This is a genomic window from Bacillus sp. B2-WWTP-C-10-Post-4 (assembly GCF_009183805.1).
In the GTDB taxonomy this organism is placed as follows: Bacteria; Bacillota; Bacilli; order Bacillales; family Bacillaceae_G; genus Bacillus_A; species Bacillus_A cereus.
The window spans coordinates 1-45,361 of sequence record NZ_WEII01000039.1; the positions used below are offsets into that span (position 1 = coordinate 1).

Below are 45,361 nucleotides of genomic sequence, written 5' to 3' on the forward strand. Positions count from 1 at the left end.
CCTCTAATAACATCGTGATATCAACATTAACAGTCATACTAAATGTACATTTCAACTTTAAATAATGCTCAAAATACTGCTCTCTATTCCAATCTTCTCTATCAATTACATGAAACTTCATTCTAATAGCCTCCTAAAATTTTCTTTTTATTTTAGAAGGCTATTTCCCTTGCTTTCACCATAATTGTTCACTCCTAACAGTTTACATTTCACCCTAATTATTTATTTAATTATATAACATATGTAAGAATCAATTCACATATTTCTTGAAATCAATCCACATACTATAGATAAATCAAATGAAATTTGGAGGATACATACATGAATAACAAAAATATGAATAAAAAGGAAAATGTTACTGAAAATACTACATCTATTCAAAATAATAATACTGCAAACCTTACTATTGAAGAACAAGCAATGAACGGCTTATACGGAATGCCCGAAACAACAATTGAAGATGCTGATCACGCTGCAGCTGATGATTTGACTTCAAAAAATTAATTAACTACATTGAAAAAAGCCAAGGAAAATACCCTTGACTTTTTTCACTATGCATCCACCTTTTGTATTTCTTCACTCTTTCTTGAAAGTTTACCTGGCCAAAAAGCAAATCGGCCTAACACAACTGTAATTGCGGGTACAAGTAACGGTCTTACGATAAACGTATCTAGTAATACGCCAATTGCAGTTACAATACCAAATTGAACTAATACTTGAATTGGAAGTGTACCTAACACTGCAAAAGTTCCTGCTAAAATTAAACCTGCCGATGTAATAACACTACCTGTTTGTATTACACCATTTTTTACTGCATCCAAGTGATTTTGTGTCTTTCTGTTTTTCCATATTTCTGAAACCATAAAGATATTATAATCTTCACCTAAAGCAACTAAAAATACGAATGCGTACAACGGTATCGCACCTTGAATGGCCGGCGCTCCCATACCGTAATGAAGCAATATCCATCCTGCTCCTAACGCTGAGAAGAATGATAAAACGACAGTTACAATTAAATAAACCATCGCAACAACCGATCGTAAGTAGACAAGTAATAGTAAAGCGATAATGCTAATCATTACTGGAATAATTACTGATTCATCACGTTCAGTAATTTGCTTTGTATCATATAATGAAGCTGTTTCTCCACCAATCCACAATTGCTCTTCAGCATTACTAATCCCAGCATCTTTTAATACTTTTTCTACATTACTTTTCAATTTAGGAATTTGATCTAACGCTTCAATTGAGTATGGATTTTCCGCTAAAGAAACTTCATACATTTGTATTTGCTTATTTTCTTTTCCCTCTTTTGGCTCTTTCACTGTATTTACGAAAGAAAATTTCTCTAGTTCTTGTTTAATAGGAAGCTCTTTTCCTTTCGTATCAACAACCACTTTTACTGGTGCTAGTTCACCAGCCGAGAAATGATCACTAATTAACGTAAACCCTTCGCGAGAAGGCATATCCTTTGGAAACGATTCTAATAAGTCATATGTGTATTGAATACGTGGTACGAACGAAGCCAATCCACCTAATACAAACACAGTTAGCATAATTATTGTCCACGGTCTTCGTACTACTACATCTCCAAGTTTTTTACTAAAGGAGCCTTTTGATTTTTCAACTTTTACAGCCCTCTTTTTCTTTCTTGCAAACTCCTCATTCATTGAAGTTGTTCTCGGTATAAACGGGAAAAATGCAATCCTACCGAAAATTAATAATAGTGCTGGTAAAATCGTTAAAGCCGCGATTCCCATTATAAATACAGCAACACTAAATGGTACTGCAAATCGATGAAAGGCACCATAATGAGCAAGTAATAATGTCCCTAATCCAAGTACAACAGTTAACGCACTCATTATTATTGCACCGCCAGAAGCTTTAATCGCAAGTTGTAATGCTTTATATTTACTTTCTTCTTCTAACAAGTACTCTCTATATCTCGAAATTAAAAATAGACAATAGTCCGTTCCAGCACCAAACAATAATACTGTCATAATTGATATCGCTTGGGCATCTACTTTAATCCATCCGTGATCAGCTAAAAAACCGAGTGTAGGACTAATAATACCGTATGCAAAGCCAACAACAAGTATAGGTAAAATCGCTAAAATTGGTGAACGATACAGTAAAATTAACAAAACTAACACTAGTAGTACAGTAGCCACTAACAATTTCACATCTGCTTGACTAAATAAACTAACTGCATCCGTTTGAATACCTACAGGTCCAGATAATCGAACATGTAAACCAGATTCACTTATTTTTTGTTTAAATGGATCTTCATCCACCTTACTATTCACTATTTTTCTAAACTCTTCAAGATTTCCTTTTAATATATCCGTACCAGCAGATTTATTAAAGAATACCGGTGTAACAAATGATGTACCATCTTTTGATGCACTTTTTGATAATACTTGCTCTGGAATTGTATCAAATGGCGGTAACGTTGATTGTTCTTTTAAAGGACTAGCTTTTAACTCTTTATAAACGTCTTGTATGAGTTTATAATCCTGTGACTGTAATCCACCATCTCTATACCATACTACTAACAACGGATTCCCTGCATTATTCGGAAACTCTTTTTTCATAAGCGCTTCCGCTTGCTGTGACATAGCTGTTTCAGGTAAATTTTTTGGATTCGGTTCTTTCGTACTGTTTACTTGTGGTAACGTAAATGAAAGTAATAATGTAATAAGAACCCATACCGATAAAGTGATCCATTGCGTATTTTTTCCTGCTACAAGCCTCCCTAACATATGTAACGTGTGCTTTTTCATAAAAACCCACCTTCCTTTTTTCCTTCATTATTAATTATATATACTGGTAGGTTAATTAATCAAGAATGATTGAAAATTATGTTATAATTATCTCAAGAATAAATGTCAGGAGCGAATGGATTTGGAACAAAAACAACGTCCTCTCGGAAGGCCACGGCAAAATAAAAATACAAAATCTACAAAAGAAACCATTTTAGAAGTGGCAACTCGCTTATTTCTTACACAAAATTATCAAGTCGTTTCTATGGGTGAAGTCGCAAAAGTTTGTGGTGTTACGAAAGCAACCGTCTACTATTACTATTCAACAAAAGCCGATTTATTTACCGCTACTATGACCCAAATGATGATACGTATACGAGAGAATATGTCTCAAATACTCTCTACAAACAAAACTTTAGAAGAAAGATTATTAGACTTCGCCAAAGTTTACTTACACGCAACGATGGATATTGATATGAAAAATTTTATGAAAGATGCTAAAATGTCGTTATCTGAAGAACAATTGAAGGAATTAAAAAATGCTGAAAATAATATGTATGAAGTGCTAGAAAAAGCACTCGATACTGCGATGCACATGGGAGAAATTCCGAAAGGAAACGCTAAATTTGTGGCTCATGCTTTCGTATCTTTATTATCAATTGGGAATTTTAAAGATGAAAATCACAATCCTATTCTGGCAAATATAGATGAATTAGCACAAGAAATCGTTTCTTTTTATTGGAATGGGTTAGGTCATTCATATTAAACTGATTTACTTTAATAAAAGAGCATGTTTAATTTTTTCAAACATGCTCTTTTATAATTTATTTATATACTAATAATCAGATTATACTTCAACGCCACTTAACAAAAAACTCCATTTTAACTTTACAAATTTTGAAGTTGAACATTTATATTCTCCTTACTTAATCCCCCATGGTAACAAACTACAGATTCAATATGTAAATTTAAATACTTCTTCAAAGCCTGCTTTGCTTCCTTAATATTTATAGTTGTTGGGGCGTGAATTCCTCCTAACATCCCATTCACACTATACATAGAGTCTCCTGCAATAAGAATTTTGCTTTGTTTCAAATATAAACTAATATGACCCGGAGTATGCCCTGGAGTATGAAGAATTAGTATTCCACCGCAATACGGAAGTTCTTGCCCGTCAATCACAGTATCACTCACTTTTCCTTTTGGGCGGTTCTCTACATTTCCGTCCTTCAATAAAGGTAAATCCCCCTCGATATATGGCTTATCTAGTTCGTGCGCATAAACTTTAATATTACTTCGACAGCGCTGCAACAATTCTGGCAGACTACCTATATGATCAATATCCTGATGCGTCAAAATCACGACTTTTAACTTATCAAATGATACCCCAACCTTTTCCATCTCTACTTGTATATCTTCAATTTGTCCTGGGAAACCCGTATCTATTAATACTGCCATTTCATCATCCCATAAAAGAATCGGATGAATAACAAATTCTTGAAATTCAAGTTGTAACATTTCTACTCCTTTAGCAATCTCCATACAGCCATTCTCCTTTATGTTGAAGTTTGAAAATATGTACAAGTAAACTGAAAATATAAAGTGAAACTTTAATCCGTGGGGTTTTACTACCCGACAAATAGCAGGATAAAGCACCTCTATCTTATAATATGTTTTGTCATCCCAATAGAGAATGCTTCAAACCCTATAGATTCATAGTAAGATTGCAATTTTTCTACACACATAAGTTGTGGAATAACCTTGTTTTGTTCACAGTGCTGGATTAATCGTTCCACTATTTCTTTTCCGATGCCACTAGACTGATATTTTGGCAATACACCAACTCCACAAATAATGCCTGTTATGACTCCATCTGATATGACACGCCCCATCCCTACTAACCTCTTATCATCAAAAACATAAATTGCATACCAACTTTGCTTACACATTCGTTCTAACTCGTTAACAGTTAATTTAAGAGAATTCCATTCTAAAGATTCGTATAAGGATAATAATCCATTAAAATCTGTAGGATGTTCACTTGTGTAGCGTATACTATTTTCCATGTAAATACTCCCTATTCTCTGGCTTGTTTATATTTCATAAAATTCCCATTATACAAATGTGATCGATGTAAAAATAACTAGAACAAACTTCAATAAGAAAGATAGAATTCCTTCTCAATATAAAATAAAAAGAAGTTATCTCACTTAAGATAACTTCTTTTATATAAGACTCTCATTATATTATCAACCAAAAAATATACAACTGCATACGATTAGCACAAACAAAACTAATAAACCATTTGAGAAATAACCCATTGAATACTACCCCTTTATTAAATTATGTAAAAGATTTTATCATAAAATGATTTACAACTTAATAACTGAAAAAGACATTGTATTCATTAGTTATATATGTTTAGTAATATTTTATTTTCGGTTATATTCTCGTTGCCTGAAAGTGCTTATCATACTCTTCTACTTCAGTTCATATAAGTTCAAAATATTAAATAATAAGTAAAAAAGACCTCCACCTTACGAGATCTTTTTTACTTATTTTCCAAATACACTAATTGATTCTTCCTCAATTACAAGTAAACAATTAGCATATTACATGATTTAATATCCCAATAGCCAATTCAACTCTATTAATTCGGTTCGACCTTAATATCCCCCTTTTATTCCAAAAACTCAATAATCGTTTCACATACTTTATCCATCTCCTCGATATCTGGGAAATGTCCACTATTTTCAAATATAACAAGTTTACCATTTTTCAATTGTCTCGTTATTCTATAACTCATTCCTACACCCGTGTTATAGTCATGCGCTCCAACTATGACACACGTATCAATTTCTAAACCTTTAATACGCTCAATAAGCGGTAAAGATGCTTTTGTTCCAAAAATAACTTTGCTCATCTTCCCTGTATTACTTAACTGACTTTCCTCCCAAAGACTCCGATTTAGCTTTGCAAATTCTTCATTTTTAAACAATAGTCGATCTACAGCTTTTGTATCAACTATACTCCAAACTTGATTATACCTTTCTTTTAAAGGAATTTCTGACTTACTTATTATCAATATTTGTTCTTTCATTTCCCCTTTCGTTACTTGTAGAAAACCTTCTATCTGCACAGTATACATATCATTAAAATCATCTAACGATGGTGCTTGTAATACCATTTGTTCAACATTTTTTGGATATTTCAAAGCATACTCTAAACAAAGTTGTCCACCAAAAGAATATCCTAACAAATTTATCTTCTCTACATGTAATTGCTTTCTTAATTTCTCTAAATCTTCGACTAGAGTATTGATTGAGTACTCACCGTCATCTTGTGGTGCCTCACTTCGTCCGCAACCTCTTTGTTCGTAATAAACTACAGTCATATTTCCTTCTAACTTCAAACCAAGCGTTCTTTCGAATACATAATGATTACCACCTGGACCACCATGTACTATAATAAGAGGGACTGTATTATGAGCTGTCCCTGCAACTTTACACCAATGCATAATCCCATTGATTTTCAAATAGTGTATACCATCTTGCAACATTAACTGATTCATTTATCCTCTCTCCTCATCGCTCACTTGTTACTATCTAAATGTATAAGTTCTGACCATTTACACTTTTTCCCTTTATATTCTTTAGACACTATCCTCATTTATATGAATAGCTTTCTTATTCAAAAATAGATTTTTAAAAATTCCTACTCCCACAATTAATAAACCTATACCAACTAATTTATTTACTTGTAATGGAATACTCTCCATTCCAAATAATCCAAATGTATCAATGCATAACGCAACAACCAATTGAGTAATAAGACTAATTAGCACTGTATATGCTGGACCTAAGCTCTTTATTGCACCCATTATGCAAATAATTAACCCGATGCCAAACAGTCCACTTACATAAAACAAATAATTTGTAGTATACACTTTAATGTTAATACTGTTTTCTGTAATGATATAAAATAGAATAGAACTAATGAGACCTATTCCAAGGACACATGTAGTCGTTAACCACTGTCCTACATTTTCATTTACTTTTGCATTAAAAACAGATTGTAAGCTAATTAATATTCCTGCTAATATAGCTAAACTAAATCCAATCAAAATCTACCCCTCCCTTTCATTGCTCATATATATTATCTTTAGCGACTTCCTTCATTCTAGAAAAATCTTTAATTACAATAACTCCATTACTCTTTTCAATTAATTTTTCATTATAAAATCTTTGTAATACCCGTATTATGTGCCTATAACTTACCCCTATAAAATCCGCAATACTCGTTACCGAAGTTGCATCCAAATCCTCTTTATACATATTCCCGTTACTATCTGTTGAAATTGAAAGCAAATAACTAGCTACACGTACTTCTACAGGATAAAGTAAATTAAGAGCAGTAAAACGAGTCGATATTTTTAATGTGTTCGCAATGTTTTCAAGCAAGAACTTTATAAATATAGGATCATGTAATAACTTGTTTCTAATAACCGTATTAGAAATAGAGATTGCTACAACATCTGAACAAGCCTCAACGACATTATGTGCTTTGCTATTTTGAATTAGTTCAATATCACCAACAATGGCCAATGGATTGATAAAGCGAAGAATTAGTTTCTTCCCTTCAGGTGTAATCGTATAAACTTTTACTTTACCTTTAACAACAAAATATAAACGATCCATTTCGTCATCTATATTGCAAATGAGCTCGCCTTTTTCAAAGTGATTTAATTGAAAATAAGCTGTATCTATTTCTGAAAAAACCTCGAGCGTTTTATTGGTTTTCAAATAATGCGTAATTAAACCTGATCTATCCTCCATATTCATTTCTCCTTTCATTTACATATTAAATACAACAATACCTATAATCATTATTATTGTTCCCACAATATGATATCTCTCCATCTGTATCTTTTTCATTTGAAATAATCCTTTCATCTCAATAAAAGTTGCTGTTAATAATTGAGCAACCATAAGTGTTCCCGCTGTTACTGTAACTCCCATTGCATGTATCGCTACTGTTTCTGCACAAATGATTAACCCACCAAGTGCACCAGCTACTAAATATATTTTTTTCACACTCTTTAAATCCGTTATTTTCTCTTCTTTCTTTAACAAAAATACAGTTGTTGCAATAATGAATCCAATTAAATGGGTTATAATACTCGTCGACCATATACCGATATGTGAACTAAGTTTCGCATTAAAGGTTCCTTGAAGTGTTATAAATATCCCCGCAAAAATAGCAAATATAATACCTTTCAAAAAATCATCTCCTCCTCCTTTATTTCTGACTTAATTAAAAACCATCATCCTATAATGGCAAAAGGACAAATGTCACATCACTATGAAAATAACTTGGAATGAACAAAAAAACACACCTCAAAAATGCGAGATGTGTTTTTATTATTTATATATAATGTTTTATAAATTAAAATTACGCTACATTAAAAGATTTCTTTTTCATAACAAACTTTGCAAATAAGAAACGTACAAGCGGTCCCATAATAATTAATTGTAATGGATATGCCATTATGAAATTTTTAATAAAAATCGTAAAATAAATGGAAACAAATGAATCTCCTTGTAGTCCACCATGTAAATACATCATAGCCATACCGAAAAATGACATAAAGAACACCATTCCAATTACCATAGTTGTCGCCATTGCAACGATAATATTTATTTTTTTAGATTTATCAAATGGCAATATGAATACAATTTTTTTCGCACAAGGTCCAACGATACATATTTCAATTAATAGTGCAATAATAAAGCCAATTAATAGTTCTAATGCAATCTCTTTAATATAAATTGGTCCTCCTGTTTCATTCATTAGTAAATTGTAAAACGTCATTACGATAACCATCCCAAGGCACATCATCATGCCAAATTGGAGGTTTTCCTTTCTTGTTGTTGGCAAATTTCATCATCCTTTCTCTTTGAGTCTTTGTCATTATATCGACATTGGAAACCCCTTCGTAAGTGAACATTTTGTGAACAAATTTAAAACGTTTTCATTTTTTCCTTTCTACTCAAATTCTCACTTTTACTTATAGAGGATATATATATCGCAATGTTGAATTACTAAATTTAACATTGCATTACACTATTACTAGGAGGATAACCATGAATGAAGCAGAATTTTACGCATATCACATCGTAACAAGGAAAAAAATGCATATCGGACAAATCATTCCTTTTAACAAAAATCAACACAATACTCTATATCACTTCTTTTTTGAAAGAGAACAATTAAATGCTAGTGGTGAAGATGGCATACAAATTTTAAATAAACACTATAAAAATAACGAATTACATATAAACAATGAAAATACTAAAGTAGTTATGAGTTATATGGATCAAACAATTAGAGCAGTTAGAGAAACAATTGTAGAAATGGTTAGACTACAAGAATTCCCTGAATACCCTTCCAGGTTATCTTGCTTATATGCTGCTAAAAGCTATGAGGATACTTTGAAATGGAGAGCGCTATTTGATTCTTACAATCGAGAAGTTTTACAGATTGTTAAACTACGAGTGATCGGAAGTTCTTTTGAAGGTGACGGGAATCTTCTACCGAAAGAAGATGGAATTCCTTTTTCTCAAAAAATCGAACAAGCTAGAGAGTATTGGAAAGGAAATATTAGAAATGATCTTCCTGAGTTACTGATTAATGGAGAAATTGAAGTGGTGGAAATTATTGATGACTTTTCCTCAATTCATATTTAATTTCTAACTAAATCATATAGGATGGAGATTACAATGAAGAAAAAAGTGTACTTCAATCATGATGGCGGTGTAGATGATTTAATTTCATTATTTTTATTACTTCAAATGGAAAACGTTGAGCTTACCGGTGTATCTGTTATCCCAGCAGACTGCTATTTAGAACCCGCAATGTCTGCCAGTCGTAAAATTATCGATCGCTTCGGCAAAGGTAATATTGCCGTAGCCGCTTCAAACTCTCGCGGGCAAAACCCGTTTCCGAAAGACTGGCGGATGCATGCATTTTATGTAGATGCTCTACCAATTTTAAATGAGTCTGGAAAAGTTGTAACACCCGTGGTGGCAAAACCCGCGCATCATCATTTAATAGAAACGCTTCTACAAACGGAAGGAAAAACAACTTTATTATTTACTGGGCCCCTAACTGACCTTGCTCGTGCATTATATGAAGCTCCCATAATCGAAGATAAAATTGAACGCCTCGTTTGGATGGGTGGTACATTTCTTAAAGCTGGCAATGTACATGAACCAGAGCATGATGGAACAGCTGAGTGGAATTCGTTTTGGGATCCTGAAGCAGTAGCTCGTGTATGGGATGCAAAAATTAAAATCGACTTAGTGACACTAGAAAGTACAAACCAAGTTCCGTTAACTATAAACATACGTGAACAGTGGGCAAAAGAGCGAAAGTATATTGGTATGGATTTCCTTGGTCAATGCTATGCAATGGTCCCTCCTCTCGTTCACTTCTCAACGAACTCTACTTACTATTTATGGGATGTACTAACTACCGCTTTTGTCGGAAACACTAGCCTTGCAAAAACTGAACGATTAATAGTATCGTTCATACATACGGACCAAGCCAAGGACGTACCGAAGAAACTACTGATGGACGACCTGTAAATGTCGTTTATGATGTAAAACATGATGTTTTCTTTGAATATATTACTGAATTAGCAAAGAAAGCTTCTACTTGAACCACTATCTATACGAAAAATAAATAGAATAAAATCACTTCAGACGATGAACCCCTATATTTAGAATTTAGTTGAAACTACATATTTAACTATTGAAAAGAGTATTGAATTAAATTTCAATACTCTTTTTGTGCAATTTAATTATATTGGATTAATGTAGTGTCTTATTGATTATTCATTTCATAACCATTGACAAAATACGTTATTGTTTCTAACTCATCTTCATTTAATTCTCTATCTAGTTCTTGTTTATACGCTGCCTTTATCTTCTCTTCATCACCTTTATGAGCTTCTGTATAAGTTCCTACTGTTTTTAACATACGAATCTCTTGTAAAAACTCCTCTCGATTTATCGCTTCCCCATGAGAGAGAATATATGTCTTAGCATCAAATTTCTCTAATTCATCTATCAATTTAAACGTTCTTTTCGTCGTATAGTTCCACTTCGAAGAAAAAATATCTGCATATATACAGTCTCCTAAAAATAATATCTTTTCTTCTTTCACGTAAATAACAACTGAATCATGTGCATGATCTCCGCCCACATGTTTTAACACGCATGTCACCTCACCAAGATCTAATTCCATTTGATCCTGGAACGTTAAGGCCGGAGGAATAATGTTAATATTTCTCGCTTTTTCTTCAAACTCTTTCTTGATGCAATCCGCACAAAATTCAATTTCAGTACCCTCTTTTACGCGTGCATCCAAAGCTTCATCTGTCCATTCATAAGAAACAAGTGTACGCATCTCTTTTTTCGTTTCAGAATGTGCAATAGACAATGCATCTTGTAGTACAGGCAATCCAAAAATATGATCCCAATGCCAATGGGTTAGTGCTACGAAATCTGGATTCGATACATTTTGTTCTTTTAACATTTCTAAAAATAATTGTGCATGTTCTTCTGAATTCCCTGCATCGATCATTAACGTTTTTTCTTTTCCAACAACCATTCCTAATATAGGTCTATCTGTTTCAGAAACAGGTGTCATATACCAAAATGAGTTTCCTATTTTTTTAATTTGTTGCATAACCAATTCCCCTTTTCATTTCCTCACTTAAGTTTAATATATAGATTATAACGAATCACTACTTTTTTCTCTATACTCAAACACAATTACTTGGACTAATCTAACTTTTCTTTTCGTAAGCTAAAAATAAGGGAATAGAATCGGAGTGTGATACTATGGAACGTTTATGGATCCCAATGATTGTAACATTTTTTTCGTTCGGTGGATTACTATTAGGCGGTGCTGTTGGAGTAGCAACACGCCAACTCATTGAAGAAAAGATGCATCGTTTATACGCATTATGTGGCGGTATTTTGTTTGGGTTATTGTCACTTGAAATTATTCCTGAAACATTTTCAAGCTATGAAATGATTGGACCTATACTTGGTATAGCTATCGGTATTTTAGTTATGGGCTTATTAGATAACTATTGTCACCATCCAATGATACATAAAAAAGATCAGCAAGCATGGCAAACCTTTCTTTTTCTCTCTTTCGCTATATTTATTCATAATATACCGAGTGGATTTGCGTTAGGTACAGCTTTTATAAATCATAATGACTCTGCCATTCCCTTTTTAATAGCAATCGTCGTTCACCATATTCCAGAAGGATTAGCTTTAATTATTCCATTTCTTTTTACAAAACATAAATATATTTCCTTTTTATTAACGACTTTATTACTTTCTCTTATTCTCGGTACTGGCACAGTTTTTGGCATTTTGATGGAAGGAAAAGCTCTTCACCTGCAAGGCCTCATTATGGGAAGTGCTATTGGTTCACTTGGATATGTCACAATTCATGAAATGCTTTGGAAAGCTAAGAAACAGCTCTCTTTCCTTACATTTCTAATGTGGGCAACTAGTGGTTTTTTACTAATAACAGTGTTCACTTTATTCGCTGGTCATCATTAAAGTTGCTAAAGTGAAACTTTTGTTCCTCCCACACTGATTCTTGGATTACAAATAACCAGATAAATTTTCTTATTTGTATATTTTCCCTTTTTATCCAAAACATAATGTTATCTACCTATTATAAGGAGGAACAATTATGTTTGGGAAAACAGCAGGTGAAGCATTAGTTGATTTATTAATTGACTGGGGAGTAGAACACATATACGGTATGCCTGGAGATTCCATCAATTCTATCATTGAAGCTTTAAGAAAAAAACAAGATCAAATTAAATTCATTCAAGTTCGCCATGAAGAAGCTGGTGCATTAGCAGCGGCTGCCTATGCAAAATTAACAGGAAAACTTGGCGTTTGTATGGCAATTGCAGGGCCTGGTGCTATTCATTTATTAAATGGTTTATATGATGCGAAACTCGATAAAGCCCCTGTTCTAGCAATTTCAGGTCAAGTAGAAACCGATTTACTTGGAACGGACTTTTTCCAAGAAGTAAATTTAGAAAGAATGTTTGATGATGTTGCGGTTTATAACCAGCGTATTATGTCAGCAGAGCAACTACCTGCCGTAGTGAATCAAGCAATTCGAATGGCTTATACGAAAAAAGGTGTATCCGTTCTTACTATTCCAGATGATGTCCCAAAATTCGAAGTGAAAAATGGTGCCCGTGTTACAAATACTTCTTTTACTTTGCCTGAGTTGTTTCCACAAAAAGAAGATTTAGATGCAGCGAAACTCGCAATAAATGAAGCGAAAAAGCCTGTGATTTTAGCTGGAAAAGGAACAAAACATGCGAGAGAATCTTTACTTGCATTGGCAGAACATATTGGTGCTCCAATCGTACTTACATTACCAGCTAAAGGAATTATTCCTGATGAACACCCTCTTTGTATTGGTGGATTAGGATTAATTGGAACGAAACCTTCTTATGAAGCAATGAAGCATGCAGATACTTTAATTATGGTCGGTACTTCTTATCCGTTCACCGGCTTCTTACCTGAAAAAGCAAAAACAATTCATATCGATACAGATCCTGCCCAAATCGGGAAACGTTATGCGACAGATATTGGTTTAGCTGGTGATGCTGATAAAACATTACGATGGTTAATTGAAAATGTTGAAGAACACACAGACCATTCCTTCTTAGAACATCACCAAGAAATGATGAAAAAGTGGGAAGAAAAATTACACGATCAAGAAGAAGACTCTTCCATTCCAATTAAACCACAACGCGTTATGCATGCTCTGCAGCAAGTAGCACATGATGACGCAATTCTATCAGTCGATGTCGGAAATGTAACAGTATGGACCGCAAGACACTTCCGTATGACAAACCAGCAATTTGTCATTTCTAGCTGGCTCGCAACACTTGGCTGCGGTTTACCTGGTGCACTTGCTGGAAAAATTGCTTTCCCGGATAAACAAGTATTTGCAGTTTGTGGTGATGGTGGATTTGGAATGACGATGAATGACTTCGTAACAGCTGTAAAATATAAATTACCAATCGTTGTCGTCGTATTAAACAATAATAAAATTGCGATGATTAAATTTGAACAAGAAGTTATGGGTAATATCGAATTCGAAACAGACTTAACGAACCCAGATTTCTCAAAATATGCAGAGGCGTGTGGAGGTATTGGATACCGTGTTGAGAATTTAGATGAGCTACTTCCCGCTTTCGAAAATGCAGTAAAACAAAATAAACCGTGTATTATTGATGTAGTTGTAGATGCTAACGAAGCACCAATGCCAGCAAAAATCACATTTGGTCAAGCCGCTGGTTATACGAAGCATATGATAAAAGAATTATTTGAAGAAGGTAAGATTGATTTACCTCCACTTTAAACGAAAAAAGATAGCTGAAAACAATTTGTCTTCAGCTATCTTTTTTTATTTTTGTATCTCTTTATAAAAAGAAAAGTCATTCATAGTTGGTTGTACTTAAGACTCTTATTTTTTATCAAGAGTCTTTTTATTTAATTTCGCTTCAGTTAATACTATGCATCTAAAAATCTTTATACATCTCGCTAACTATTTCAATTCTCTAAAGTTCGGATATACTTTATTTTATGAATGTATCGCACATCCACTTATAGAATTTTTCTTTCTCTTCAAATTGTGGATAATGAGCTGATTTCTCAAAAGTAATAAATTGTTTTTGATCTGCTTCTATCTTATCAAAATATGTTTTTGCTGCATGGAATGAAGTGTTATAGTCATATTTCCCCATAAGGCAATAAAACGGTAGCTTCATTTCAATCACCTTAGTAGGCAATGGATTTTTTTAATCCTTTTCTAATAAGACAGTTTGAGAATGTGATAATCCAACGTTATAACGAATTACGTCTAACAAGTTATATTCATTACAGAAAGATTTGAAAACATCTCGCATACACATTTTTATAAAAACACATGGAAAAGAGCCCTTGCTTTCAACACAAGGACTCTTTTCATAAACTATTTAGCTACCTCTTCTTTCGGCATTACCATACCTTTATAAAGTTGAACAGTTATCCAGTAATACATGAAATAAATGACTAAGAAGATTCCTATTGGCACCCACACTTTCACAAACGGGTCAACTAATATAAAGCTGAATAAGTTAAGCCCAACTAAAACGTGAGAAATGCCAATGATCGCTGGGAAGATAAATAAATACGAAATTTCTTTATATATACTTTTCGTTAACATACTACGTCTCACACCAATTTTTCGTAACATTTCATAACGGCGTACGTCGCGAGAAGCACCTGTTAATATTTTGAACATAAGGGAACTTGCCATCATTGCTAAAAAGGCAATTCCGAGGAAAAATCCCATAAACATTGTTCCGCTCATGAAGCTGTTCATAAACTGATAAATTGTCATTTTCGTAAATAAGTCTACCTTTTCACCTGTTTCTTTTTCAATTTGTGCTTTTTGTCTCTTGTCTATTTCGATCAATAACGGTTTATATTTTTTCATATCATCTACTTTTGCTAATGTTACAGTATGTTCTGTTCCTTGAATCCCTTTATAATGCTCTTCGTCTGCAATTCTTACTGGTTTTCCGCTAAATTGATTATGCGTAATTTGTATCTCTCTTACAACTGCGTCTTCCCAATCCTTTGGCATATGAGGGAATTTTGCTAATTCAGGAGCCTCTAAAGCTGAATATACAGGTTCAGTTAAAGGTTCAGTCACACGTTTGCGAACAGGCTCTTTTAAAGTTTTTGTATCAAAATGGTCTGAAACAAGTGGCGGTTTCGCAGTTAAGTCGTTACGTAAATAATAAACCGCTTCTCCATCTACTTTATATTTGTACTTGCTTTCTTCAACAATTTCCATTTCTTTTAAGGCAGCTTTGTCTTGATCATTCGGATCATGAATTACAACATCATATACACGAGAAAAGTCTGTCATAATACCTACATTTTTTTGGAACGCCATACCTGCCGTCATCGCACCTGCGCCTAATGCAATTAACATTGCTACAGTACCTAATACTCTCGATAAACTATTTACTCGAAAGCGCAGCTGTGCATATGTAAAACTATTTAGACCAGTTTCATTTCGTTTTTTATTCCCCTTAATTTTCATCACAAAAAACGGGAGTAATGAACTAAAGATAAAATATGTTCCAAGTGTTGTAACGATGGTTGCTATAATAAAACCTAATTCAGCATAAATTTTTACATTGATCATAAAATAGTACCCTGTACTTACTAGTAATACACCAAGTACTGTCATTATTATAATGCGAGTTTTACTTTTCTTCACTTCATCTAGTGTTTCATCTTCACGAATTAACTCTAATTCAGTTTTACGTAATAATCGGACACTGTTCATTAAGCCAGTAATGAAAAATAGTATTAAGAAGAAAATAGCTGTGACTAAAATTGCTGGTGTGTATACAGATGCATAACTACCTTTTGCTGAAATTTCCATTCCATTCATTAAAAAGTTTCCTGCTACACTTGCAAGTAACATCCCTACTAAAATACCGATAATAATACTGACAATCCCCATACCGAATGTTTCAATAAATAATAACTGTGCTACTTTTTTCTTTTTCGCACCAAGCATCATGTACATACCGAGTTCTTTTCTTCTTAACGTGAGTAAGAAAGAGTTGGCATATATAATATAAAATACAGTAATGAAAGATAATAGTATTGCACCTACCCAAAAGACGAGTCTAATACTACTAATTAGGCTATTATCTTTCGTAAATTCACTATTCATCGCCATCGTTTGGAACATGTAGAAAATACTAATACTAATAACGAGGCCAATAAGTAAAACCATATAATCTTTTAACATCTTTTTCATACTATGACGTGATAATTTAAATAACATAGTTTCGCCCCCTACTTAGACTCAGCAGCTGAGCCCATATGAGCGAGCACACCTAAAATGCCTTGATAGAAATTCTCTCTAGTGCCTTGACGATTTAATTCTTTATAAAGAAGACCATCTTGAATAAATAAAATACGCTCACAATAACTTGCACTAAATGCATCGTGTGTAACCATCAAAATACTTACATTATGATTTTCATGTAAATCTTGCATCGCTTCTAATAAACTTTTTGCGTTTTTACTATCAAGCGCACCTGTCGGTTCATCTGCTAATACAATTGCTGGATTATGTACTAAAGCTCTTGCCGCCGCTGTTCTTTGCTTTTGTCCTCCAGAAACAGCCGTCGGATATTTTGTTAAAATTTCGGTGATGCCTAATTTCTTCGCAACGTCATTTACCTTTCCAGTAATCTCACTTGACGGTACGCCTTGCAAAGAAAGTGGTAAAGCGATATTTTCATAAATTGATAAGTTTTCTAGAAGATTAAAATCTTGAAAAATGAAACCTAATTTTTGAGAGCGAAAATCAGATAACGCATTGCCCTTCATAGAAGTAATATTTGTACCAGCTATTGTCACACTACCACCTGTCGCTTGGTCAAGTGTACTTATCACATTAAGTAAAGTCGTTTTTCCAGAACCAGAAGGTCCCATGATCCCGACAAATTCTCCTTCTTTAATACTTAACGATACACCCCTTAATGCTTTTGACTGATTCTCATTTCTTTTCCCATACGTTTTTTCTACACTTTCTACAGTAACTACATTTGTTGACATCTCTTTCACTCCATCCCTTTTGTATAAAATTAATTTCTCACATATTTCTTATTATTTTGTCATGTAAATTCTTAAGAATTTTTTAATTATTCATTCAAGAAGAGTTACACCTGTAACATGAAACTTTTTCCTACTTCATATTCTCATTTTTCTACAACTCGTTCCCTCGATTTCGCTTACATTTACCTTACATTTTTGTAAGATAAAAAAGAAAACACACTAATTGCTAATAGTGTGTTTTCTTTACAATCAATATTTTCTATTCTTTATTTCCTCTTCAATACTAGCCGCAAATACATTTAAAGTAACCACTTCCGACTTCTCTTCCCCATATTTACGTACATTTACAGCTCCGTTCTCCATTTCCTTATCCCCAATAACAAGAATATAAGGAACTTTTTGCATTTGTGCTTCTCTTATTTTATATCCTAATTTTTCATCTCGCACATCTCGTTCGACACGAACACCAGCTTGTGCTAATTTATCCGCAACCTCATCTGCGTATTGTACATGAACTGCATTCGAAACTGGAATGACTTTCACCTGAACTGGTGCCACCCATGCCGGGAATGCACCTCCAAAGTGCTCAATTAATATTGCTAAGAAGCGATCTAATGACCCTAAAACTGCCCTGTGAATAACAACTGGTCTTTTCTTTTCATTATTTTCATCTATATAATTTAAATCAAATTTCTCTGGCATTTGGAAATCAAGCTGGATTGTTCCGCACTGGTGGCTTCTATTTAAAGCATCTTTAATATGAAAATCAATTTTCGGCCCGTAAAATGCACCGTCACCTTCATTTAGTCTATATTTATAATTTAGCGATTGTAATACATTTTCTAATGCCGCTTCTGCTTGCTCCCATAATTTATCATCACCCATTGAATCTTCTGGACGAGTAGAAAGCTCTACTTCATATTCGAATCCAAAAGTTTTATATACGTAATCAATTTGCGCCATTACTGATTTAATTTCATCTTCAATTTGTTTTGGAGTTACAAATAAATGTGCATCATCTTGGCAGAAAGTACGTACTCTTAATAATCCGTTTAACGCACCACTAAATTCATGACGATGTACTTGACCAAATTCACACATACGAATCGGTAATTCACGATAAGAATGCAATTTATTTTTAAACATAAGCATGTGCCCTGGGCAGTTCATCGGTTTTAATGCAAAACTTTTATTATCTACTTCAGAGAAATACATATTATCTTTATAATGTCCCCAGTGCCCTGATCTCTCCCATACTTCTTGGTTCATCATGAACGGAGTGCGTACTTCTTGATACTTATACTCTTTTTGAATTTCTCTTAAAAATGCTTCCAATTCGTTACGAATCATTTGTCCTTTCGGTAAATAAAACGGCATTCCCGGAGCCTCTTCAGAAAACATAAATAACTCAAGCTCACTGCCTAACTTACGATGATTTCTTTTTGCTGCTTCTTCAACGAAATGTAAATACTCTTCTAATTCTTTTTGAGAAGAGAATGCAACACCATATATGCGCTGAAGCACTTGGTTATTACTATCACCTCGCCAATATGCACCGGAAACGTGAGTTAATTGAAATGCTTTCAAATAACCTGTAGATGGTAAATGTGGTCCTCTACATAAATCTACAAATTCACCTTGTTTATATAGTGTTACACTTTCCCCACTAGGAATTGCTTCTAAAAGTTCTAATTTCAAGCGGTCGTTCATTTCTTGAAACAGTTTAGCTGCTTCTTCTCGAGAAACCTCAACTCGTTCTATCTTTATATTTTCATTTATGATCTTTTTCATTTCTTTTTCGATTTTTCGTAAATCTTCTATGTTTACACTACTTGGAAGATCCATATCATAATAAAATCCATTTTCAATAACAGGTCCTACTCCAAGATTTATATCACCATACAATCTTTTTACAGCTTGCGCTAAAATATGTGCCGCGGAGTGTCTTGCAATTTCTACCCCTTCATTTGAATCTATAGTAATGATTTCCACTTCCGCATTTTCTTCAATATTTCGGCGTAAATCATATAATCCATCATTTACTTTCCCCGCGACTGCTTTCTTTTTCAAACTACTGCTAATGGATCCAGCAATTTCTTCTAAAGTAACTCCATTTACAAATTCTTTAACGCTACCATCTGGAAATTTAATTTCAATCATTTGTTCTTTCATTTTTCATCTCTCCATTTCATAATAAAAAGCACACTCATCCCTAAAATAGGGACGAGCGTGCTTTTACCCGTGGTTCCACCCAGATTCCCATTGTAAATATACAATGGCTTCATTTACGGTAACGTCGTTTACACGGCACTAGATACTTCATTTCCCTAGTGCAGCTCTAAGGTGGTAAGTTTTTTTCTGCGTTAGGAAGTTCTCAGCTTTCCTTCCTTCTCTGTATAACCGGGTAAAATAACTCGTGTCCTTTTCTTCGCTTATTATGAAATTGAATGCAAAAAAGCATATTCATCCCTAAATATAGGGACGAATATGCTTATATCCGTGGTTCCACCCAGATTCCCATCACAAAAAAACATAATGGCTTCTTTTGCGATAACGTCGCATACACGGCACTAGATACTTCATTTCCCTAGTGCAGCTCTAAGGTGGTAAGTTATTTTTCTGCGTTAGGAAGTTCTCAGCTTTCCTTCCTTCTCTGTATAACCGGGTAAAATAACTCGTGTCCTTTTCTTTGCTTTTTGTAAAACATCCATTTATTGTTATTTAATATATCTTATTCATTTTATTTTTGCAAGTGTTTAAAAAAATTATTTATTTAATTTAAAAAAGCGAAACCAAATTTTTTTGGTTTCACTTCACAATTTTACCAATCTTGTGGTTCGTAATTTAAGTCTGCAAATAGACGTCTTTTCTCTTTCTTCGTTAAATCTCTCCACTGCCCAACTGGTAAATTATTCAATTCGATATTCATAATTCTCGTACGTTTTAACGTGTATACTTGATAACCTAAAGCTTCACACATACGGCGAATTTGGCGATTTAGCCCTTGTGTTAAAATAATTTGGAACTCATATTTTGATAACTGTGTAATCTCACAAGGAAGCGTTTTTGTCCCTAAAATTTTAACACCCGCTGCCATTTTCTCTAAGAAATCAGGTGTAATTGGCTTATCTACTGAAACGATATATTCTTTCTCATGTTTGTTTTCAGCACGTAAAATCTCATTAACAATATCGCCATCATTCGTTAACAAAATTAAACCGTCAGAGTCTTTATCAAGACGTCCAATGTGGCTAATTCGTAAAGGATGATTCACTAAATCAATAATATTACCTTTTACTGATTTTTCACTCGTACATGTAATACCTACTGGTTTATTTAAAGCGATATATACGTGATCTCGAGCAATTCGAAGCTGCTCTCCATTTACTCGTACATCATCCCCTGGGTTCACTTGGTCACCAATTTTTGCAACCTTACCGTTAATAATTACTCTTCTCTCATTAATTAGTTTATCCGCTCCACGTCGAGACGCTTTTCCAGCTTCACTAATAAATTTATTGATACGCAAATTAGGCACATCCTTTTCTAAAAAAAATTTCAAGCTCACACTGCTTCTACCGTACAATACAAAAGGGTAAGCCTCCTATTATAACTTAAATATATTAACATGAAAGGGTATATAACGTCTTCTATTAATTACTTGTTTATAAGAAAATATCTTTATTATACATTCATTTATGCACTTTTTCAGCGTTTAATATACAAGCCATTCTTCCTTACATACAGCTTGTTTTCCTTTTATCTCTTCTATCTCTTCATGAATATTAGCTAATTTATATAAATCTGTGAAAATCTCTTCCACATAATGTTGATGTGTCTTTTCATCTTTCCAATACGTTAACACTATGTAACGATTTTCATTTTTTAAAGACTTCCCAACTACTCCACCTAACATTCCTTTTGCTTTTTCCATTCCTTTATTCCAAATTGTTTCTTGCTTATGTAAAAAATGATTTTCCTTTTCCATCTTTACATCACATATAGCAACTCTTACGAATGATCCTTCTGTAACAACGTCTTTCAAATGCGTATCAGTTATATCATACAACGTTTGAAATAATTCAATTTCACATGCAAGAAACGTATCCTCTTGATTACTATTTAAATAAATTGTATCGTGAGCATCATTCATAAATGATTGATATGTACTTCTATCTTCCCATAAAGTAAATACACATGCCTCATCTTCATACCATCCACCAAATTGTCCATGAAAACCGTCTAGGTGCCGTATATCACGCCATTTTCCTTGCGCATTTGAAAACAATTCCTTTTTCTCTTCTTCCACCTTACAGTAGATTGTTTTTAGTAGCATTTTTAATTCCCCCTTTAGCATATAATTTATCTTCTTCTCACAATAATTAGTTCACATAATATTTTTATAATCATCCTAATACTTTTTATAGACATATAGAACTAATCATATTTATCACTACATCTATCAAAACATCTATCGAATTTAATTTCAAATGATTCAGAATAAAAAAAGATGTAACTCTTAATGAATTACATCTTTAGCTAATCTCCCTTATTCATCTTTTTCTCAAATACATAATACGTAATTTCTCCCGGATAATGTACTACTGCTACCTTCCGCTCCCCTTTTTTAAAACTAACAGTATGCCCGTTTTCCCCTAAGTTCTCCCATCCACTCGCCTTTGTAATTTGCATTACACTTATATATTGATAGTCCTCTTCCTTATCATCGTTAATATGGATTGCTGACATTGGCACTGGAAAATCTTTAATTTTAGATTCTTTATTCATAAATATGAATGCAATTAAACCAACTAATAACATAACCATTGAAATACTTGAAACTAGTTTTCTTCTATTCATTTTCACTAAAAACCCTCTTTTCTCACATATAACTTTCATCATTTTACTAACTTTAATTATTTATGTATAGAAAAGATATATTTTAAATCATTTCTAACCTATTTTCTCTACTTAAAACAACATTATTGTTATATATTATAATTATAAGTTTTTAAATTTTGGAGGCGTTACATATTGCAGAAATTACTTTTTACTAAATGGACAGTTGTTATTTCTATTTTCATCATTTTCGGTACGATTTTCTATGTTACTAATGTTAAAAATAACAACGAAAAAGCAACTGTAGAAACAGCGGATACAAAAACTTTCAAAACTAAATTACAACCTAAAATTAATGAATTGACTACTCATTATAATGACATCATCGAAAAAGATTGGTTACCTGCCTGGGAAGAGATTAACACGAATGGAGATTCAGTAAATCGAAATAAACTATTAGTTACAATGAGTGCTGTTTCCAAGCAGTACGAAACAATTATGAACAAAATAGACACGCTTAAAATTGAAGAAAATATAGCAGATATAGATATACAAAAACAACTAATTCAATTCACAACTCAGTTTAAATCCGCATCAAATTTCATGAAAAATGCAGCAAATTTAATTATAGACGGAGCAAATAACTCTACTCCAACCGATGAAACTATTGAAAAAACAAAACAAGCTTTAGGACTTGCGGATCAACATATTGTCATCGCTTTATCTACTTTAAATGAAGTTGAAGATAAATTAGGACTTACAAAAAAATAAAACTATTTACTATTTTAAAATAAAAAATGATTGCAATTCACAATTTGTATGTCTATAATGTTTTTATTGATTTACAATCAATGTGTTTATAAATTTTATAATTCGGATGAACCATTCAGGAGAAGGTCTATTGATCTACCGACGGGGCAAAAAGTTGTTATACCAGCTTTGAAACTCTCAGGTCTTGGTTACAAGTAGAACTGCATGGGGACGAATCTCTGGAGAGACTCCCTCTCGCTTTCATAGAGCGCGGAGGAAAACGAGCACCGAAGGAGCAAATCCGCTAATATAGCGGATAATCTCTCAGGTAAAAGGACAGAGACAAGCGAAAGAAAATGCCGATTTGTATCGGTTTATTTTTCTATCCCTTGTTTCTCCAGAGACCATTTCATTTACTTGAAGTGGTTTTTATTTTTTCTAAATAAAGGAGAATAAAGATGGAGACAGTAAGTAAAGTATTAGAACAAATGAATCAATACGTGTGGGGATTACCAACTTTGTTGCTACTCGTTGGAACAGGTATCATTCTCACAGTGCGTTTAAAAGGTTTACAGTTTAGTAAACTATTATACGCTCACAAACTAGCATTTAAAAAATCAGAAGATACCTCTTCTTCTGGAGATATTAGTCACTTCCAAGCACTTATGACAGCTATGGCCGCAACGATTGGTATGGGAAATATAGCCGGTGTTGCAACAGCTGTTACAATTGGCGGTCCTGGTGCAATATTTTGGATGTGGATTACCGCTTTATTCGGTATGGCAACAAAGTATGCCGAGGCAATACTTGCAGTGAAATACCGTGTTAGTAATGAAAATGGTGAATATTCAGGTGGACCAATGTATTATTTAGAGCGTGGTTTAGGTAAGAAATGGCTGGCAGTATTTTTCGCTATATTCGGCACAACTGCTTCTTTCGGTATTGGTAATATGGTGCAATCTAACTCAGTTGCAGAGGCAATGCGAATTAATTTCTCTTTCCCTCCTGCTTTAACTGGTATAGTAATGTCATTTTTAATCGCAATTGTTATTTTAGGCGGTGTAAAAAAAATTGGGAAAGTGACGGGATATGTCGTTCCTATTAAAGCTTTCTTTTATATAATTGCTGGTCTTATAATTATTTTCTATCACTACGACCAAATTCCAGAAGCATTTTTACTTATTTTTTCTGGTGCATTTAATGGTACAGCAGCTGCTGGTGGTTTTATTGGGGCAACAGTTGCATCAGCTATCCAAATCGGAATGGCGCGTGGTGTATTTGCGAACGAAGCTGGTTTAGGAAGTGCACCTATTGCCGCGGCGGCTGCAAAAACTGATTCGCCTGCAAAACAAGCTTTAGTTTCAATGACTGGTACTTTTCTAGATACGTTTATTGTATGTACAATTACAGGACTAGTATTAATTACTACAGGTGCTTGGAAATCTGGTAAAACTGGCGTTGAAGCTACAACACTTGCATTTCAATCTGTATTTGGTACTGCTGGTAGTATGATTCTCGGTATCGCAATTATTTTATTTGCCTACTCTACTATTTTAGGCTGGTCGTATTATGGAGAAAAATGTGTAGCTTATTTATTCGGAGAAAGTGCAGTTAAATATTATAAAGCAATCTTTATTGTTATGATTGCAATTGGTGCTAATTTAAAGCTAGGAATCGTATGGACATTTGCTGATATTGCAAATGGACTTATGGCAATTCCAAACTTGATTGGTCTAATTGGATTAAGTAGTATTGTTGTTGCTGAAACGAATCGCTTTTTACAAGCAGAGAAATTGAAAGAAAATAATAAAAACCAGGCAAGTTAATCTATGAAAAAGGAATGACTCATACATGATGAGCGTTCCTTTTTTCATCCCCTCTTTTACTTAATTACTATCATTAAAAATATATTTATATCAATATTTACTCCTTTTTATTCCTCCAAAAGTTTTTTACATAAATGTCATAAATCGTATGGTCTAACTATATAGTTGAAAAGGAATGTGACATTAAAGTGTCACTGAAAAACTCATCCAAGAAAAGGGAGGAAAAATCTTTTGAAAAACAAAATCATCGTTTTCCTATCTGTTTTGTCATTTATTATTGGTGGTTTCTTCTTTAACACGAATACTTCAAGCGCTGAAACATCATCTACTGATTACGTTCCTAACCAATTAATCGTTAAGTTCAAACAAAATGCATCTTTAAGTAATGTGCAATCTTTTCATAAATCTGTCGGAGCTAATGTCTTATCTAAAGATGATAAGTTAGGTTTTGAAGTCGTACAATTTTCAAAAGGTACTGTAAAAGAAAAAATAAAGAGCTATAAAAATAATCCAGATGTGGAATATGCAGAACCGAATTATTACGTTCACGCCTTTTGGACTCCAAACGACCCATATTTTAATAATCAATACGGGTTACAAAAGATTCAAGCTCCACAAGCTTGGGATAGCCAACGAAGTGATCCTGGTGTAAAAGTAGCTATTATTGATACAGGAGTTCAAGGCTCACACCCTGATCTGGCTTCGAAAGTAATTTACGGGCATGATTATGTTGATAACGACAATACATCTGATGATGGTAATGGTCATGGTACACATTGCGCTGGAATTACTGGAGCACTTACGAATAACAGCGTCGGAATTGCTGGTGTTGCCCCACAGACTTCAATTTATGCTGTCCGCGTATTAGATAATCAAGGAAGTGGTACTCTTGATGCTGTAGCGCAAGGTATTCGAGAAGCTGCTGATTCGGGTGCAAAAGTAATTAGTTTAAGTTTAGGAGCTCCAAATGGTGGTACTGCATTACAACAAGCCGTTCAATATGCATGGAATAAAGGCTCTGTTATAGTTGCAGCTGCTGGAAATGCTGGAAATACAAAAGCTAATTACCCTGCTTATTACAGCGAAGTAATTGCAGTTGCTTCTACAGATCAATCAGATAGAAAATCTTCATTCTCTACTTATGGTAGCTGGGTAGATGTTGCAGCACCAGGTTCAAATATATATTCAACATATAAAGGAAGCACGTATCAATCATTAAGTGGTACATCTATGGCAACACCTCATGTTGCAGGAGTCGCAGCTCTTTTAGCAAATCAAGGATATAGCAATACACAAATCCGCCAAATTATTGAGTCTACTACTGATAAAATTAGTGGTACAGGTACGTACTGGAAAAACGGTAGAGTCAATGCATATAAGGCTGTACAATACGCTAAGCAATTACAAGAAAATAAAGCTTCTTAAGAAAACTTTAATCAGTCGATCTACCATGAATGCAGAATAAAATAGAAGGAGAGACTTCTATAATTAAAGCCTCTCCTTCTTACAAACTATATTACTCTCCCTGCTTTTTAACCATATGTAAATACAGTACAAAATCCATCATTGTCGATGAATGACCAAGTTGACGGATCATCGCTGTTATATTTCCTCTATGGTATGTACCATGATTTACGACATGTTGCACTAATTCTAAAATCGAAGTTTCTAATTTCCCTACGTATGGATTCTCAATAACAAATACAGCATTCACATCTTGTATTGTAATTAAAAACTCTTTATATTGATTTGCCATGTTTTCAAACATTTTTTCTAATTCATGTAACGATTTAGTTTCAATTTGTTTTCGTAAATCTTCTCGGTCTTGTATTGCTTCATTCATACTTTTACCATGCAATATATGTAACCACACTTGGTCTGTAATATAAATATGCACAAAAGTATCCTTAATGGATGGGAATACACTCTGTATCTGCTCATTAAAAATTGTCTCATAGTTTGGTAACTCTTTTAATCGATTGAATAATCTAGTATTAGCCCAAGCATGGTAATCACACTGTTTTAATATATAATCTTTCAATTTATATTACCTCCTTATTGTATGAAACGAATGGTTTGTTTCTTCATTTCTGATTCTCTATCAGCCTTTGCAATCCCTTTTTCTTTCATTTCATGCTTATTTATCGTTTTATATTTTACATACGTATAAAATTCCGTTTGAAATGGAAATGGTGTAATCCGAATTGTTTCCTCGTCCACCCATTCAGCTTGAATAAGTTTCTCCTCTTTACTATTAAACATTTCTGTTCCTTCAAAACCATCTTTAAATAAATCAATTTCATCTTTCTTTTTGACACCAGGCTTATTCATACATACGTATAAAGAAAGTTCATCACAAAACTTTAATAATCTATAATGCTTATCGAACATCGCAAACTGTTCCTTTGTTAACGTTTTCAAAATTCTTTTTTGTCGTTCTAACTCATGTTTATAAAATGACATCATCTCTCCATCTTCCTCGTTTAGTGGAAATGATAAAAAATGTTTACTACAAAGCAATGCCCCGTATGGATTAGAATTTTCAATTTCATTCAAACCAATCGTATAAAAAACAAAACGTAATGGGCTTGGACAATCCATAAATGTATATGGAATATTTTTAGCATCATTCAAAATTGGTACTTTATCAAGCTCTATCCATCCTCTGTCATGCTCATATATTGCATCAACTGTTTCTTTTAAATATGTTTTATCTTCAAAAAAGTCTTCTTTTATATGCTTTGCAATCTCTCCAGCTAAAAAACCATGATCATGTTGACGAATTAAAATACTTTCCTTCTCATTTTTTTCACGAAAAATCATTCGTATACTCCCCCTCATCCTCATATTAAAGCTTTTTATATGCATCGATTCTTAATTAATCCCTAAATAATAGAAGGGATTCAGTCTCTTGCAACGAAATTAACATAATTATATAGTATTCTTTCTAATCATAGTGATAGCTTTATCTTTACTATCTATTATACTAAAACATTCATTCCAAAAATTTTTTTATGAGGTGAAAACATGAACAAAACAGAATTAATTAAAAACGTAGCTCAATCAGCTGATATTTCTCAAAAGGACGCTTCTGCAGCTGTACAATCCGTATTTGACACAATTGCTAATGCATTACAATCTGGAGATAAAGTTCAACTAATCGGGTTTGGAACTTTTGAAGTACGCGAAAGATCTGCTCGTACAGGACGTAATCCGCAAACTGGCGAAGAAATTCAAATCGCCGCTGGTAAAGTTCCTGCATTTAAAGCGGGTAAAGAATTAAAAGAAGCTGTTAAATAAAAACAAGAAACCAGCCTATAAAATGGCTGGTTTCTTGTTTTTATTTAAGCAATTGCTTTATATTCTCTGCATGATACACTTCACAAATATAAAATACACATTTGCAGTTACTTACAATTTGATACTTTCTAGTTGGATACACATTCGCTGTAACAGAACATCCATCAAACAATTCAATAATATTTCCAGATGGCTGATATCCTTCATATAATACGTTTCTTCTTACTTCCATCTTTTCTATGAGTTTTTCAACAGGAATATTTCCACTCTCTAATTCACTCTTTATTGCGTCCGGTAAAAACGAAGTGTCTGCAAAAATTAGATTTTCAGATAACACCTTTCCTTTATAACTAACATTAGATACACGGTAAAGAAATGTTCCATCTTTATCAAAGAAATTCTTTGCTTCTTTCGGAATGTACTGTCTACCAAGTGCCTCTTGTTCAAGAACATCAAACTGAACTGTATCATTTAAAAGCTTTTCTAAAGCATGAATGGATGATGTATCTCCAGAAAATAAAATATTTTTAATTGCTTGTACATTATAAGTGAATTCATTCTTTCTATTTTCCGCTACTAACATGAGGAACACCTCTTCTGTAATTTTTTTATTTAAGATTTAAAAGTGCTACCGCGTCTAATTGCGTAATTTCAGTCACTTCCTTACTGAATATTGCAACAGAAGCCCTATAATCTAAACTAGGCCTTACATCTTCCATCATTGTATTACTTGCTAACTCTTGTCTATCCTTAAAAACCAACAAGTTTGGAGGATCATTTGGAGCTGATACTGTAATATGTACTGGTGGAATCATTAGTCCTTCACCTGTCGCTTTCAGCACCGCTTCTTTTCGAGTCCAATATGTTAAAAAACCTTCTATTTTCTGTTCATTTGGCAGTTTCATAACTTGCGCTATTTCAATGTCTGTTAATACACCTTCTGCCATTTTCATAACATCTATACTTGGATTCATTTGTTCTACATCTATGCCAACAGGTGCAGATTTTGTAAATGCAACGACAACCCACTCACCTGAATGCGAAACGGATAATTGCGGCATACCTTCTGGTAATTGTGGTCTTCCATGCTGCAATTTACATACTGAGCACATTCGATCAATTGGTACTTGGACTGGTGACATAGAAAGTATCTTGCCGAGAACTAATCTACTTATTACGCAACCTATTATAAAACGAGCTCGATCTGCCGAATGATAATACGAATTTGCTTTCTCTCGCTCTATATCATTTAGTAAATTGTAATGCCATGATTGTAAATCCGAAATTCTTGCCCACCATATTTGACAATCATTCTCATTCAAAGTTGGAATAGAATCTACAACTTTACTTTCTATCATGTAAACTCTCCTTTATTCAACGAATATCAATTTTCATAAAAAAGCATACGTATATTGTTATTCATTGACAAGTACTTTCTCTTTTTCTGATACAGATAATGTTTTTTCTTTCTTCTTTGACATTACCTCTTTATCGGAAATACGTAAAGAAAATAGTAGTGCTATGAGCAAAAATATTGCTGACCCAATTAATGCTGCTTGATATGGTAAAAAATCGGATTGAACGTTATTACCTCCAAAACCAGCTAGTATACTAGCTAAAACCGCTACTCCTATTGCTGAACCTAGTCGATTTTGCACATTGAATATAGTAGTCGCTCTCCCCATAGAAGGCGGCGTGATATTGTTAAAGGCAGAAAATTGAACCGCACCGACAGATTGACCTAAGAAAATACCGATACCAAACAATAATGCCCGGATTTGCCACGGATTCGTATCGTGATTTACAAAACTCAATAAAACAAATATAACCGCCGTACATATTAATCCAATAGAAATTACCTTTCGAGCTCCTAATTTCTTATATGACCATGGTACAATTTGTGAAGAAATCATTAATCCAATCGCCTCTGGAAATGTCGTAAGTCCTGATTCCAGTGCAGAAACTCCTATCACATTTTGATACATAAGAGGAAAAACAAATAACATTCCTAATAAACCAGCTGATGAAAATAATGATATAATGCTCATCTTTCTAAAGACTGGTTCTTTTAATAAGCGTAAATCTAACATCGGTTGCTTTACTTTCAGTTCTACAATTATAAACAATGTAATGAATACACCCCCAGCTATCCCAGTACTCATAATTTCTGGAGAAATCCACCCTTTTGATGGTCCCTGGCTGAGTGCATATATGAGCATCGCAAATCCTGGTGCTGATAAAATAAAGCCGAGCGAATCAAAGCGACCAGCTGATTTTTCAACATGTTCTGCTAAAAATAGAAGTCCAAATAGCAATGCAACGATTCCAAACGGTAGATTAATATAAAATGCCCAACGCCAAGACATTTGATCTACAAAGAAACCACCGATGATAGGACCAATTGCTGGTGCTACAGCAATTGGAAGTATAATAAACCGGGAAATCTTCGGTCTTTCCTCTGGTGAAAATGTTCGAAATAACATCGCCATTCCAACCGGTGTTAAAAGCCCTCCGCCAGCACCTTGAATAATACGGAAAATATTCAATGAAGTAATATCGTTAGCCATTCCGCATAAAGCAGATGCAATTGTAAATACGAAAAGAGCAATTAAAAATACTCTTTTCGTACCAAAACGATCTCCTAACCAACCAGAAATCGGAAGGAAAACAGCTAAACTAACTAAATATCCAACATTCACCGTCCCCATTGCAGATGGAGGTACTTGTAGTTCTCTACTTATCGTTTGCAGTGCTACATTTACAATCGTTGCGTCCATCGCAGCCATAAACATCGCAGTTATATAAACGATACTTACAACTACTTTTGGATTTAGTTTTTCTTCCATTATCGTTTTCCTACTAATGTTTTTTCGCGAACTTGATTACCTTGTGGATTCAAATCTTTCCAGTTATATTCAACATATTCTAAGCAGCTCTGCCTACTAGCTTCTTCATATACGACATTCCAGCCAATAGGTACATCGAGAAAAGCAGGCCAGAGAGAATACTGGCCCTCCTCATTTATTAATACTTTATATGTGTAATTATCATTTTCAAATGGATTCGTCATACTCTACTTACCCCTTTCTTATTCTGCAAATATTTCGCTAATACTTGTCCAATTTCCGTAAGTGGACCTGGCTGACATAGATCTTTATGTCTACAATCAATATCGTGCTGCACAATTTGCCCATCTAAATAATTTAGCCACGTATTTGGAGAAATAGGATCAAACCAGTCTGGTATAACAGTAGATCTAAAGAATAAGATATCTCCGTTATAAACTTTCGGTACATATTTCCCTAACAACCCTACTGAATTTACATATGTTTCTTTCAAGTTCAATATAGTCTCTTCTTCAAGACTTGCTAATGCACTTCCATCTTTACGAAGGATTTCAACTGCACTTTCCATTGTAAGTGGTTTACCATCCATGTTATCTGGGTCATATCCGCCTAAAGCAAGTAATGCGATTAACGCTTCCTCTTCAGTAGGCGCTTCCGTATTCGGTAAGAAGTGTCCAGGATAAGAATCAAGCATAACGAGTAATTCTACTTCTTCCCCTTCATTTTGTAATTGCGCTGCCATTGCATGCACAACATTTCCTCCAAGCGACCAACCTAATAAACGATATGGTCCATGAGGCTGTACTTCACGAACGTGTTTCAAGTAATCCGCCGCCATCTCCTCTAAACTTTTTGGAAGTTCTTCATTTTTAGCGATACCACGTGCTTGTACACCATAGATTGGATAATCTGTTCCTAAAGATTTCATAAGTCCTGCATAGCACCAACTTAATCCACCTGCTGGATGTACACAAAATAGTGGTAATTGATCCCCGCTTGCTCGTAATGGAAGCAACACATCAAGTGCACTTTGACCATTCCCCATCTCAAGTCTTTCAGCTAACCCTGCAACAGTCGGTGCTGCAAATAAAGTGCCAATATTTAGTTCCACTCCAAGCGCCTCTTTCATGCGGCTCATAAGCTGCACTGCAAGGAGTGAATGGCCACCAAGATCAAAGAATCCGTCATCAATTCCAATTTGAGGTACACTTAGCACTTCTGTAAACAAGTCACATAACATTTCTTCTTGCGGTGTTCTTGGACCACGACTAGAAGATGATGCGATAAATTCTGGAGCTGGCAATGCCTTTCTATCTAATTTACCGTTTGGAGTTAAAGGTAACTCATTTACTACTACAAAAGCGTATGGAACCATATAATCTGGTAAACTACCACTAGCAAACTGACGCATTTCATTCGTATCAATCGCTTCATTATTTGATGCAACGATATAAGAAACTAACCGTTTATCCCCTGGTTGATCTTCCCGTACAATAACGACTACTTGCTCAACTTTAGGGTGCTTCATTATGACTGCTTCTATTTCTCCTAATTCAATTCGGAATCCACGAATTTTTATTTGATGATCTGCACGTCCTATATAATCTAGCGTCCCATCTTTACGCCAGCGAGCTAAGTCTCCTGTACGATACATTCTTGTACCTGGCTTTCCAAATGGATCTGCGATAAAGCGTTCAGCCGTTAATCCTGCTCTTCCTAAATATCCACGCGCAAGCCCTGCACCTGCAACATACATTTCTCCAACTACTCCAGGTGGCACTGGTTGTAAATAGTTGTCTAACACATACACTTTAAGGTCAGGTATACTGCACCCAATTAAACTATTTGCTCGTAAAGAGACGATAGTTTCATCTAATTCAATATAACTAACATGTACTGTCGTCTCCGTAATACCGTACATATTAATAAGCTTTGGTGCGTTATGAGGATGTCGACTATACCAATCTTCTAAGCGACTTAGCTCAAGTGCTTCTCCTCCAAAAACAACATATCGTAAAGATAATTTTTGGCCAATCTCTTCATTTTCACGATCTGCTTGCATCAATTGATAGAACGCTGATGGAGTTTGATTTAAAACCGTAACCTTTTCTTTAACAAGAAGCTGTAAAAATTCTTTCGGTGAGCGACTTACAGTATGTGGCACTACAACTAAACGCCCTCCGTATAATAAAGGTCCCCAAATTTCCCAAACAGAGAAATCAAAAGCGTATGAATGGAACATCGTCCAAACATCGTTTCCGTCAAACTGGAACCAATGATCAGTTGCTCCTAAAAGTCTTACTACATTTTGATGAGGTATCATAACGCCTTTCGGTCTACCCGTTGAGCCTGACGTATAAATAACGTAAGCAATATGTGATGGAGATAATGGCTTAATGCGTTCCACTTCATCAATATTTTCTTCACTATATTTCTCAACTTCTGCTATTACTTTTACATCATCAACTAAAACTTTTAGTGCCTCATCACATTCAATTTCCACTTCTGAATTCGTTAAAACACATGTTGGTTTCGCATCGTGTAGCATAAATGAAATGCGGTCTGCTGGGTAATCTGGATCTAACGGAAGATATCCAGCACCAGCTTTAAGAACAGCTAATAAGCTTACAACCATGTTTAATGATCTTGGCATCGCTAAAGCAACGAGTTGATCAGGACCAATCCCTTTTGCTATTAGGAATCGAGCTATTTTATTTGCTTTTCTATTTAACTCTTCATAAGTTAATTTCTTATCTTCAAAGACAACAGCAATAGAATTTGGATTTATATGAGCCTGCTTTTCAAATAATTGTGGCAATGTCATTTCTGGTGCAATTTGAAAACCACCATTCCACTTTTCTAACACTGTATTTTTCTCTGCTACAGTTAATATTTCTAATCTGCCAATTGATTGATCCGGATTTGTAGCTGCATCATCTAATAACAAAATGAATCGTTCTATTAGTTTTTGAACCGTTTCACGTTTATATAAATCGGTACTAAACTCTAGTAATCCATGTAAACCGTTCGGAGTACCATCAACCCCGTTACTCTCACTAATTTCAAATGTTAAATCAAATTTTGCAGAACCGACGCTTTGAATTTCAAGGCTCGCTTCTAAACCTGGTACATGAAACGTTGCTTCTGGTGTATTTTGAAAAGCTAACATAACTTGAAACAACGGGTGGCTGTTTCGAGTACGTACTGGATTTAACACTTCAACAAGCCTTTCAAATGGAACATCTTGATTTTCATAAGCTGCAAGATTTACCTGCTTCACTCTATTTAATAATTCTTTAAAACTTGGATCTCCTGACGTATTTGTACGTAACACTAATGTATTTACAAATAAACCAACAATATCTGAAAGTACATCATCATTTCTTCCAGCAATCGGACTTCCAATTGGTATATCAGTGCCTGCACCTAATCTTGTAAATAGTGCACTAAGCCCTGCTTGCAATACCATAAACAAACTAACTCCATTTTTACGTGCAAGCTCTACTAACCTACTATGCATACCTTCATCTATATGAAAATGAATTGTTTCCCCGCGGTAACTCGTCTCAATTGGACGCTGGAAATCTGTAGGTAACTCCATTTGGTCTGGTAAACCTTTAAGTTCTTCTTTCCAAAAATCTAATTGTGTTGAAATAAGACTCTCTGGTGTCGTTCCATCACCTAGCAATTGCTGTTGCCAAAGTGCATAATCCGCGTATTGAACTGGTAGTGTCTCCAGCTGAACTCTGTCACCTTGACATCGCGCTTTATACGCCGCTGTAAAATCTCTCGTTAACGGCTGTAATGACCAGCCATCACCTACAATATGATGTAATAAAATTAATAATACATGTTCGTTTTCACTCACTGTAAAAAGTTGTAAACGAACTGCCGGCTCAAAATCGAGGTTAAAGCTATATCTTACCGCCTCTGAAAGTACACTTTCTAATTCATCTTTACATGTATTAGTTATAACCATTTCTAGATTTAAGTTTTCCATATCTAAAATTCTCTGATAGGAACTACCTAATACGTTAGGGAAAATTGTTCTAAGTGTTTCATGTTTCTCAACTACATCATAAAAAGCACCTTGTAATGCTTCCCGATTCAATATTCCATTCATACGAATGACTAGCGGAATATTATAAGTAGGACTTGGACCTTCTAAACAATTTAAGAACCATAACCTGCGCTGTGCAAATGAAAGTGGAACTTCATTTGGCCTACTTGCTTTCTGAATAGCTGGTCTTGCACTTTTTGCATGGTTTAATTGTTTCGCCAGTTCGGCAACAGTTGGTGATTCAAATAGTTTCCCAATTCCTAATTCCACACTTAACGTTTCACGAATTCTTGCCATTAAACGAGATGCAAGAAGTGAATGTCCACCCATTTCAAAGAAATTATCATCAATGCTAATTCGAGAAACACCAAGTACTTCTGCAAATAAATCACATAATATTTCTTCTTTCGGATTTCTAGCAACCCTCTCATTGTCCATTCTATTAAAATCAGGAGCAGGTAATTTCTTTCTATCCACCTTACCATTTGGCGTTAATGGTAATTCTTCTAGCACAACAAATGCTGATGGTATCATATAATTCGCTAAACTTTCTGAAACATAAGAACGAATTTCTGAAAGATTAATCGGTTCCTTTTCTTCTGCAACGATATACGCAATGATGCGCTTATCATTTGGACGATCTTCTCGTACCATTACTATCGCTTGTTGAATATTTTTATGTCGTTGTAATACCGTTTCAATTTCAGCTAATTCAATTCGGAATCCACGAATTTTAATTTGATGATCTGCGCGACTAATGTACTCTAACGCACCATCACTACGCCATTTCACGAGATCTCCTGTACGGTACATGCGCTTCCCTGATTCTCCATAAGGATTTGCAATAAACCGTTCAGCTGTTAACTCCGGTTTTCCTAAATATCCGCTTGCAAGTCCCTCCCCTGCAATATATAATTCCCCAATAACTCCAGGTGGAACTGGTTGTAACCCTGCATCCAATACATACACTTCTGTATTGCAAATTGGCTTTCCAATAGGAGGTATACCCTTTTCACCTTCATCAATGTTCATGAAAGTAGACCAAATCGTAGTTTCAGTTGGTCCATATAAATTAGTTATTGAGCAACCTAATTCTTTTAATTTATTTGCTAAATGCTCTGGAAGAGCTTCACCACCAACAAGTATATTTAGCCCTTGTAGCTTCTCTGGATAATCAGTTACTAACGCCTGCCAAAGCGTCGGTGTAGCCTGCATAATGGTCACTCTTTCTTCTTGTAAAAGTGTCGTTAATGCTGATGGCTCTTGTATGTCTTCTTTTTGCGCAATTGTTAAACTTGCACCACTAATAAGAGGTAAATAAATTTCTAGAGCAGAAATATCAAACGCAAACGTTGTAACTGCTAATAAATGATCATTTTCATTTAATGAAAACTTTTGTTGCATAGCCATTAAAAAGTTACTTAAACCTCTCATAGGAACAATTACACCTTTTGGGTTTCCTGTTGAGCCTGAAGTATATATTGTATAGGCTGGGTTTAAAAGTGATACATCATTCTTACATGCTATATTCATACGAGAATATGTATGTAACGCTAGTTTCGTTTCTTCTTCATCTAATACAATTTTTTTCATATCATTTTCTATAACTAACTTAGATGAAACAGATGAATGTGTTATGATACAAACTGGTTTTGCATCATTTACTATATAATTAATTCTTTCTGCTGGGTATTCTGGATCTATTGGTAAATACGCTGCACCAGCCTTTAAGACTGCTAGCATACTAACTACCATTTCTATTGATCTAGGGAATACTAAAGCTACAAACTGGTTTGGTCGTATTCCTTCTTCTACTAAATAATGTGCTAGTTCATTCGCTCGTTCATTTAGCTCTTTATACGTAAGGTTTACACCGTCACAAGTAATGGCTAGTTTATTGGGATTTTTTTGCACTTGTTTTTCAAATGATATAGGCAGACTGATTAACTCATCGTCTTCCTTCGTTTCATTCCATTCCAATAAAACTTTATGATTTTCTTCAGGCAGAGTAATGTTTATTTTTCCAATCGACTCGTTTTTCTCATAATTATTTACTACTAATTCAAACAGATTCATAAATCTTTCTTTATGCAATGCTAGCTCCGCGCCATTATATACTTCAGGATTTGCATCAAAATGAATCATTAGCTCATTTTGATCAAAACGTTTATATACATTTATTGATAAATCATCGACAGGTCCTGCTGATAAATTATGCGTAATACCACGATTTCCAGCAAAATTTAGCCCGTAATCAAAAGGCATAACATTCACTAACGGTCCAAACAACCTTTGATTTTCACCTAGTAACTTTAAGTCTCTTCTTAATTCCTCATGACGGTATTTATAATGGCGACGTACATCTCGGATTTCTTTAGAAACTTGTTGCAATAATTCCGCAAGAGTTATATTTGGAGTTACTGTAATACGAAGTGGCACTAAATTCATTACCATACTTGGTGTATGAATAGATACCGAACCTAGACGTCCCATCATCGGTAAACCTAAAACAATATCATTTGCACCTGTTAACTTATGCATATAAATACTTGTTACAGCGACAATGAATTCCGGCCAACTTGTTAACGAAATATTGATATCTTCTAGTAAAGTTTTCGTGCTAGAACTAGATAAATAAGCTGTTTCTCGTGAAAATCCATTTGATGTTCTCGGTGCTCGCTCTGCCAAGCTTACAACTTCTGGTTCATCCGTAAATTTTTCTAACCAAAAAGTACGATCTTCCTGAAATTTTTTAGACTCACGATACTCAATATCTTCTTGCACGACTTTTGCAAGAGAACCAAATGGTTTTTCATTCTTGTTTGTTTCTTCTATAAGTGATGTATACTCATTCGCCACTTTTTGGCTAAGAAGTGAAAATCCATAGCCATCCATCACAATGTGATGGATGCGCTGATACCAAAAGAAACGATTATTTTCAACTTGAATAAGTGCTTCAGTAAATAATGTATCTTTTTTCAAATCGACTGGCATAGATAAATCATTTTTCATCCATACTTTAGCAGCTTCTTCAGGATTTTCTTCTTTACGAACGTCAATAAAATGCATATGAAACTGTGATTCTTCAATAACTTGCCATAGGCCAACTTCATCCTCCTCGAAGCGAACATGAAGTGCTTCTGCTTCCATTACAACTTTACGTACAGCTAATTCGAAAATTTCTTGATGAATATTTCCGTTTATTTCTACATATTCCCCAGTATTGTAAATTGGATTAAGCGGATCTAATTGTTGCGCAAACCACATACCAGACTGCGCAGATGATAACGAATGACGAATCTTTTGACTGTTAGGCATTCTTTACTACCCCTTTATTATGTAGTCTATTTGTTACAGCACCTGTGCTGTTTGTGAAGATAGTAAACTGTACCAACCTGCAACAGTTGGACGTTCTGCTAAATGTGCAAAAGTGATTTCTTTCCCTTCACGACGCCACTTCTCTACTAAACTCATAATTCTGACCGAATCAAGCCCTCTATTTAATAAGTCCTCATCAATATCAATACTCTCTACTGGCTCACGAAGTAGTTGTGCAACTAGTTCATGCACTTCCTGTATAGTGATTCCTTCACTCTCATCATCTTTTACACTTTGTAAATCGTTTAACAGTAGGTTTGTTGATGTCGTTACTGCACATCTATTAGATGCATACTCCAATGCTTGTTTATGATGCTCTAGTGAAAAATCAGCAACTGCATCTGCTACAAAGAACGGCTTTATACCATCCATAAATGCTTCACAAGCTGTTAAAAGGCATCCAATATGCGCATAAATACCGCAAATAATGAGTTGATCTCTTCCTTGTTCATTTAAAATTTCTAATAGATTTGTCTTTTTAAATGCACTATATCTCCATTTTGTGAGGAATATATCATCCTCATCAGGAGTAAGTTCATCAACAATTTTCTTTTTATCTGGTCCAGCAGGAATACCGTCACCCCAAAAGTCTTGTAATAAACCTCTTTGTTCTAACGTTTGTCCACCAGGTTGCGCTGTATAAACAACTGGTATACCAAGTTGTTTACATTTTTCTCTTATCATTTTAATATTTGAAATAAGTTCTACTTTTGGTGATTCTTTATCGCTATATGCATCAAGAAAATATTCTTGCATGTCATGAATTAAAAGTACTGCACGTTTCGGATCTGGTGTCCAATTCACTTTATTTTTTGGTAGTTCTGATTCAATTGGCATTTTATATACTGAAATAGATGGGATAGCCATCTAATCACTTCCTTCCGGTTTTTATTATTGTTTTACTGTAATAAGCTTTTCAGCAATGACTTTACGTAGTTCTTTTTTGCTGACTTTTCCGACTCCTGTTTGCGGGAATGCTTCAATAAATTCAATTCGATCTGGAATTTTATAAGCCGCTATACCACGTTCTCTTAAAAACATTTTTAATTCACTTACTGCTGGAACTTGTCCGCGAGCTATAACAAAAGCACAGGTGCGTTCACCTAAATAATCGTCAGGCATAGATACAATTGCTACGTCATGGACCGCATCGTGTGCTAATAGATGATTTTCAACTTCTTCCGCAGCAACTTTCTCACCACCGCGGTTAATTTGATCTTTATCTCTTCCTTCTACAATGATGTATCCTTGTTCATTTACTTTTACAAGATCACCTGTGCGATAAAAGCCATCCTTTGTAAATGATCGTGCATTATGCTCTTCGGCTTTATAGTAACCACGAATTGTATATGGACCTCTTGTTAATAAACTACCTACTTCGCCAGGTTGTACTTCGTTGTCATTTTCATCAACAACTCGTACTTCATCGAGTGCAGACATTGGTCTACCTTGTGTATAAATAATAAATTCTTCCGGATCATCTAATCTTGTATAGTTCACTAATCCTTCCGCCATACCGAACACTTGCTGTAACGTACATCCAAATGTAGGACGTATACGTTTTGCAACCTCAGCGCTAAACTTAGCACCACCTACTTGAATAACCTCTAGGCTTGATAGATCGGCATTACGAGAAGATGCAGCATCAAGCCAAATCATTGCTAATGGCGGAACGAGCGCTGTAATTGTAACTTTTTCTTTTTCGATAAGAGCAAAGGCCTCATCTGGACTACCACCAGTTGCCAATACCACTTTTCCACCCGCATAGAAAGTTCCAAATGTCCCTGGAGAACTCATTGGGTAATTGTGTGCTACTGGAAGAACTGCCATATAGACGCTTTCTGCATTCAAATTACAAATTTCAGCGCTAACACGTAAACTATAAATATAGTCATCATGTGTTCTAGGAATTAATTTAGAAAGACCTGTTGTGCCTCCTGATAATTGGAGAAATGCAACATCACTTGGCTGAACTTCTGGTAATGAGACGGGATCCATATACAGATCATTTATGTTCACAAACTCTTCTTCTTCTCCCACTACAATTACATGTTGTAAAGTTGGCACTTTCTCTTTCACTTCTCTTGCTAATTTTCGATAATCAAAACCGAGAGCCTTATCTGAAATAACGTAAGCGCTCGCCTCGCCAAACTCACAAAAATAACTAATTTCACTGCTTCGATGTGAAGGTAGTGCAAAGACAGGAAGCGCTCCAATTCGAAATAGTGCAAAACATATTTCGAAAAACTCGATAATGTTAGGTAACTGGATTACAACTCTGTCCTCTTTCTTTATTCCTAAATTGAGTAAACCTGCTGCTAAACGATCTACCTTTTTATTAAGTTCACTATATGTTATATGCTTCTTACCACTTACAACCGCGATTCGATCTCCATATTTCTCAGCCCGCTCTCTTAACACTCCTCCAAATGTTTCACCAAGCCAACATCCTGCTTCTCGGTAACGATCGGCAAATTCTTTTGGCCATTCTGTATAACCTACTAGCATTCTTTCTTCCCCCTATTTTTCATTAAGTGAACTATCTCTTAACCCTAAAGCTTTTAGCATTGTTTGGAACTTAGCTGATGTTTCTGCTAATTCATCTTCTGGTTTTGACTCAGCAACAACTCCAGCTCCTGCATATAAACGAAGTGTATTTTCTTGTACTTCAGCACAACGAATTGTAACAATCCATTCTCCATCTCCATTTAAATCGCTCCATCCTAGCATTCCTGTAAAGAACTCGCGGTCAAATGGCTCAATATGCTGTATAGCTTCTCTTGCTTTTTCCATCGGAGTTCCGCAAACTGCTGGCGTAGGATGAAGGGCAATTGCTAATTGTAAAGAAGAAGTATTTGGATCCTTAAGTTCACCTTTCACTTCTGTAGACAAATGCCACATCGCCTCACTATGAATAACTGATGGCTTTTCTGGAACATGTAATGTATGACAATACGGACGAAGTGCAGCGGCAACCGCTTCAACTACTACCGCATGTTCATGTAAATCTTTTGGCGAAGAAAGTAATTCCTCTGCTCTTCTTTTATCTTCTACTGGGTCCTCACTACGTGGCCTTGAACCAGCTAACGGGTTAGAAATAACTTGCATACCATTACGTGAAACAAGTAATTCAGGGCTTGCTCCAATTAGCGTCTTACTGTTCTCTTTTTCATCTTTCGGTAAATTTACAGCAAATGTATAACCATGCTTATTATGCTCTGCTAATTCTCGCAGAAGTTTTTGCTTATCAATCTTTTCGGAAGATTTAACATCTAACGATCTAGATAGAACGATTTTCTTTAAATCACCGTCCTGTATTTTTTCAATTCCTTGCTTCACACCATTCATATAAACTTCAGGGTCTGGCACTGGTGTCATTTCAAATGTTACATTCTCATTTGTTTCAAGCTGATTTGTTGTATCCAATTGTAAACGCTCAGAAATTCTGCTATATTCTGGTACGATGAGTTGGACTTCTTTTCTACGATCAAATGGCAAAGCACCCACAACGATAGGATTTGGATTTCCAGCTTGTTTCGCATTACTTAATGTCGCTTGCACAAGCTCTGGGAAACTTTCAATTTCACGATGCTTTACTGTAGTAAACTCTCCTTCTGCTAATATCGTTCGAGTTGGTGAAGCGAAAAAGAATGAAGATTCAGTCTTATAATCTTCTAAAAGTTTTTCTGACAATTCCTTTACAGCTATATGTTCATTCATAATATAATAACCTCCTGAATTTTTATTAAACTCCTAACGTAGCACCACCATCAACACATAAATTGTGCATTGTAATATGACTTGCTCTATCTGAGGCTAAAAATAACACTGCTTCAGCAACTTCTGAAGGTTGTGCAATTTTTTGTAATGGAATTCCGAGTCTATATGTATTTTGAGAACCAGCAATTATATTTTTAGCTCCATTCTCATCAGCCCATAGTAATCTTTGCATCTCAGTTTCAGTAGAACCTGGAGAAACTAAGTTGCAGCGTATATTGTATGCCGCAAGCTCTAGTCCTAAACATTTCATAAACATCGTCGTTGCGGCCTTTGACGCAGCATACGCAGCCATCTCCATTCTTGGCGTATTTGCCGCATTTGAACCGACTGTAACAATTGCCCCCGATTTTCTTAACATCATATTTTTACTTACCGCTCGGGACATATTGAAAACCCCTGTAGTATTTACAGAGAATGTTTTAGTCCAATCTTCATCACTTAACGAATGAATTGGTCCCATACGTAAAACCCCTGCAACATTTATTAAAATATCTATTGGCGCTATTTCATTTGCAATATGATTTACCATGTCTTCAACAGCGGCGCTATCACTCACATCTAAACGAAACGTTTTCATACGTGTATTGTTTAATTCATTTTGATTTAAGAGTACATTTAACCCCTCTTCATTTTGATCAACCGCAATAACTGTGGCTCCTCTTTCTAAAAACATTTTGGCAACGACACTGCCTATGCCTTGTGCTGCACCTGTTACTAAAACTGTTTTCCCATCAAATTCCCCTAAGTTCATTTTCTCTATCCTTTCACATAAACATTAATTTCATTAAGTAACATCAATGATATTGATTTTCATTATCAGTTGTGTTGTAAAAAATAATACACTTACTAAACTAATTGGTCAAGTGCGCATTACTTTAAAATCCATTTTATTGATAATGTTTTTCATTTACCATCTCACACCGAAATGATAATGTTTCTCAATAAACTTGTCAATCTTTTTTTATTTTTCAGATAAACCATTTTAATGCTTCTTAATAAAATCATATGTAAACGCATTAAAAGTACTTATATTATAAATAAAATTCAAAGTCCTCTTTTTAAAATTGAAAAAACTAAACTAGAGATACGTTCATTTACAATGCTTTATAAAAAACTCAAGTATATATTTTCTCAATATTTTTCTGAAAATATATCTTACAAATACTAATGAATGTCTTCTTTATCATTTAAGATTTAATATATATTTCGAATACGATGTATCAATTTATTATATTCCAAATGGGTATTCCACTCACTTTTACATCTATAAAAATCTCAAAAGTAATTTAACCTTGTTAAAATAACTCATAAAAAAGCATCCTAATTAATAGAATAGGATGCTTTTTCGTAATCATAGTGTTATAGAAGATTTGTATACTTATGCTACGCTACGATACTCTTCTTCTTTTTCTTTTTTCTGCTTAGGTGCTTGAATTAAAATTGCGATAATGAATGACACGACACATAATACACCTATTACCATGAACGTTGGTTTGAATCCACCTAGAAGTGCACCGATAAAGGAACCTGCAAGCGCCCCAAATCCAAATCCTTGATACACAATTCCGTAGTTCTTACTATGGTTTTTCATACCGAAGAAATCACCAACAATAGCTGGGAAAATAGTGATATTTCCACCAAAGCAAAACGCTACACTTGCTACACATACGAAGTAAATACCATAATTTAAATCTACAAAACTTAGAACTAAGACTGAACTCGCCATAACAACAAAAGTACCAGTAACGATTTTTAAACGCCCAATTTTATCCGATAACGGTCCTAAAATGATACGACCTAATGTATTGAAGATTGCAACCATAGCCACCGCATTAGCAGCTGTTGCTGCGCTAAGTCCTACAAGTTGAACACCAATGTCTTTTACCATACCAATTAAGTATAAGCCACTCATACATGATGTAAATAACATGATAAATAATAAGTATACTTGTTTTGTGCCTAACATTTCTTTCGTTGTGTATTCCTCAGTTTTTGTTTCATGAACTGCTCCTTGATCTGCAGCTTGATAGATTAAACAAGCACCAATTACAATCATAGCTGTAACAATTAAACCCCAGTATATAAATGCTTGGGATACACCAACTGATTCAATCAACTGTGCGTTAACGTATTTAAAGATTAAGCTACCTGAACCATATGCAGAGACAGAAATACCAGCAATTAAACCTTTACGCTCTGGAAACCACTTTATTAAATTTGATAGTGAAGTGATATATGCTGTACCATCTGCATAACCTACAACAACTCCCGCTAGTACATAAAGTAATATTAATGAGGATGCTTGTGAGCTAAGTATTAATCCTAGTCCTAATGCTAATCCAGCTATCATAATAAGTTTACGAAGTCCCCATTTTTCTTGCAATTTACTCGCAAATAAAGTTGAAAATGCTAAAGAAAGACTAGTAATTGAGAAAGTTATCGCAACAGCGTTAAGACTCCAACCGTATTTACTAACTAAAGGCTGATTGAATAAACTCCATGTATATATCGTCCCAAGCCCCATTTGTACTATAACTGTGCCAAGGACAACAAGCCATGGATTAACAGTTGATTTTTTCATACCTTTCCGCCTCCTCTTTCTATTTCAATGCTATTCGCTAAATTTACTTTTTTTATGTTCATTTTGGTCACCTCTTTTGATTTGACACCTTCATTGTATAAGATGTTTTTGTTTATGTAAGCACTTACAAGATAGAGCGTCAAAAACATGGAATCAGTTACAAAAAACGAAGGATGAAATACAAAAAACTACTGATTAAATACAATAGAAAAATCTTTTATACTTCAATCCACCTTATTTTTTATAAAATCACAAATTTTTTTCCAATAAATAAAACTAAATATTCACTAATATATCTATCCGTGGTTTAATATATATAATAAAAAAATATTTCTGTCTTTAATGAGGAGGTACTATGAAAGCAAACGTAGGGGATACTATACTTTTTCAACGAAATAATTTAAAGATTACAGGATCTGTATTAAAACTTTATACTGAATCGGTCTTAGTTGAAATTACAAATGTAAGCGGTGGTACTTTTGAATT

At 34.5% G+C, this 45,361-nt stretch carries 38 protein-coding genes, 2 pseudogenes, 1 riboswitch and 2 other annotated features; of the genes and pseudogenes, 11 read left to right on the forward strand and 29 right to left on the reverse strand.

The window, feature by feature from the left end:
- Window positions 1-121, reverse strand: a 121-nt coding sequence (locus tag GBN78_RS16305; protein ID WP_226798481.1) for a CatA-like O-acetyltransferase, incomplete at its 3' end; no start/stop codon positions are given.
- A 200-nt stretch (window positions 122-321) separates the two neighbouring features.
- Between GBN78_RS16305 and GBN78_RS16310 the strand changes: the two genes are divergently transcribed.
- Complete coding sequence (locus GBN78_RS16310) at window positions 322-504, forward strand: DUF4021 domain-containing protein (protein ID WP_001060657.1); 183 nt, start codon at window positions 322-324, stop codon at window positions 502-504.
- Between the two features lie 47 nt (window positions 505-551).
- Here the strand turns inward: GBN78_RS16310 and GBN78_RS16315 are convergent, their stop codons facing one another.
- Window positions 552-2,783, reverse strand: a complete 2,232-nt coding sequence (locus GBN78_RS16315) for an MMPL family transporter (RefSeq protein ID WP_152127521.1) — start codon at window positions 2,781-2,783, stop codon at window positions 552-554.
- 121 nt (window positions 2,784-2,904) lie between these two features.
- On the opposite strand from GBN78_RS16315, the gene GBN78_RS16320 reads away from it, so the two are divergent.
- A complete protein-coding gene (locus tag GBN78_RS16320) occupies window positions 2,905-3,528 on the forward strand; it encodes a TetR/AcrR family transcriptional regulator (protein WP_000436044.1) in 624 nt (207 codons plus the stop codon).
- 122 nt (window positions 3,529-3,650) lie between these two features.
- Here GBN78_RS16320 and GBN78_RS16325 read toward each other — a convergent pair whose 3' ends face one another.
- The 7 genes from GBN78_RS16325 to GBN78_RS16355 form a co-directional block, all read right to left on the reverse strand.
- Window positions 3,651-4,304, reverse strand: coding sequence for an MBL fold metallo-hydrolase (locus tag GBN78_RS16325; RefSeq protein WP_000401501.1), 654 nt, complete (start codon window positions 4,302-4,304; stop codon window positions 3,651-3,653).
- 116 nt (window positions 4,305-4,420) lie between these two features.
- Window positions 4,421-4,828 carry a GNAT family N-acetyltransferase gene (locus GBN78_RS16330; RefSeq protein ID WP_000431733.1) on the reverse strand — a complete coding sequence of 136 codons (408 nt, stop codon included), beginning with the start codon at window positions 4,826-4,828 and terminating at the stop codon, window positions 4,421-4,423.
- Between the two features lie 614 nt (window positions 4,829-5,442).
- Window positions 5,443-6,333 carry an alpha/beta fold hydrolase gene (locus GBN78_RS16335; RefSeq protein ID WP_001072684.1) on the reverse strand — a complete coding sequence of 297 codons (891 nt, stop codon included), beginning with the start codon at window positions 6,331-6,333 and terminating at the stop codon, window positions 5,443-5,445.
- Between the two features lie 81 nt (window positions 6,334-6,414).
- Window positions 6,415-6,885 (reverse strand): DMT family transporter, encoded by a 471-nt coding sequence (locus GBN78_RS16340; RefSeq protein WP_000579010.1) that lies wholly within the window; start codon window positions 6,883-6,885, stop codon window positions 6,415-6,417.
- 16 nt (window positions 6,886-6,901) lie between these two features.
- Window positions 6,902-7,597, reverse strand: coding sequence for a Crp/Fnr family transcriptional regulator (locus tag GBN78_RS16345; RefSeq protein WP_000390201.1), 696 nt, complete (start codon window positions 7,595-7,597; stop codon window positions 6,902-6,904).
- Window positions 7,598-7,615: 18 nt separating this feature from the next.
- Window positions 7,616-8,041: a DMT family transporter gene (locus tag GBN78_RS16350; protein WP_000676010.1), complete on the reverse strand. Its 426-nt coding sequence runs from the start codon at window positions 8,039-8,041 to the stop codon at window positions 7,616-7,618.
- 172 nt (window positions 8,042-8,213) lie between these two features.
- The gene (locus tag GBN78_RS16355) at window positions 8,214-8,699 is read right to left on the reverse strand and encodes a DUF2798 domain-containing protein (protein ID WP_009326921.1); all 486 of its coding nucleotides are present in this window, start codon (window positions 8,697-8,699) and stop codon (window positions 8,214-8,216) included.
- Between the two features lie 206 nt (window positions 8,700-8,905).
- Between GBN78_RS16355 and GBN78_RS16360 the strand changes: the two genes are divergently transcribed.
- Window positions 8,906-9,508 (forward strand): DUF2441 domain-containing protein, encoded by a 603-nt coding sequence (locus tag GBN78_RS16360; protein ID WP_152127522.1) that lies wholly within the window; start codon window positions 8,906-8,908, stop codon window positions 9,506-9,508.
- 21 nt (window positions 9,509-9,529) lie between these two features.
- Window positions 9,530-10,482 (forward strand): annotated as a pseudogene (locus tag GBN78_RS16365) (nucleoside hydrolase).
- A gap of 164 nt (window positions 10,483-10,646) precedes the next feature.
- On the opposite strand, the gene GBN78_RS16370 reads toward GBN78_RS16365, so the two are convergent.
- Window positions 10,647-11,513, reverse strand: a complete 867-nt coding sequence (locus tag GBN78_RS16370; protein ID WP_001184092.1) for an MBL fold metallo-hydrolase — start codon at window positions 11,511-11,513, stop codon at window positions 10,647-10,649.
- 155 nt (window positions 11,514-11,668) lie between these two features.
- On the opposite strand from GBN78_RS16370, the gene GBN78_RS16375 reads away from it, so the two are divergent.
- Window positions 11,669-12,406, forward strand: coding sequence for a ZIP family metal transporter (locus GBN78_RS16375; RefSeq protein WP_000440615.1), 738 nt, complete (start codon window positions 11,669-11,671; stop codon window positions 12,404-12,406).
- 136 nt (window positions 12,407-12,542) lie between these two features.
- Window positions 12,543-14,243, forward strand: coding sequence for a pyruvate oxidase (locus GBN78_RS16380; protein ID WP_074624929.1), 1,701 nt, complete (start codon window positions 12,543-12,545; stop codon window positions 14,241-14,243).
- Between the two features lie 217 nt (window positions 14,244-14,460).
- Here GBN78_RS16380 and GBN78_RS30635 read toward each other — a convergent pair.
- From GBN78_RS30635 to GBN78_RS16415, 7 genes and pseudogenes are all read right to left on the reverse strand, one after another.
- Window positions 14,461-14,763 (reverse strand): annotated as a pseudogene (locus tag GBN78_RS30635) (hypothetical protein); the annotation flags it as partial.
- Window positions 14,764-14,855: 92 nt separating this feature from the next.
- Entirely contained in the window at window positions 14,856-16,736 is a 1,881-nt protein-coding gene (locus GBN78_RS16390) for an FtsX-like permease family protein (protein ID WP_152127523.1), read from the reverse strand.
- Between the two features lie 11 nt (window positions 16,737-16,747).
- Window positions 16,748-17,515 carry an ABC transporter ATP-binding protein gene (locus GBN78_RS16395; protein ID WP_000106427.1) on the reverse strand — a complete coding sequence of 256 codons (768 nt, stop codon included), beginning with the start codon at window positions 17,513-17,515 and terminating at the stop codon, window positions 16,748-16,750.
- 249 nt (window positions 17,516-17,764) lie between these two features.
- Window positions 17,765-19,687 (reverse strand): threonine--tRNA ligase, encoded by a 1,923-nt coding sequence (gene thrS / locus GBN78_RS16400; RefSeq protein ID WP_000663095.1) that lies wholly within the window; start codon window positions 19,685-19,687, stop codon window positions 17,765-17,767.
- 44 nt (window positions 19,688-19,731) lie between these two features.
- Window positions 19,732-19,953 (reverse strand) — a binding site (T-box leader).
- A gap of 36 nt (window positions 19,954-19,989) precedes the next feature.
- Window positions 19,990-20,214: a binding site (T-box leader), on the reverse strand.
- 122 nt (window positions 20,215-20,336) lie between these two features.
- Window positions 20,337-21,044 (reverse strand): 23S rRNA pseudouridine(2604) synthase RluF, encoded by a 708-nt coding sequence (gene rluF / locus GBN78_RS16405; RefSeq protein ID WP_001222170.1) that lies wholly within the window; start codon window positions 21,042-21,044, stop codon window positions 20,337-20,339.
- A 186-nt stretch (window positions 21,045-21,230) separates the two neighbouring features.
- Window positions 21,231-21,851: a YdbC family protein gene (locus GBN78_RS16410; protein WP_000925167.1), complete on the reverse strand. Its 621-nt coding sequence runs from the start codon at window positions 21,849-21,851 to the stop codon at window positions 21,231-21,233.
- Window positions 21,852-22,054: 203 nt separating this feature from the next.
- Window positions 22,055-22,417, reverse strand: coding sequence for a hypothetical protein (locus tag GBN78_RS16415; protein ID WP_050544205.1), 363 nt, complete (start codon window positions 22,415-22,417; stop codon window positions 22,055-22,057).
- A 132-nt stretch (window positions 22,418-22,549) separates the two neighbouring features.
- Here GBN78_RS16415 and GBN78_RS16420 point away from each other — a divergent pair, with 132 nt between their 5' ends.
- From GBN78_RS16420 to GBN78_RS16430, 3 genes are all read left to right on the forward strand, one after another.
- Window positions 22,550-23,125 carry a hypothetical protein gene (locus tag GBN78_RS16420; RefSeq protein WP_152127524.1) on the forward strand — a complete coding sequence of 192 codons (576 nt, stop codon included), beginning with the start codon at window positions 22,550-22,552 and terminating at the stop codon, window positions 23,123-23,125.
- A 208-nt stretch (window positions 23,126-23,333) separates the two neighbouring features.
- A riboswitch (glycine riboswitch) is annotated at window positions 23,334-23,454 on the forward strand.
- A 108-nt stretch (window positions 23,455-23,562) separates the two neighbouring features.
- A complete protein-coding gene (locus GBN78_RS16425) occupies window positions 23,563-24,930 on the forward strand; it encodes an alanine/glycine:cation symporter family protein (protein WP_152127525.1) in 1,368 nt (455 codons plus the stop codon).
- A 231-nt stretch (window positions 24,931-25,161) separates the two neighbouring features.
- Entirely contained in the window at window positions 25,162-26,355 is a 1,194-nt protein-coding gene (locus tag GBN78_RS16430) for a S8 family peptidase (protein ID WP_000790937.1), read from the forward strand.
- A 91-nt stretch (window positions 26,356-26,446) separates the two neighbouring features.
- Here GBN78_RS16430 and GBN78_RS16435 read toward each other — a convergent pair whose 3' ends face one another.
- Entirely contained in the window at window positions 26,447-26,971 is a 525-nt protein-coding gene (locus GBN78_RS16435) for a DinB family protein (RefSeq protein WP_000656270.1), read from the reverse strand.
- A 14-nt stretch (window positions 26,972-26,985) separates the two neighbouring features.
- Window positions 26,986-27,753: a DUF3891 family protein gene (locus tag GBN78_RS16440; protein ID WP_000577285.1), complete on the reverse strand. Its 768-nt coding sequence runs from the start codon at window positions 27,751-27,753 to the stop codon at window positions 26,986-26,988.
- Between the two features lie 204 nt (window positions 27,754-27,957).
- On the opposite strand from GBN78_RS16440, the gene GBN78_RS16445 reads away from it, so the two are divergent.
- Window positions 27,958-28,230 (forward strand): HU family DNA-binding protein, encoded by a 273-nt coding sequence (locus GBN78_RS16445; RefSeq protein ID WP_001043905.1) that lies wholly within the window; start codon window positions 27,958-27,960, stop codon window positions 28,228-28,230.
- A 40-nt stretch (window positions 28,231-28,270) separates the two neighbouring features.
- On the opposite strand, the gene GBN78_RS16450 is transcribed toward GBN78_RS16445, so the two are convergent.
- The 10 genes from GBN78_RS16450 to GBN78_RS16495 all read right to left on the reverse strand — a co-directional run bounded on the left by GBN78_RS16450 (window position 28,271) and on the right by GBN78_RS16495 (window position 44,875).
- On the reverse strand, window positions 28,271-28,813 hold the full coding sequence (locus GBN78_RS16450; protein WP_000959126.1) for a hypothetical protein: 543 nt from the start codon (window positions 28,811-28,813) through the stop codon (window positions 28,271-28,273).
- A gap of 25 nt (window positions 28,814-28,838) precedes the next feature.
- A complete protein-coding gene (gene sfp, locus GBN78_RS16455; protein WP_152127526.1) occupies window positions 28,839-29,588 on the reverse strand; it encodes a 4'-phosphopantetheinyl transferase Sfp in 750 nt (249 codons plus the stop codon).
- Window positions 29,589-29,645: 57 nt separating this feature from the next.
- Window positions 29,646-31,076, reverse strand: a complete 1,431-nt coding sequence (locus tag GBN78_RS16460; RefSeq protein ID WP_000391558.1) for an MDR family MFS transporter — start codon at window positions 31,074-31,076, stop codon at window positions 29,646-29,648.
- Window positions 31,076-31,300, reverse strand: a complete 225-nt coding sequence (locus GBN78_RS16465) for an MbtH family protein (protein ID WP_000184059.1) — start codon at window positions 31,298-31,300, stop codon at window positions 31,076-31,078. The genes GBN78_RS16460 and GBN78_RS16465 overlap by 1 nt, the downstream gene beginning before the upstream one ends.
- A complete protein-coding gene (locus tag GBN78_RS16470) occupies window positions 31,297-38,454 on the reverse strand; it encodes an amino acid adenylation domain-containing protein (protein WP_152127527.1) in 7,158 nt (2,385 codons plus the stop codon). The genes GBN78_RS16465 and GBN78_RS16470 overlap by 4 nt, the downstream gene beginning before the upstream one ends.
- Window positions 38,455-38,487: 33 nt before the next feature.
- Complete coding sequence (locus GBN78_RS16475) at window positions 38,488-39,381, reverse strand: isochorismatase (protein ID WP_152127528.1); 894 nt, start codon at window positions 39,379-39,381, stop codon at window positions 38,488-38,490.
- A 24-nt stretch (window positions 39,382-39,405) separates the two neighbouring features.
- Entirely contained in the window at window positions 39,406-41,022 is a 1,617-nt protein-coding gene (locus tag GBN78_RS16480; RefSeq protein WP_152127529.1) for a (2,3-dihydroxybenzoyl)adenylate synthase, read from the reverse strand.
- A 12-nt stretch (window positions 41,023-41,034) separates the two neighbouring features.
- On the reverse strand, window positions 41,035-42,234 hold the full coding sequence (gene dhbC / locus GBN78_RS16485) for an isochorismate synthase DhbC (protein ID WP_001002075.1): 1,200 nt from the start codon (window positions 42,232-42,234) through the stop codon (window positions 41,035-41,037).
- 25 nt (window positions 42,235-42,259) lie between these two features.
- A complete protein-coding gene (dhbA, locus tag GBN78_RS16490) occupies window positions 42,260-43,045 on the reverse strand; it encodes a 2,3-dihydro-2,3-dihydroxybenzoate dehydrogenase (protein ID WP_001048432.1) in 786 nt (261 codons plus the stop codon).
- Window positions 43,046-43,672: 627 nt separating this feature from the next.
- Window positions 43,673-44,875 (reverse strand): L-lactate MFS transporter, encoded by a 1,203-nt coding sequence (locus tag GBN78_RS16495; RefSeq protein ID WP_076775172.1) that lies wholly within the window; start codon window positions 44,873-44,875, stop codon window positions 43,673-43,675.
- Between the two features lie 355 nt (window positions 44,876-45,230).
- Here GBN78_RS16495 and GBN78_RS16500 point away from each other — a divergent pair.
- Window positions 45,231-45,361 (forward strand): DUF2187 family protein (locus GBN78_RS16500; protein ID WP_152127530.1); only part of this gene is annotated, 131 nt, incomplete at its 3' end.

Coding starts and splice junctions, on each gene's coding strand:
- GBN78_RS16310 (WP_001060657.1), top strand. CDS start 322: ATGAATAACAAAAATATGAATAAAAAGGAAAATGTTACTGAAAATACT.
- GBN78_RS16315 (WP_152127521.1), bottom strand. CDS start 2,783: ATGAAAAAGCACACGTTACATATGTTAGGGAGGCTTGTAGCAGGAAAA.
- GBN78_RS16325 (WP_000401501.1), bottom strand. CDS start 4,304: ATGGAGATTGCTAAAGGAGTAGAAATGTTACAACTTGAATTTCAAGAA.
- GBN78_RS16330 (WP_000431733.1), bottom strand. CDS start 4,828: ATGGAAAATAGTATACGCTACACAAGTGAACATCCTACAGATTTTAAT.
- GBN78_RS16335 (WP_001072684.1), bottom strand. CDS start 6,333: ATGAATCAGTTAATGTTGCAAGATGGTATACACTATTTGAAAATCAAT.
- GBN78_RS16345 (WP_000390201.1), bottom strand. CDS start 7,597: ATGGAGGATAGATCAGGTTTAATTACGCATTATTTGAAAACCAATAAA.
- GBN78_RS16360 (WP_152127522.1), top strand. CDS start 8,906: ATGAATGAAGCAGAATTTTACGCATATCACATCGTAACAAGGAAAAAA.
- GBN78_RS16370 (WP_001184092.1), bottom strand. CDS start 11,513: ATGCAACAAATTAAAAAAATAGGAAACTCATTTTGGTATATGACACCT.
- GBN78_RS16375 (WP_000440615.1), top strand. CDS start 11,669: ATGGAACGTTTATGGATCCCAATGATTGTAACATTTTTTTCGTTCGGT.
- GBN78_RS16380 (WP_074624929.1), top strand. CDS start 12,543: ATGTTTGGGAAAACAGCAGGTGAAGCATTAGTTGATTTATTAATTGAC.
- GBN78_RS16390 (WP_152127523.1), bottom strand. CDS start 16,736: ATGTTATTTAAATTATCACGTCATAGTATGAAAAAGATGTTAAAAGAT.
- GBN78_RS16395 (WP_000106427.1), bottom strand. CDS start 17,515: ATGTCAACAAATGTAGTTACTGTAGAAAGTGTAGAAAAAACGTATGGG.
- thrS (WP_000663095.1), bottom strand. CDS start 19,687: ATGAAAGAACAAATGATTGAAATTAAATTTCCAGATGGTAGCGTTAAA.
- GBN78_RS16410 (WP_000925167.1), bottom strand. CDS start 21,851: ATGCTACTAAAAACAATCTACTGTAAGGTGGAAGAAGAGAAAAAGGAA.
- GBN78_RS16415 (WP_050544205.1), bottom strand. CDS start 22,417: ATGATGAAAGTTATATGTGAGAAAAGAGGGTTTTTAGTGAAAATGAAT.
- GBN78_RS16425 (WP_152127525.1), top strand. CDS start 23,563: ATGGAGACAGTAAGTAAAGTATTAGAACAAATGAATCAATACGTGTGG.
- GBN78_RS16440 (WP_000577285.1), bottom strand. CDS start 27,753: ATGATTTTTCGTGAAAAAAATGAGAAGGAAAGTATTTTAATTCGTCAA.
- GBN78_RS16445 (WP_001043905.1), top strand. CDS start 27,958: ATGAACAAAACAGAATTAATTAAAAACGTAGCTCAATCAGCTGATATT.
- GBN78_RS16450 (WP_000959126.1), bottom strand. CDS start 28,813: ATGTTAGTAGCGGAAAATAGAAAGAATGAATTCACTTATAATGTACAA.
- sfp (WP_152127526.1), bottom strand. CDS start 29,588: ATGATAGAAAGTAAAGTTGTAGATTCTATTCCAACTTTGAATGAGAAT.
- GBN78_RS16460 (WP_000391558.1), bottom strand. CDS start 31,076: ATGGAAGAAAAACTAAATCCAAAAGTAGTTGTAAGTATCGTTTATATA.
- GBN78_RS16465 (WP_000184059.1), bottom strand. CDS start 31,300: ATGACGAATCCATTTGAAAATGATAATTACACATATAAAGTATTAATA.
- GBN78_RS16470 (WP_152127527.1), bottom strand. CDS start 38,454: ATGCCTAACAGTCAAAAGATTCGTCATTCGTTATCATCTGCGCAGTCT.
- GBN78_RS16475 (WP_152127528.1), bottom strand. CDS start 39,381: ATGGCTATCCCATCTATTTCAGTATATAAAATGCCAATTGAATCAGAA.
- GBN78_RS16480 (WP_152127529.1), bottom strand. CDS start 41,022: ATGCTAGTAGGTTATACAGAATGGCCAAAAGAATTTGCCGATCGTTAC.
- dhbC (WP_001002075.1), bottom strand. CDS start 42,234: ATGAATGAACATATAGCTGTAAAGGAATTGTCAGAAAAACTTTTAGAA.
- dhbA (WP_001048432.1), bottom strand. CDS start 43,045: ATGAACTTAGGGGAATTTGATGGGAAAACAGTTTTAGTAACAGGTGCA.
- GBN78_RS16495 (WP_076775172.1), bottom strand. CDS start 44,875: ATGAAAAAATCAACTGTTAATCCATGGCTTGTTGTCCTTGGCACAGTT.